Origin of the sequence: Streptomyces sp. NPDC087440 (assembly GCF_044744005.1) — a bacterium.
Classification (GTDB): domain Bacteria; phylum Actinomycetota; class Actinomycetes; order Streptomycetales; family Streptomycetaceae; genus Streptomyces.
Map to the genome: position 1 here is coordinate 12,366 of NZ_JBIUXN010000006.1, position 56,255 is coordinate 68,620.

Below are 56,255 nucleotides of genomic sequence, written 5' to 3' on the forward strand. Positions count from 1 at the left end.
CGCTGTGCGAAGCGAGCCAGGAGGAAGGGGTTCCGGCGCAGAGGAAGGGGGCTGACTGAACGGCTCCGCTGTAGGGAGCGGGCCCGGAAGCGAAGGCACCGGTGCGGAGGCGCGGCTCGGCGAATCCGCTGTGCGAAGCGAGCCAGGAGGAAGGGGTTCCGGCGCAGAGGAAGGGGGCTGACTGAACGGCTCCGCCGTAGGGAGCGGGCCCGGAAGCGAAGGCATCGGTGCGGAGCGGGCGGCTCGGCGAATCCGCCGCGCGGGCCCGGAGGTGGTGGTTCCGGTGCGGAGGAAGGTGGCGGGTTGAGTGGTTGCTCCCGTGTGGCGTGGTCGGTGACCCGGGGAGGGGTACGCGGCGGCCAAGGGGCTACGGCAGTGGGACCTGGTCGTACTGGCCCGTGAACCAGGCGTGGGCCGCCCGGGTGTGGAGGGGGAAGGCGAGGGGGGCCGGGGAGGAGAGGACGTGCCAGCCGGTGGTTTCGGGGGTGGGGGTCGGGGGTGGGAGTTCCGTGATCTCGCGGGTGGGGAGGAGGCCGAAGAGGAGCAGGTGGTCGGTCGGGGAGCTCAGGGCGTCGGCGAGCCGGACGTCCGCGGCGGCGGCCGGGATGCCGGTCTCCTCGTGGAGTTCGCGGACCACCGCCGCCCGCCAGTCCTCCCCGTGGTCGATGAACCCGCCCGGCAGGGCCACCCCGCCGCGCCCCGGGTCGATGGTGCGGGTGATGACGACGAGTCCGGTGCCCGCCCCGGAACGTACGGGAAGCAGGGCCACCGCCACCGGCAGCGGATTCCGGTAGGCCGTCTCGCCGCAGGCGGTGCAGGTGCGCGGCCAGTCGGACGTGTCCGCGTAGGGGGCGCCGCAGGCGGAGCAGTGGGAGTGGTGGGAGGTCACGGGCCGACTGTAGAGGCGTCGGGTGGGGCGTCGTGGGGTTTTGCCCGCAGTCCTCGGGTGGTAGACGGGGCGCATGAGACGACGAATCGGTTCCGCCCTGTGCGGTCTCGGCGCTGCCGCCCTCGCGCTGTGCACGGTGGCCGCCGCCCCCTCCTCCCCCGCCCGGCCGGAGCCCAAGGCGCCAGAGGCCTTCGTGTCGTTGCGGTCCGTCGACCCGACGATCCTCCAGGACATGCGGTACGCCACCGCGCACACCTTCCTGGGCGAGCGGGTGACCGGCTACCGGCAGCCCGTCTGCCTGCTCACCCGGCCCGCCGCCGAGGCCCTGCGCACGGCGCAGCGGACGCTGTTGCGCCAGGGGCTGAGCCTGAAGGTGTACGACTGCTACCGCCCGCAGCGCACCGTCGACCACTTCGTACGGTGGGCCAAGGACCTGGACGACACGACGATGAAGCGGGAGTTCTATCCGAGAGTCGACAAGTCGAGGCTGTTCGCGGACGGGTACATCGCCGAGAAGTCCGGGCACAGCCGGGGCAGTACGGTCGATCTCACGATCGTGAGGCTGCCCGCCCGGCCCACCCGGCCGTACGTCCCCGGGGAGCGGCTCGTGCCCTGCTTCGCTCCCCAGCAGGAGCGCTTCCGGGACAACTCCCTCGACATGGGCACCGGTTACGACTGCTTCGACACCCTCTCCCACACCGACGACCCCCGCGTCACGGGTGTACAGAAGGCCCATCGGCAGCTGTTGAAGAGGACCCTCGCGGCCCGGGGCTTCACCAACCTCCCGGAGGAGTGGTGGCACTTCACGCACAAGCCCGAGCTCTTCCCCGACACCTACTTCGACTTCCCGGTCTCGAAGCGGTCCCTGAGCAAGCACTGACCGCCACCGGCCCCGCCCCGGGCGCACGAGAACGGGCCGCCAGGACCACCCCCGTCGGCCCCGGCGACCCGCTCTCTCTCCTACCGGACGCCGAATTCCGGTGTCCGGTTCTCCGTATCCGCACCCGGTTCCCCGACGTTGTCCGCACCCGGTTCCCTGGCGTTCCGGATGCGCATACGGTGCCGTCATGCAGCAGACCACCGAGCACACTTTCGACTCGTACGAAGAGTTCTGGCCCTACTACGTGGCGATGCACTCCCGCGCCGCCACCCGCTGGGTCCATCTGACCGGCACTCTGACCGGTCTCGCCGTCGCCGCGTACGGCCTGGCGCGCGGGCGCAGGCGGTACGCGCTCGCGCTTCCGCTGATCGGGTACGGGACGGCCTGGCCCGCCCACTTCCTGATCGAGAAGAACAACCCGGCCACCTTCGGCCACCCCGCCTGGTCGCTGCGCGGCGACACCCAGATGATCCGCATGATGCTCGCGGGGCGCGACGCGGAGCTGGCCGAGACCGCGCAGAAGTGGCTCCCCGAGAACCGCTGAGGCGCTCCGCCGGGACGATCGGGGGCGACCAACTCCCGTTGCTGTCCAGCTCCTTGACGCTCCATCACGGCCGGTGAACACTTCCCGGTGTCAGTCGGCGTCGCCGCACCACCGGCCCCGGCGTGTGCGGTGCTCCGCCGCGCCGTGCCCTCCCCCACCGGCGGTCCCGACCGGCCCGGCAGCACGCTCGCCGCAGGCCCCGGGTGGGGGAACGGGAACTCCTGCCTCCGGCTCCGCGGCCTTCGTCGCCGGGTACGCGCCCTGCACTCAAGGACCGGGGTCAGCCCCGGGCGACGCCGAGGAGCCGCCGTACCATGACGAGTTGGAGCAACTGGGAAGTCTTCCGGGGTGAGTTGATCGGCACGGCGATCCTCATCCTGTTCGGCGCGGGCGTGTGCGCCGCCGTCACGCTCAGATTCTCCAAGGCGAGGGCCTCGGGCTGGGTGGTCATCGCGTTCGGCTGGGGATTCGGGGTGCTGGCCGGTGCGTACACCGCGGCCCCGCTGTCCGGCGGGCACCTGAATCCGGCGGTGACCCTGGGCATCGCCATCGACAGCGGCAAGTGGAGCCAGGTCTGGGTGTACGTGCTCGGGCAGATGATCGGCGCGATGATCGGCGCCGTGCTGGCCTGGCTGGTCTACTACGCGCAGTTCGCCGCCAACAAGGACACCGCGGAGGCGACCCCGACGCTGGGGATCTTCTCCACCATCCCGGAGATCCGGAATCCGGTCGCCAACGTCATGACCGAGGCCATCGCGACGTTCGCGCTGGTCCTGCCCGTTCTGGCGTTCGGCGGGACCAAGGGGCTGGGCGTTTCCGGAACGCAGACGCTGATCGTGGTGTTCCTGGTCGTCGGCATCGGTCTGTCCCTCGGCGGCCCGACGGGGTACGCCATCAACCCGGCCCGTGACCTCGGGCCCCGGCTCGTGCACGCGATCCTGCCGATCCCGAACAAGGGCACGTCCGACTGGGGTTACGCGTGGGTGCCGATCGTGGGCCCGCTCGTCGGCGGCGCACTGGGCGGGCTCGTCCACCACCTGGCCTTCTGAACCGGGCGAACTCGTCCACCACCCGGCCTTCCGCACCGGGCCGGCTCGTCCACCACCCGGCCTTCCGCATCATCTCCAGCCATCTGCTTGAGCGAGGGGACCTCATGACCGACAGCAGCGAGAAGTTCGTCGCGGCGATCGACCAGGGCACCACGTCCAGCCGCTGCATCATCTTCGACCACGGCGGCGCGATCGTCGCCGTCGACCAGCGCGAGCACCGCCAGATCTTCCCCAAGCCGGGCTGGGTGGAGCACGACGCCACCGAGATCTGGTCGAAGGTGCAGGCGGTCGTGGCGGGAGCGCTCGCCAAGGCCGGGATGCGCGCCGAGCAGCTCAGCGCGCTGGGCATCACCAACCAGCGCGAGACGACGGTGCTGTGGGACCGGGCGACCGGCAAGCCGGTGCACAACGCGATCGTCTGGCAGGACACCCGTACCTCCGCCCTGTGCACCGAGCTCGGCGGCTCCGACGGGCAGGACCGGTTCCGCGACAAGACCGGTCTGCCGCTGGCCAGTTACTTCTCCGGCCCCAAGGCGGCCTGGCTGCTCGACAACGTACCCGGACTGCGCCGTCGCGCCGAGCGCGGTGAGATCGCCTTCGGCACCATCGACTCCTGGCTGATCTGGAACCTCACCGGCGGCACCCAGGGCGGCGTCCACGTCACGGACGTCACCAACGCGGGCCGCACGATGCTGATGAACCTCCAGACCCTCCAGTGGGACCCGGAGATCCTCTCCGCGATGCGGGTCCCCGAGGCCGTGCTGCCCGAGATCAAGTCGTCCGCCGAGGTGTACGGGACGGCCGTGGGCCAGCTCGCGGGCGTTCCGGTGGCCTCGGCGCTGGGCGACCAGCAGGCGGCGGTGTTCGGGCAGGCCTGCTACGACACGGGGACGGCCAAGAACACGTACGGGACGGGCAGCTTCCTGCTCCTCAACACCGGGAACCGGCCCGTGCCGTCGAAGAACGGGCTGCTCACCACCATGGGCTACAAGATCGGGAGCGAGGCCCCGGTGTACTGCCTGGAGGGGTCGATCGCGATCACGGGCGCGCTGGTGCAGTGGTTCCGCGACCAGCTCGGCATCATCCGCAGCGCCGACGAGATCGAACCCCTCGCCGCGAGCGTGGAGGACAACGGCGGGGCGTACATCGTCCCGGCGTTCTCCGGTCTGTACGCGCCCTACTGGCGGGCCGACGCGCGCGGGGTGATCACCGGGCTGACCCGGTACGTCACCAAGGCGCATCTGGCGCGGGCGGTGCTGGAGGCGACGAGCTGGCAGACCCGTGAGGTCGTGGACGCCATGTACCAGGACTCGGGGGTGCGGATCAGCACGCTGAAGGTCGACGGCGGAATGACCGGCAACAACCTCCTGATGCAGCATCAGGCGGACGTGCTGGACGTGCCGGTGATCCGGCCGAAGGTGTCCGAGACGACGTGTCTGGGCGCCGCCTACGCGGCCGGTCTGGCGACCGGGGTGTGGTCGGACCTGGACGAGCTGAAGGCGCACTGGCAGCGCGACGCGGAGTGGACGCCACGCATGAAGGCGCCGGAGCGCGAGCGCGAGTACCGGAATTGGCGCAAGGCCGTGGAACGCAGCTTCGGCTGGCAGCAGGACGGACAGGAGTAACCAGCACTACGATCGACCTCGCGACGCGTTGTGCCGTACCGCCGTCGAACGACCGCGTCGCGCGGGAGGGGCAACTGCCGCGGTCCGCACCCCAGTCGGCGGGGGTGCGGGCCGCTTCGCGGTCCCGGCCTGCTGTGGATCTCGTACGGCGCTGCGACCTGCGGCGCTACGAGGTGGCGGCCGCGCGGCGGCGGCTCGCGGAGACCTCCAGGGCGTGCTCCACGACACCGATCAGCACGTCCTTGGCGGACTCCCGGTCGCGGGCGTCGCACAGCATCACCGGCACGTCGGGGTCGAGGTCGAGGGCGGCGGCGACGGACTCGGCGGCGTGCCGGGGTGCTCCGTCGAAGCAGTTGACCGCGACCGTGAACGGAATCTCGCGGCGCTCGAAGTAGTCGACGGCGGCGAAGCAGTCCTCCAGGCGGCGGGTGTCCGCGAGGACCACCGCGCCGAGGGCGCCCTGCGCCAGCTCGTCCCACAGGAACCAGAAGCGGTCCTGTCCCGGCGTGCCGAAGAGGTACAGCACGAGGTCCTCGCGCAGGGTGATGCGGCCGAAGTCCATGGCGACGGTGGTGGTCGTCTTGGACTCGACGCCGTGGGTGTCGTCCACGGGCCGCCCCGCCTCGCTGAGGGTCTCCTCGGTGCGCAGGGGCCGGATCTCGCTGACCGCGCCGACCAGGGTGGTCTTGCCCACCCCGAATCCGCCGGCGACGAGGATCTTGAGCGTCACCGGCTCCACGGGCCGCTGCTTGCGGCTGGAACGCCCGAAAACCATGGCTGGTCTTTTCTCCCGATCTCGCTGCGGCCCGGAGTTCCGGACCGGCTTCTCAGAGCGCCCTGAGCCCGTCGATGACTTCGCGCAGCAGGCTCTCGTCCGGCAGCTCCGCGGGTTCCACCGGCCGGGTGACGTGGACGAGTTGCTCCTCGACCAGGTCGCCGACCAGGACGCGTACGACGCCGACGGGCAGGTCGAGTGTGGCGGCCAGTTCGGCGATGGACTGCGGGTTGTCCTGGCACAGCTGCACGATCTCGACGTGCTCGGGGGCGAGGGTGTGATCGCCGTCCGGGTCGTCGGCCGCCGGTTCCGGGATGACGATCGCGATCAGGTCGAGCCGGTGGCGGGTCGCACTGCTGGTGCGGCCCCGGGTCATGGCGTACGGGCGTACGACGGGCCCCGCGTCGGCGTCGAAGAAGTGCGCGTCCTGCCGGCGTGCGCCGGGGACCGCGCGCCCGCGGGCGGCGGTCTCGCGCTGCTGGCTCCTGGGGGTGCCCGCGCTCCTGGGACTGCCTGCGTCGTTCATCCCGGCTCCGCTCACCCGTTGACCGGCAGGCCGGTCCGGGGGGCGGTCCCCAGGTGGGCGCCGACGCGCTTGACCATGAGCGTCATCTCGTACGCGACCTGGCCGACGTCGGAGTCGGCGTCGGCCAGCACGGCGAGGCAGCTGCCGTCGCCGGCGGCCGTGACGAACAGGAAGGCGTCGTCGAGTTCCACGACGGTCTGGCGGACCCGGCCGGCCTCGAAGTGGCTGCCGACGCCCTTGGCGAGGCTGTGGAAGCCGGACGCGACGGCGGCGAGGTGCTCGCCGTCCTCCCTGGTCAGGGACTGCGAGGCGCCGGTGGGCAGGCCGTCGCTGGACAGGACCAGGGCCTTGCGGATGGCCCGGACCCGGTCGACGAGGTCGTCCAGGAGCCAGTTGAGCTCGCCGGAACCCCGGCCCGAGGCGTTGTGTGCTGCGGCGTTCGGTGCGGTCATCGACCGTCTCCCTCTGCTGTCGTTCCTGGTGCCGTCTCGGCCTGGTCGGCTGGTGTCGTGCCCGTCGTCGGTACGGTCGCGGGCCGGTCGGCGTCGGTGGATTCGGCCTCGTTGTGGCGGCGGCCGCGCTGCCAGCCGCGCTGGAGGGAGGCCATCCTGCTGCGCACTTCCTCGGCGTCGCGCTCCGGCTCCGGGTCGACGGGCGGGCGGGCGGTCTCGGCGGTACGGGAGGCCTCGCCCTCCTTCTTGAGCTGTGGGGCGAGGCTGGCCTGGCGGACGCGGCGCGGGAGGGCGCCGGGGGCCGACGCTTCCTCGGTGTCCGTGGTCGCGGCGGGCTGCTGCCGGGTGCGTGGGCCCGTGGGGGGCTGCTGCTGGGTGCGCGGACCCGGGGCGGGCTGCTCGCGCGGGCCGACGCGGCGGCCGTGTTCGGCGACCAGGGACGGCTTGCGGCGGGGCAGCGGCACGGGCGCGTCCGGGCGGACCGCGTCGGTGCCGTCCCGGGCGGGTTCGGCGGCCTGCTGGTGCTGCACGCGGGCGGCCTCCGCGATCCGGGGGCGGGGCGCGCCCTTGCGGCCGCCCTGGGGGAGGTCGGCGGCGGAGCGGCCCCGGGGCCGCTCCTGGCCCTTGTGGGGCTGGTCCAGGCCGCGGGCCCGGAAGATGCCGCCGCGTTCGCTCTCGGTGTCCTCCAGGTCGCCCAGGAGGCCGCCGTGCGCGGTGGTGCCGAGGGTGGGTGCGGGTTCCAGGCCCAGGGTGCCGAGCGGGGCCTCCAGTTCGACGGGGCCGTCGAGCACGGGCCGGGGCGTGGGGGTGCGGCCGACGGCGCTGAGGTTCTGGCGGCGGCCGGCGCCGGTGGGTTCGTCGGCGCGGCCGCGCTCGGGGGCGTGGTCGACGGTGAAGCCGCCGCCCTCCGTGTCGGGGGCCTCGGTGAGGAGGGCCGCCGGGATGAACACGACGGCGGTGGTTCCTCCGTACGGCGACTGCTGGAGGGAGACGCGGACGTTCTGCCGCTGGGCGAGCCGGCTGACCACGAAGAGGCCGAGCCGGTCGGTGTCGGAGAGTTCGAACTCGGGGGTCTCGGCGAGCCGGAGGTTGGCGTCGAGGAGGACGTCGGTGGCCATGCCCAGGCCCCGGTCGTGGATCTCCAGGGTGAAGCCGTTGGCGACGCGCTCGCCGAGCACCTGCACGGCGGTGTGCGGGGGCGAGAACACCGTGGCGTTCTCCAGGAGTTCGGCGATGAGGTGCGTGAGGTCGGCGACGGCCGGGCCGCCGACGCCGATCCGCGGCAGCCGTCTGACCTCGATGCGCTCGTAGTCCTCGACCTCGGCGACGGCCGCCCGTACGACGTCCATCAGCTGCACGGGCTTGCGCCACTGGCGGGACGGGGCGGCCCCGGAGAGGATCACCAGGCCCTCGGCGTGGCGGCGCATGCGGGTGGTGAGGTGGTCGAGGCGGAAGAGGTCGGCGAGCTCGTCGGTGTCCTCGGTGCGGCGCTCCATGGTGTCCAGGAGCGTCAACTGACGGTGCAGCAGCACCTGGTTGCGGCGGGCGAGGTTGACGAAGACCTCGGAGACGCCGCGGCGCATCTCGGCCTGGCGCACGGCGGACTCGACGGCGGCCCGCTGGAGGGTGTTGAGGGCCTGGCCGACCTGGCCCATCTCGTCCTTCTCGTAACTGAGGCGCGGCGCCTCGGTCTCGACGTCGACGGTCTCGCCCGCGGCGAGGCGGCGCATCACGGCGGGCAGGCGCACGCCGGAGGCCTCGTGGGCCTCCTTGCGGAGCCGGTTCAGGTCACGGACCAGGGAGCGGCCGATGCGTACGGAGACCACGACGGAGACGATCAGGGCGAGGAAGCCCAGGACCCCGGCGGCGCCCGCCTTGAGGAGCACGTTGAACGCCACGGGCTCGACGCGGTCCTGGTAGTTGTCGCTGGCCTCGGTGCCCCGGCGGGCGAGGCTGATCAGGACGGGCGGTGCGGCGTCCTTCCAGGTCTGCTCGCTGACGGCGGTGGGCCGCTTGGTGGCGCCCTGCTCCAGGAGTTGCTTCTCGGCGGCGCGCAGGGGGGCGGTGTCGGGGCCGTTCCACAGCTTGTCGTAGGCCTCGCGCTCGAACGCGGGGAGCTGTTCCAGGCTGGTGTTGTACAGGATGTCGCGGCCCGCTATCAGCCCGGTGAGGGTGCGTATCTCGTCGGCGGTGATCTGTCCGGCGACCAGGGCGGAGGCGATCAGGGCGTCCTCGCGGGCGACGAGTTCGCGGGCCCGGGTGGCGCCGACGAGGGCGCGGCCCTGCTTGTCCATCTCCACGTCGCGCACCACGTGCAGGTTCGCGAGGAAGGTGTGGCAGGGGTCGACGAGCATGTTGTAGCGGGAGAGGGCTTCCTTGCGGGTGATGGTGCTGCTCTGGACCTGCCGGCGCAGCGGCGGGAGGGTGTCGAACGCGGCGAGGACGGAGGTCAGGCGGTTCGCCGACTGCTCGTTCAACTCGCCCACGATGGCCGGGTCCTTGGCGCTCCTGCGCAGCTTCGCGAGGGCGGCGTCGGTGGCGCTGCGCCTGGTGGTGAGGTCGGTGAGCGCCTCGGAGCCGCGTTCGTCGGCGAGGTAGACGAGGGTCTGGCGGCGTTCCGCCTGCAGGACCTGGACGGCGTCCTCGACGGGCGAGCCGATCTTCTCCACGACGTAGGAGACCTCGAGGAGTTCGCTCGCCTCGCGTCCGGTCAGGACGGTGGCGAAGCCCCAGAGGGCGGTGAGGGAGACGAGCGGCACCAGCAGCAACGCCACGATCTTCCGGCGGATGGACTTCCCGCGAAAGCGCATGGCCTCCCCCAGCTCAACCCCGCGCGGCGGGGTGGTGTTTCCGTCTCGTCGGGCGCTCCGCGGTGGCCCGTTCCCTGCCTTTCGTCAACGCGAAGCGTCAACAAACGGCGTGAGCCTACTACTGCCCCACGGGCAACTCGAAGACACGTCCGGTCGATTTTCGGCCGCCGCATCGAGACGTGATCATGACTTGTCCTGGAATCACGGGAGTTGAATACCGTGCCTGTGGCACAGGACACCCGACGGAACGTCTCACTCCGCACCTTCGGGGATGGCTGGAAGTGTTCGTTCCGTGTCCGACTCGTGGGAATCTTTCGGGCCGCATGCTCGTCCTTGTGTACGGGGAGACGAAGGGGAGCGGGAGCCGACTGCGTGAAGCGGCACAAGCCGGGCAGTCACTCTCGAAGGCGTGTATTCCGGGCCTGAGGTGATCGGTGCATTCCGGGCCCGGGGGTGAACGGTGGGGAGTGGGTCATGAAGACGCAGGAGCGTCCGGGTCCGGCGGACCGGGACGGGGGGCAGGAGGGGCCGCGGCCCCTGTGGGTGGAGGAACCCGCGGTGCGGTGGCGGCTGCCCGACCCGGTGCGTACGTCGGCGGTGCGGGCGGTGATCATCGTGTCGCTGACGCTGACGCAGGCGATGGTGGCGTTCCTGTGCACGCTGGCGGGGTCCTGGCTGGCGTTCCCGATGGTGCTGAGCACCGTGGCGAGCACGGTGGCGTCGACCTGGGGCGTGCTGGACGTGTGGATCACCCGGCAGGTGTGGAACCAGCGCATGGGTGTGGTGTCCGTGCCGAGCAGTACGGCCCGTCAGTTGCGGCGTGAGCGCCGCAGGGCGCGGCGCGCGGCGCGCAAGGACGAGCGAATACGGGACCGGGGGCCGCGGGGTCACCGGGGGTCGGGGCGGTTGTCGCAGGCCTGAGCCTCGTACTGGGAGTGCCGCTCCGGCGCTTCCGGGGGAACGGCGTGGGCCGCCGCTCCCCCGTGACAGTCCTACTCCGCCTGCGTCTCGTCCGTCGGCGTCCGGCGGAACATCCGGGTCGCGGTGATCTCACCGTGGATGGTCTCGCCCTCGGTGCTCTGCTGCGGCAGCCCGGGACGCAGGTGCTCCTCGACGCTGATGTACTTCAGGCCCGCCCTGAGGTCGGCGTCGTTGCGCAGCCGGATGACCAGCGGGAACTCGGCCAGAGCGGTCGTGTCGAACAGGCCGGTCGTGTAGAGGAGCTGCACACCGAGCGCGTCGGACACGGCCCGCTGGAGTTCCAGCAGGTACGTGGCGTTGGCGCGCCCGATCGGGTTGTCGAGGAAGAGCGTGCCGGCGTGCCGGTGCTTGTCGCGGCCCCGGTCGTTGCTGCGCAGCGCGGCCATCGTGCAGTACAGGGCGATGGCGGCGGTGAGCAGCTGGCCGCCGGAGAAGACGTCGCCCATCTGCCCGACCGGCACCCGCTCGGCGCGCAGCACCGCGTCCGGCTTGAGGATCTCCACCGCGATGCCCTTGGGTTCCAGGGCCGCCTGGACGCCGCGCAGCAGCAGCGACATTCCGTCGCGTCGCATGTCGGAGTTCTTCTTCACCGCGGCCCGGGTCGCCTCGTCGACGACCTCGCCGAGCCGCTCCACGAGGGTGGCCTGATCGGGCTCCTCGAAGCGGATGCGCAGGAACTCCTGCCCCGACCACTCCCCCAGCCCCTCGGGCAGCTGCGAGAGCCGCTGCGCCGAGCGGAGTGTAGCGAGCGCGGATTCCACGAGCCCGCGCAGCCGGTCCACGATGCTGTCGCGGTTGCGCTCCAGCTGCGCCAACTCGTCGGTGAGGACGCGCAGTCGGGGCGCGAAGGCCGCCTCCCACGCGGCCGCGTGCTCGGGCAGCGAGGCCGCGGGCAGTTCCCGGATCTGCTGGCGGGCGGGGGTGCGCACCTGCTCGTAGCGGGTGGCGTTCGCATGCCGTACGAGGACGTCGCTCGCCTCGCGGACGGCGGCCTCGGCGGCGGACAGGTCGCCCGCGCAGCCGCGCAGGGAGCGCCGGGCCTCGGCGGCGGAGTGGCGGGCCTCCTCCAGGGTGCCGGGGTAGGGCTCGGGGTTCTCCTGGCCCTCCTCGTCCTGGTGGTGGTCGCGGAGCAGGTCGCGCAGGAGGGCTGCGGTCTCGTCGAAGCCCCCGGCGGCGTCCTCGGCGGCGCGGTGCGCGTGCAGGAGTTCGCCGTGCGCGGCGCGGGCGGTCTCCAACGCGGCGGTACGGGAGGCCAGTTCGCCGGTGGCGGTGCGCAGCAGGGTCTGCGCGTGCTCGGCGTCGGAGGGGACGAGGTCGTCGGCCAGCTCGGTGTGCGACGCGCCGTCCTCGGGGGCCAGGCGTTCGGCCTCGCCGCGCAGGCGGCCGAGCTGCTCGCTGGCGGTGGACGCCCGGGTCTCCAGGGTCTGGACCAGGGATTCGGCGCGGGCGGCGGCGGCCTGCCGGGAGGGACCGTCGGCGCCGTCGTTGCTCTCCAGGAGCTGCCCGGCCCGGTTGCGGACCTTGTTGGTGAGCCGGTTGAGCTCGGCGAGGGCGGCGCTCTCGTCGCTCTCCGCGCGAGCCTGCTCGGCGCGCAGGTCGGCGCCGACGCCCACCTTCTCGTACAGCTGGGAGGCGGCCCGGTAGGCCTCGCGCAGCGCGGGCAGTGCCGCGCGTGGGGCGTCCGGGTCGGGCTCGGGCAGCGTCTCGGGCGCGCCCGCGATCTCGGCGCGCTCGGCGCGCAGGGTGCGGGAGGTGCGGTGGGCGTCGTCGGCGGTGCGCTGAGCGGTGCGGCGGTCCTCGTCGGCGGCCTTGGCGCGCTCCAGGAAGGTGGCGGCGCGGGCCTCCGACTCGGCGGCCTCGTCGGCGAGTTCGCGCAGCTTGGCCTGCCATCCGGCGCGTTCGCGCAGCCGGTGGGCGAGTCCGGCGAGCGCGTCGGCGACCCGGCGGGCGCGCTGGGCGGCGTCCTGGCGCTCGTCGCGCACGCGGGCGGCGTCGGCGGCGGCCTCGTCGGCCTCGGCCCGTACCGTACGGGCTTCGGCGAGGACGGCCTCGGCGGCCTCGGCTGCTTCGCGGGCGGTGGCGGCGGCCTCGGCCAGCTCGGCGAGCATGCCGGGCGGGCAGTCCTCGCGCCACGAGCCGAGCCGGGCGGACAGGGTGCGGTCGCCGGTCAGGCGGGCGGCGAGGGTGCGGATCTCCTCGTCGCGGGCGGCGGCCCGCTCGCGCAGCGCGTGGCGCTCCTCGTCGGCGGCGTGCTCGTCGTGCATGGCCGGGTTCGGCGGTACGAGGAAGACCGCGCACGGGTCGGCGGAGTCGCTGGTGCCCGGCACGGGTGCGAGCAGCGCGGACGCCGTGCCGACGGCGACGGCGGAACGCGGCAGCAGGGCCGCGCCCGCCAGTGCCTCACGGGCCCGGGCGTGCGAGGCGGGGTCGGTGATGACCACGCCGTCGACCAGCTCCGGGCGGGCGGCGAGGACGGCCGCGTGGTCGGCGGGGTCGACGGCCTGGGCCAGGTAGCGCCAGCCGGGCAGGGCCGGGATGCCGTGTTCGCCGAGGTATTCGACGGTGGCCAGGACGTCGGGGCTGGGCGGCAGGAGGCCGCCGTCGCCGAGTGCGCCGAGGATGCGGGAGTCGTCCGCGGCGGCGGTGCGCAGCTCGAACAGCTGGCGTTCGGCGGCAGTGACGCCCCGGTCCAGGAGGGCGAGCAGTTCCTCGGCGTTGCGGTCCAGCTCCTCGACGGTGAGGGGGCCTTCGGCGGCGGGGCGCGGGGTGCGGCGGGTACGTGTGGCCGTGGCGGTGGCGGACCGCCGGGTGCCGTCGGAGGCGGAGCGCTGGGCGCCGAGGGCGGAGCCCGGCGCGGACTCGGCGCGGGCTCCGGTACCGCTGGCTCCGCCCGTGCCGTCGCCGTGCGGCGCGCCGTCGGCGGGGGTCGCGCCCGACGTCGTACCGGAGGCACTTGATCCGTATGCGCCCGGCTCGTCGGAGCTGCGCGGCTGCGGGAAGCCGGAACCGGGCTCCGCGCCGGAGGGTGCGCCTGCGGTCGGCAGGCTGAGCAGCTCCGCGAGGCGCTCCTCCGCCGCGATGGAGGCGGCGGCCCGGTGCTCGGCCTCGTACGCGGCGGTGGCGGCCTGGGCGGCGTCGGCCGCACGGGCGGCGGTGAGTTCGGCGCGGGTGTCCTCGGCGGCGGCCTCCCGGGCCCGGTCCGCCGTCGTACGGGCGGCCTCGCGCGCGGTGTCCCAGGCGGCGACGGCGGCCTTCTCGGCGTCGTTGGCGGCGAGGGCGGCGCGTGCCGGGTCGGCGTCGGGCGCGGTGTCGTCGAGCCAGCCGGCCCGTACCGCTTCGCCCGTCTCCTGCTCGACCTCGGCGAGGCGCTGGCGCAGGTGGCCGATCTCGCTGCGGGCGCGCTGCGCCTCGGTGGCGGCGACGGTCGCGTCGCGGTGGGCGGCCTCCCCCGCCTCCTGGAGGGCGGCGGAGCGTTCCTCCTGCTCGGCGGCGACCCGCTCGCCGTCCTCGGCGGCGCTGTGCAGTGCTCGTACGAGATCGACGGCGGCGGTGGCGCGGGCGGCCAGCGCGGGGGCGGCGTCGCGCTCGGCGTCGCGGATGGCGACGGCGACGCGCGCGGACCGGTCGGCGGCGGCGCGGTGGCGCAGCACGGCCTCGGCGGCCTGCCAGGCCGAGTGCAGGGTGCGCGCGTCGGCGAGCTCCTTGCGCTGGGCGGCGGCGCTCTTCTCGGCGGCGGCCAGCGACAACGAGGCGTGCCGGTAGGCCAGTTCGGCGGAGATCAGGGCACTGTGACCGCGGGCCGTCTCGGCCTGGGTGACGGTGTGCGCGGCGGACGCCACCTGTTGCGCGAGTTCTGCCGTACGACCACGTTCTTCGGCGGCGCGGGCGGAGAGGCGGCGCGACAGCGTGCGGGTGCGGCGTTCGGCGCCGCTGTGGATGTCGCGGGCCCGCGCGCGGGTGTCGGCGGCCTCGACGATGCGGCCGAGGAGGTCCACGGACCCGGCCGTGAAGTCGCGTTCGGCCATCAGCTCGGCACGGCGGCCCAGCTTGTTGCCGAAGCCGTGCACCAGGTCGGCGAGGCCGTCGGTGTCGCGGGTGTCGGTGACGGCGCGCAGCAGGAGGTCGGTGAAGTCGGAGTCCTTCTTGACCGCGAAGAGGCCGGCGGCCTCGCCCTCGTCGGCGTTCATCTCGCGCTGGTAGCGGAAGAGTTCGGGGTCGAGGCCGAGCTCGGTGAGGTGCTCGTTCCAGCGGTCGTGGATCTCTTCCCAGTGGATGTCGAGGTGGGGGTAGGACTTGCCCGCCTCGGTGATCGCGTCGCGGAAGCCCTTCATGGTGCGGCGGCGGCCCTGCGCACCGGACGCGCCCTCGACGGGGCGGCGGACGGCGGTGGACTCGGCGACGGGGAGGTTGTCCAGGCTGAGACCGGGGCCGGGGCGGAAGGAGTACCAGGCCTCGGCGAACTTGCGCGGGTCGTTGGAGACCTGGCGGCCGCGCCACTCGCTGACCTTGCCGACGACGACGCACTCGCCGGTGAGGGTGTGCTGCCACTCCAGGGCGACGTGCCCGCAGTCGTCGGCGAGCAGGAATTTGCGCAGCACGCCGGAGCTGGCGCCGCCGAGGGTGTTGCGGTGGCCCGGGAGCATCACCGAGAAGATCAGCTTGAGCAGGACGGACTTGCCGCCGCCGTTCTCCAGGAAGAGCACACCTGCGGGGGCGGGGCGGCGCGGCGGGCCGACCGGCTCCTCCTCGAAGAACTCCGCCTGGGTGGGTGCGGGGTTCGGCACGGGCGCACCGACGCCGCGCAGGTCGAGGACGGTGTCGGCGTAGCGCGCTCCGGCGGGGCCGATGGAGTACAGGCGTACCCGGGACAACTCGTACATGGCGGCTCAGTCTCTTTTACGTCTGCGGTCGTCGCGGCGGAACTACGCGTGGAAGGGCAGGCCCGCGTCGGCGGGGAGGTCGAGGTCGTCGGTGTCGGCGGCGGGCACGAGGGTGGCGGTGCCGTCGGTGACGGGGACGACACCCAGGTCCAGGAGTTCGGCCATGGCGGCGCTGCCGGCCATGTCGCGGACCTGGAGCTGGTAGCGGGCGGTGGTGCGGTAGGAGCCGCCCGCGTCGTCGCCGGTGCGCTGGAGGAAGCCGGAGTCGGTGAGGAAGGCCATGGCCTTGCCGACGATGCCGGTGGTGGAACCGGCGAGGCGGCGGGCGTCCTTGGTGGCGCCGGTGGCGCTGCGGCGGGAGTAGACGCGCCAGGCGGATTCGAGGCCGGGGGCGTCGGTGGCGGGGTCGGTGTTCTCGCCGGTCTCCTCGGCGCGCTCCTCCAGGCGGCGGCAGGCCTGGCGGACGAAGGCGTCGACGCCGTTGACCGTGAGGCGGCCGATGTAGCCGTCGTCGGCGAGGTCCTCGGGGCGGGGGAAGGCCATGGCGGCGACCGCGAGGTGGGCGAGGCCGTGCAGGAAGCGGTCGGCGGACTCGGCGGACGCGCGGCGGGCGTAGTCGCCCATGCGGACGGCGAAGACGGAGTCCTCGTCGGCGGAGACGGCCATTCCGGCGCGGGTGGACACTTCGAGGACGACGAGGCCGAGGCCGGTGGCGACGGCGTCGGCGAGGCGGGCGAAGGGGGCTTCCTCGCGGTAGCGGCGCAGGAGGTCGGCGTATTCGGCGTCGCGGGCCGGGAGCAGCTTGGGCTGGAGGCCGAAGGAGACGAGGCGGGCGGCGTCGGAGGCGTCGGCGGGGGTGACCGCGGCGGGGGCTGCGGGGGCCTCGACGGCGTCGCTGCTCCACGCGGGGGTGTCTGCGTGGGGGTCGCTCACGGGTGCTCCTTGAGGGGTACGGGGAGGGGGTGCGGGGTGGTGGGGGCGGGGGCGGGCTGAGCGGTGTCGAGGCGCGCGGCCGGCGCGGGGGTGGGCCGGGGGGTGGGGGTCGCGGGCCGCACGCGACGGTGCGGGTCCGCCCCCTTGCCCGCCCGTTCCGCCCCCGGGGGGCGGCCCCGCCGCCCAAGGGGGCTGGGGAGGCTCGGGCAGACCTGTTGCCCAAGGGGGCTGGGGAGGCTCAGGCAGACCTGTTGCCCGAAGGGGCGGGGGGAGCTGAGGGAACTCATGAGGCCTCCGCGCGGCCGGTGGCCATTCCGGCGGTGTCCAGGAGGGCCGTGCCCACGATCAGGTCGGCGCCGCCGAAGTCGGGGTCGTCGAGCTGGGTGCCGTCGTCGACGGCGAAGAGGAGGCGCTCCTCACCCTGCCGGTAGGCCGTGCCGACCGGCGGGCTCGCGGCGTGCACGGAGAGGAGCGCGACCAGGTACGCCAGGTCGTGGCCACCGGTGCGACGGGCCTCGGCGAGCAGGCCGGAGAGACGGCGGGGCGCGTCGTGCGGCAGGTCGAGCAGGACCATGGCGTCCGCGAGCTGCTCCTCGCTGAAGCGGCTGTCGTCCGGGGTCGCGATGAGATCCGGCTCGGGCATCTCCGCACCCAGGTGTTCGCGCTCCACGGGAGGGGTGAGGAGTATGTCGACGAGGTCCCCGACACGCACCGAGGTCGGCGTGCGCAGACCGGCCCCGTGGGCGAAGAAGGCGTCCGTGACGCGGATCGCGCGCTCCAGCGGCAGCGGCAGCAGCGGGGCGACCAACTGGCCGTACAGGTCGAGGCCGGAGTGCGCGGAGAGCGGTGCGAAGGCCTGCCGGTCCTGCTCGGCGCGGAACAGCGGTCCGGCCTCAAGGAGGCGGGACTGGAGCTGGGTGTGGCGGCGGATGCAGTCCTTGACGATGTCCACGAGCTCGGCGGCGCGGCGCTTCTGCTCGGGCTCCTCGGACTCGTCGCGGGCCTTGCGGATGTTGGTGAGGATCGCGTTCTCGTGCCGGTAGCGGTCGGCGACGTGGTCGAGGGCCTCGGCGATCATGTCGGGGACGGCGTTGAGCCAGTCGACCGCGCGGACGTTGCGCCGGGTGGCCTCCAGGGTGCGGCGCAGCGTCTCGGCGTACTGGACGGTGCGGTAGCGGGCCTGTTCGGCGGCGAGCTGGGCGTCGGCGAGACGGCCCCGGTTGATCAGGACCTCCAGCTTGACCTCGGCGGCGATCTGGGCGCTGGTGACGTCGGTGTCGAGGGCGCCGACCAGGACGTTGACGGCCTCGTCGGTGGTGCGCAGGAAGACCCCGCCGCCGTACCCGGCGACCTCTTCGACCAGCTTGAAGTCGTAGTCGCGGCGGGTGTAGACGCCGTCGGCGGAGAAGGTGCCGTAGACGGCGCGGAAGCCTCGGTCGACGCTGCCGACGTTGATCAGGTTCTCCAGCACCCAGCGGGCGACGCGCTCGTGCTCGGCGGCGGGGCGGCGGGGGGCCTGGGCGGCGACGCGGGGCAGCAGCCGGGAGACGATCTGCTCGTGGTCGGCGCCGGTGTCGAAGTCCATGTTGAGCGTGATCAGGTCGATCGCGGCGAGGGCCACCTCGGCCATCGCGTAGACCGTGTACTCGCCCGCCAGGTTGGCCTTGCGCACGTCGAGGTCGTGCAGCGGCGCGGTGCACGCGAGGGCGCGCAGTCGCCGCGCGAGCCCTTCGTCGGCGGCCGGGCCCGGGGCGGGGCGCGGCCCCGCGCTGAGCTGGGGCGGAACGAATTCCGTGGCGGTATCCGTCGAGGCAGGCGAAGTCACGTGGCACAGATTAGGTCCTCGCACTGACAACGGTCGAAACGGCCCAGATGGGACCGCGTGCGACACCGGTTCGAGGAGTGCGAACCGCCTGGGCCGCGGCTGCCGCTCAGACTCCCCAGTCGCCGCTCTCGATGCGGCGGGCGTACACCTTCACCAGGTTGGCGCGGGAGTCGTCGAGGTAGCGCGCGAGGAGTTCCTCGGCGCGGGCGCTGTCGCCGAGGTCGAGTGCGCCGACGATCATGCGGTTGCGGACCAGGTAGGGCTGGTGCAGTCCGTGCGGGTCGGAGACGACGTGGAAGGCGAGGCGCAGTTCGGCCAGGACGCTGCGCATGAGTTCGTCGGTGCGGGGGCTGCCCGCGAGGGCGACCAGTTCGCGGTGGAAGTGGATGTTGGCGGTCGAGACGCGCTTCCAGTCGCCGATCGCGGCGGCCCTCTCGCCCTCGGTAACGGCGGCGTCGAGGGCGTCGGTCGTGTAGGGCGGCTCGCCCAGCCCTCGTACGACCGCGCACTCCACCAGGCGGCGGGTGCGGTAGATGTCCTCGACGTCCTGCACGGCGAGCACCCGGACGAAGACGCCCCGGTTGAGTTCGTGGACGAGCAGGCGCTCGTGGGTGAGCAGCCGGAACGCCTCGCGGAGGGTGTTGCGGGAGACGCCGAGCGCCTTGCCGATGCTGTCCTCCGAGAGCCGCTCCCCCGGCGGGAAGTAGCCCTCGGCGATCCGGGTGCGCAGGACGTCGGCGACGCGCTCCGCGGTGCTGGTGCGGCCCAGCAGTGGGCGGTCGTCCGCCAGGCTGTTGACTCCGGTGTCCGTCGTCACGGCAGTGCCCCCAACTCCCTTTGCTCACCGGCGTGTTCCGGCGCGTGTCTCTATCGTAGAAGACTTCGTGGGAACGAAGAATGTGCGGACAGGAGTCTTGTCGGATCGTTCAACAATCCTCTACGTTGACGAAAGTGCACGTCCCCCGAAGGCATCCGGCCCCTGGGAGTGCACCGTCCCTGAACGGCTCTCCCCTCCCCTGACGAGCGAGGCGCAGATGAGTACGACACAGGCACACAAGCAGCAGGGCGAACTTCCCCAGGACGGCGGCCCGTTCGGCTGGCTCCGCGCTCTGGGCCCCAAGGGGCGACGGGCCTTCGGAGGCGCGTTCGGCGGGTACGCCCTGGACTCCTACGACTTCTTCACCCTCCCCCTGGGCATGTTCGCGATCTCCGCGTACTTCGCCCTGGACAACGGGCAGACGGGCCTGCTGACCACAGTCACCCTGGTGGTGTCGGCGGTGGGCGGCGCGATCGCGGGCATCGTCGCCGACCGCGTCGGCCGGGTGCGGGCCCTGATGATCACGGTGGCCACCTACGCGGTGTTCACCGTCGCGTGCGGCTTCGCCCCCAGCTACGAGACGCTGCTGCTCTTCCGGGCCCTCCAGGGGCTCGGCTTCGGCGGCGAGTGGGCGGTCGGCGCGATCCTGGTCGCCGAGTACGCCACCGCGAAGAACCGGGGGCGCACCCTGGGCGCGGTGCAGAGCGCGTGGGCGGCGGGCTGGGCGCTGGCCGTGATCGTCTCCACGCTGGTGTTCCAGTTCCTCGACCAGGACACCGCCTGGCGCGTGCTGTTCTGGACGGGCGCGCTGCCCGCACTGCTGCTGGTGTACGTGCGCCGCAATGTGAGCGACGCCCCGGAGGCGGCGGCTCAGCGGCGCGAGAGCGCCCACAAGGGGTCCTTCAGCGCCATCTTCCGCCGGGACCTGCTGCGCACCACTCTCTTCGGCGTGCTGCTGTCGACCGGTGTGCAGGGCGGCTACTACACCCTGGCGACCTGGGTCCCGACGTACCTCAAGTCGGAGCGCGGTCTGACGGTGGTCGGCACGGGGGCGTATCTGACGTTCCTGATCTCCGGGGCCTTCATCGGCTACCTGTGCGGCGGGTACCTCACCGACGTGCTCGGCCGGAAGAAGAACATCGCCCTGTTCGCGGTGCTCTCGGCGGCCTGCATCCTGGCGTACACGAACATCCCGATGGGCGCGAACGGCCTCATCCTGGTGCTCGGTTTCCCGCTGGGGTTCTGCATGTCGGCCATCTTCAGCGGCTTCGGCTCGTTCCTGAGCGAGCTGTACCCGACGGCGGTGCGCGGCACGGGCCAGGGGTTCACGTACAACACGGGCCGGGCCGTGGGGGCGTTCTTCCCGACGCTGGTCGGGTTCCTGTCGGGCAGTTGGGGCGTGGGCGGGGCGCTGGTGTTCGGGGCGGTCGGTTACGGCCTGGCCGTGGTCGCCCTGTTCGGGCTGCCCGAGACGCGCGGTCGGGAGCTGGTGTGAGCGGCGTGACGGACGTGTCGACGGCGCGGGCGCCGCGCGAGGCCCGGGAACGGTTCCGTACGGGCCTGCGGAGCACGACGGCCGGGTGGGCGCCCGGCTTCGCGCAGGCCAACCTGCTGGCGGTGCCGGCGGACTGGGCGTACGACGTACTGCTGTTCTGCCAGCGCAATCCGAAGCCGTGCCCGGTGCTGGACGTCACCGACGCCGGTGCGTGGACGACGCCGCTGGCGCCGGGCGCGGACCTGCGGACGGATCTGCCGGGCTACCGGGTCTGGCGGGACGGCGAGCCGGTCGAGGAGCCGACGGACGTGCTCCGGCACTGGCGCCCGGACCTGGTGTCGTTCCTGATCGGGTGCAGCTTCACCTTCGAGACGGCGCTGGTGGCGGCGGGTGTTCCGATGCGCCATGTCGAGCAGGGGCGCACCGTGCCGATGTACACGACCCGGCGGCCGTGCCGTCCGGCCGGGCGGCTGCACGGGCCGATGGTGGTGTCGATGCGGCCGGTGCCGCCGGACCGGATCGGTGCGGCCATCTCCGAGAGCGCGCTGCTGCCGGCCGTGCACGGCGCTCCGGTGCACTGCGGGGAGCCGGGCGGACTGGGCATCGCGGACCTGTCCCGGCCCGACTTCGGGGACGCGGTGGAGTCCGTACCAGGAGACATCCCGGTGTTCTGGGCGTGCGGGGTGACGCTGCAGGCCGTGGTCGCGGCGTCGCGGCCGCCGTTCGCGCTGACGCACGCACCGGGCCAGATGTTCGTCACAGACGCCCGCGACGAGCAGTACCGGGTGGCCTGAGACGAGCGGTACCGGGTGGCCGGGGGACTCCCGGTACGCAAGGGGGGCGGTGGTCCCGGATTCCGTCCGGGACCACCGCCCCCGCGCTCATACGGCCGTCGCGTCCGGTCCTATCCGGCTGCGTACGGCGGTCTGCACCTCGGCCTCCTCGGCCGGATCGGCGGCCAGCCGGCGCAGCCGGTCCGCCACGCGCGCGTCGCCGGTCTCGGCGTGCCGGGCGGCGACTTCCCGCGTCGTCTCCTCGCAGTCCCACAGGCACTCGACGGCGAAGCCGGAGGCGAAGGACGGATCGGTGGCGGCCAGGGCGCCTGCCGCGCGCTGCCGCAAGTGGGAGGAGGCGGTCTCCCGGTAGATGTGACGCAGTACGGGGGCCGCAGCACAGATGCCGAGCCGTCCGGCGCCGTCGACCAGGGTCCACAGCAAGGGGGCGTCGGGGCCGTCGGCCCGGACGGATTCGCGCAGTGCGCCGAGGACCAGGGGCGCGTCCTGCGCCCCGCCCCGGCAGGAGAGCACTCCGGCGGCACAGGATCCGAGGGCGTCCGGCCGGTGCACCCACCCGCGGGCGCGGTCCACCGCTTCGGGACCGCACATCCGCTCGAAGGCGGCGACGGCGGCCTCGGCGACGGTCCGTGACGGGCTGTCGGCGGCCGCCTCGATCAGGTCGAGGACGGCCGGGTCGCGTGACTCGGCCAGGTAGTGCAGCGCCGTGCAGCGCGCACCGTCGGCACCGTCACGTGCCACCTGGAGGATCGTTGAACGATCCTCGGGGCCGGCCACTGCCGTGAGGCACCGGGCGGCGGGCACATGGAGCACGGACCCGCGCTCCAGCCCCTGCTGGGCCCACTCGAAGACCGCCTCGACGCTCCACCCCGGACGGGGCCCGGTAGGTCGCAGCTGGCGCTGCCATCGGTCGAAGGAGCCCTGCTCCTGCGCCGCGCGCACCCGGCCGCCGACGGACTCCCGCGGATCCTCGGCCCACAGCCGCCAGGGCCGGGGCTCGAAGGCGTCACGGACGACGGCCGCCAGTTCGGCGTCGCCCTCCGGCGTGGTCGCGAACCGGGAGAGCACCGGTCCCGCCAGCGAGCGCAGCCCGCTGTCGTCGTCGCGCAGGGCGAGCTCGTCCAGCGCCCAGGTCCAGTTGGCACCGGTCCTGGCATACGTGCGTAGGAGCATCAGGGCGTCGTCCCTGCCGTACGAGGCGAGGTGCCCCAGGACGGCGAGCGCCAGCCCGGTGCGGTTCTCGTCGGTGTCCAGGACGTCCTCGACGTCGAAGAGGTGGCGCTCGATCTCGTCGAGGCCGCCGTCGAGGTCCAGGTAGAGACGGGCGTAGTAGAGCGAGCGGTTCTCGACCTGCCAGTCGTGGCGCGGGTCGTTGAGCACGCAGTGGTTGAGGGCCGCGAGGGCTTCCGGGCGGGGTGCGGCGAGCGCGTGCAGCGTGCCGTCACCCCTGCCCCTTTGCAGGAGGCCGAGCAGGGTGCCGCTCGGCGCTATGACTGGTTCGAACATGGGAAAAGGCCTCACATCAAGCTGTCGACGCAACCGGGGAAACGTGCCGTTCCTACGCGGTGCGCCAACATGCCCGGCCGCCCGTCACAGTCTTTCGCTTGATGCTGACCATCATCCTCTGCCTCTCGATCGGTGGCCCCGAGTGGGCCCGTTCCACATATCCGTAATGCGGCGACTGATGCCCGCACCTGGTGTTTGTGAATCCGTCGTCATCATGGCCCAGCGATTTCGCCGCCGCGACCACATTTCCGACGCCCCCCGGGACTCCCTCACCAGGAACGCCTCACTGGGCGCCGAACAGCTCCAGCAGGTCCTTCTTGTCGAACATCCGGGCGGTGTCCACCGCGGAGGGCGTCCCGGCCGCCGGGTCGGCGCCACCCGCGACGAGTACCCGCACGACGGCGTCCTCACCCTTGAAGACGGCTCCGGCGAGCGGCGTCTGCCCCCGGTCGTTGGCCCGGTTCGCGTCCGCGCCGCGCGCCAGGAGGGCCTCCACCGCCTCCGCATGCCCGTGGTACGCGGCGAGCATCACCAGCGTCTGCCCGTGCTCGTTGGTGAGGTTCGGCGAGACCCCCGCGTCGACGTAGGCGGCGAGGGCCCCGGCGTCGCCCTGCCGGGCCAGGTCGAAGATCTTGCTCGCCAGCTCGACGACCTCGGGGTCCACTGCTTCGCTCATCGCGGACTGCCTGCCTTTCACATGCGGTGACCTGGGCGCACGGCAGAGCCGTACGAGTGAATCGACAGGGTACTGCCCCCGTCGCGACATGACCCGGGCTCCGTACGGCAAAGATCACTGCGAGGTCGACAGGCTCGGCCGGTCCAGTGAAAAAGACGAAAATTAACCCGATCGCACGATTTGCGGCATAGATACTTTCTGTGAGCCTGGAAGAACTCATGGTGACTGTCCCCACCAACCAGGAGAATCCTCATGATCCTGTCCATTTCGGGTGTCGTGCTGCTCGGCATCATCGTCTTCCTGTTCTTCCGCAAGGACGGGCTCAAGGCGTCGCACGCACTGGTCTGCGCCCTCTTCGGCTTCTATCTCGCGGGCACCGCCATCGCCCCGAGCATCAAGGCCGGAGGGGCGAGCCTCGCCAGCCTCTTGGGCGGGATCAAGTTCTGACCCCGCGTCCCCCACTCTTCCCACCACAGGAGTCCGACGTGGCCCGGCGTCCCCTCCCCCGCATTCTGAGCAGCAGCAGTGCCTCGGTGGCCCGCAGCCGCGAGCTGGCGCGCACTGCCGCCGACAGCGCCACGGACGTGCTCCATCCGCTCATCACGATCAGCCGCGGCCTGCGCAAGCTGGCCGCGGCGGGTCGCACCAAGTGGTCGGCGACCCCCAAGGACAAGCGCGGCCCCGCGCTCTTCCTCGCGGGTGCCGTCATCCTCGTGGTCGCTCTCATCCCGTACGGGCCGCTGCTCGCCCTGATCACGGTGATGGCCGCGGCCGCCTGGAAGGGTCACGAACGCGCCCCGGTGCAGACCGGCCCCGCCCCCGAACAGACCGAGCGGCTCCAGTCCCTCTACGAGGCGCTGGTGCCCTACTTCTCCGTCCCCGAGGACCCCGACCCGCTCTTCGCCCACGGCGGCGCGTGGGACAAGGCCTTCAGCGAGTACGAGTTCGACGACGGCAACCGCCCGTCCCGGCTGCTGATCCGCTACCCCGCCTACTTCCCGGACGGCGAGGCCTCCTCCCGGGCCCGCATCGAGCAGCTGCTCGGCGCCAAGTCAGGGCGCGGCCGCGAGTACCGCTTCGACTGGGACGAGGAGGGCAACCAGCTCGTCATGACGGTGCTGGACGCGCTCCCCACGACGATCGCCGCCCAGCGCTTCGTCACCGCCCCCGGCGAGACCGTGCTCGGCTTCACCGACGCCGACGCCGTGCCGCGCACCGTGCCGGTGCAGGGCGGCGACGCCTCGTACGACGCCACCCCGGTGATCTGGCGGACGGGTCCCCGTTCCACCGAGCCGCACCTGCTGGTCGTCGGCCAGCCCGGCAGCGGCACCACCACGTTGCTGCGCTCCATCGCGCTGCAGGCGCTGGAGGACGGCGACGTCCTGATCGCGGAGGGCAGCGGCACCGGCGAGTACGCGTGCCTGACCGGGCGCACCGGGGTGCTGGCCGTCGAGTGCGGCCTGTCCGGCGCGCTGGCCGGTCTGGAGTGGGCCGCCGCCGAGACCGAGCGCCGGCTGATCTCCGCCAACCGGGCCCGGCAGGCGGGCCAACCCGCCCCCGACGACACCCGGCGCCCGCTGTGGATCCTGCTGGACCGCCCCAGCGTCTTCGCGCACCTGGCCGCCGCCGACGGCCGCACCGACCCGCAGCAGCTGCTCCAGGTGCCCCTGCGGCACGGCCGGGCGGCGAACGTCACCGTGGTGGTCGCCGAGCAGTTCGACACCCTGGACGCGCTCAACGAGTCGGTACGCGCGCACACCCGCGCCCGCGTGGTGCTCGGCCCCTCGGTCCCCGACGAGGTGGAACACGTCCTGGGCGCTCCCCCGCACACCACGCCGACCCCCGACGTCCCGCCCGGGCGCGGCTACGCCCGTCTCGGCACCGGGCCGGTGATGCGCCTCCAGGTGCCGGTCACCCCGGACCCGTACGACGACGCCACCAGTGAGACGCACCGGCAGGCCGTGCTGGAGCTGCTGCCCGAGCGCTCCGTGCCGGTCGAGGACGTCAGAAACGTCGACCCGGTGCCGGCGGAGGGCTGACCGACCCGACGACAGCGCCCCGCACACCTCTTGAGGTGCGCGGGGCGCTGTCGTGTCCGGGCTCACGCCACCGACGTGCGCGGCGTCTCCGTCCCGGAGCTCGCCCCCGACTCCACCAGACGCGCCGCCGCGGCCAGGCGCACGGCCGCCTCCTCCGCCACCGGGCCGCCCACCGTGAACGGCAGCCGTACGTATCCCTCGAAGGCCCCGTCGACCCCGAACCGCGGCCCCGACGGCACCCGTACGCCGACCCGCTCCCCCACCGCCGCGATCCGCGACCCGGAGAGCCCACCCGTGCGCACCCACAGGGTGAGCCCGCCGTCCGGCACGTGGAACTCCCAGTCCGGCAGCTCGCGGCGGACGGCGGTCACCAGGGCGTCCCGGTTCTCCCGGGCCTGGGCGCGGCGCACCGAGACCGCCTGCTCCCAGCCGCCGGTGTTCATCAGCCAGTTGATGGCGAGCTGCTCCAGCACCGGGGTGCCCAGGTCGGCGTACGCGCGGGCCGCGACCAGGCTGCGGATCACCTCGGGCGCGGCCCGCACCCAGCCGATGCGCATCCCCGCCCAGAACGCCTTGCTGGCGGAGCCCACGGTGAGCACGGTGGAGCCCGCCGGGTCGAAGGAGCACACCGGGCGCGGCATCGCGTAGGTGTCGTCGAGGTGGAGTTCGGTCATGGTCTCGTCGGCGACCAGGACGGTGCCCGCCGAGCGGGCCGCCTCCACCAGGGCGCGGCGCTGCTCCTCGTCGGCGAGGGCACCGGTGGGGTTGTGGAAGTCGGCGACGACGTACGCCAGCCGGGGCGCCGCGTCGCGCAGCACCTGGCGCCAGCGCGGCAGGTCCCACCCGGTGAGCCCCTCGGCCATGGCCACGGGCACCAGCCGGGCGCCCGCCTCGCGCATCAGCTGGAGGATGTTGGCGTACGAGGGGGACTCCACCGCGATCCGCTCGCCGCGCCCGGCGAACAGGTGGCAGATGGCGTCCATGGCGCCCATCGCACCGGTGGTGACCATGATCTGTTCGGGCATGGTGGGGATGCCGCGCGCGGTGTACCGGTCGGCGAGCATCTGGCGCAGTGCGGGCAGCCCGGCCGGGTAGTCGCCGTGCGTGTGGGCGTACGGCGGAAGCTCCTCCAGCGCGCCCTGGACGGCGCGGGTGAGCCAGGGCTCGGGGGCGGGCAGGGCGGCCGTGCCCAGGTCGATGACGGAGCCGAGGGACTCGGGCGGCAGGGGCTCCAGGCCGCGCGCGGGCAGCGGGTTGCCCGCCGGGACCGCCGTCCAGCTGCCCGCTCCCCTGCGGGACTCCAGGAAGCCCTCCGCGCGCAGCGCCTCGTAGGCGGCGGCGACCGTGGTGCGGCTCACCGCGAGGGCCACCGCGAGCTCGCGCTCGGCGGGCAGCCGGGCGGCGACCGGGACGCGGCCCTCCAACACCAGCAGGCGCACCCCGTCGGCGAGCGCCCGGTAGGCGGGCGGCTTGCGGACGCCGGGGCCGGAGGGGCGGGACTGGGAGTTGAGCTGGCGGGCGAGCTGGGCCGCCCCCACCGCCGAAGTCCACTGCGCCATGAAATCAGTCCACCTTCCCCGGATTGGCCATGGATGGCTTGTCCATACAGGCCACAGAGTGTCATGCATCGGTCCACCACCACTACCCAGGGGGCGCCTTCATGTCCGGGTCATCGCACACCACCACCAGCCATCTCTTCCGGCGGCTGACACAGCTGTACATCGGTCTGGCGCTGTACGGAGTGAGCTCGGCGGTGCTGGTGCGCGCGAACCTCGGACTGGAGCCCTGGGGTGTGCTGCACCAGGGTCTCGCCGAGCGCACCGGGCTCGCCATCGGCGTCGTGTCGATCATCGTCGGGGCACTCGTCCTGCTGCTGTGGATCCCGATGCGACAGCGTCCCGGTCTCGGCACCGTCTCCAACGTGGTGGTGATCGGACTCGCCATGGACAGCACCCTCGCCCTGATGCCCGAGGTGCACTCCCTGGGCGCCCGGATCCCCCTGATGATCGGCGGGATCGTGCTCAACGGCCTCGCCGGCGGCCTGTACATCGCGGCCCGCTTCGGCCCCGGCCCCCGTGACGGCCTGATGACCGGCATGCACAAGGTGACCGGGCGCTCCATCCGGCTGGTGCGGACCTGCATCGAGATCGTCGTCGTGGCGACGGGGTTCCTGCTCGGCGGCACCCTGGGGGCGGGCACCGTCGCCTACGCCCTGTCGATCGGCCCGCTCTCGCAGTACTTCCTGCGCCTGTTCGCCGTACCGGAGACGAATCCGGGGCGGCAGACGGCCGCCGTGCCCGAGTCCGAGCCGGTCGCCGACCCCGAGCAGCCCCGGGCGATACTGCCCCGGTGAACGACGCACTCCGGCACAGCTACCTCGACCATCCGGCACCGGTGCTCCCCTTCGCCCACCGCGGCGGGGCCGCCGACGGCCTGGAGAACACCGCGACGGCCTTCCGCCGGGCCGCCAAGGAGGGCTACCGGTACTTCGAGACGGACGTCCACGCGACCGCCGACGGCAGGCTGGTGGCCTTCCACGACCCGACCCTGGACCGCGTCACCGACGCCCGGGGCAAGATCGCGGAACTGCCGTGGAGCCGGGTGCGCGAGGCCCGCGTGGCAGGCACCGAGCCGCTCCCCCTGTTCGAGGAGCTCCTGGAGGAGTTCCCGGACGCCCGCTGGAACGTCGACATCAAGGCCGGGCCCGCCCTGGAGCCCCTGGTCGACCTGGTGCGCCGCACGAACGCCTGGGACCGGATCTGCGTCGGCTCCTTCAGCGAGGCGCGGGTGGCCAGGGCGCAGCGGCTCGCGGGCCCGCGCCTGGCGACGTCGTACGGCGTGCGGGGCGTCCTCGCGCTGCGACTGCGCTCGCTGGGCGTACCGGCCCCGCTGCGGCGCGGCGCGGTGTGCGCGCAGGTGCCGGAGACGCAGAACGGGCTGCGCGTCGTGGACCGGCGCTTCGTGGCGACGGCGCACGCGCTCGGCCTCCAGGTGCATGTCTGGACCGTCAACGATCCGGCTCGTATGCGAGCCCTTGTGGATCTCGGCGTGGATGGCATCATGACGGACCGGATCGCTGCGCTGCGATCGGTGCTGACCGAGCGGGGGGCCTGGGCCTGACCCGCCCCCACTCCGCCCGTCCGCGCGTCGGCACGGGGTGAGAACGGGGAATGCGCGTGGGGACGGAAGCAACGGATCAGCCTGCCGGTTCACGGACCGGTTCACCGGCGGAGCGCAAACGCGAACAGCGGGGCTGGTACTTCTACGACTTCGCCGTCTCCGTCTACTCGACCAGCGTCGTCTCCGTCTTCCTCGGCCCGTACCTGACGACGGTCGCCAAGGCCGCCGCCGACGCCGAGGGCTACGTCCATCCGCTGGGCATACCGGTGCGCGCGGGCTCCCTGTTCGCGTACGCGGTGTCGGTCTCGGTGGTCCTGGCGGTCGTGGTGATGCCCTTCGTGGGCGCCATCGCCGACCGCACGGGCCGCAAGAAGCCGCTGCTGGCGGTCTCCGCGTACATCGGGGCCGGTGCGACGGCGGGCATGTTCTTCCTGGAGGGCGACCGCTACGCGCTGGGCGCGGTGCTCCTGATCGTCGCGAACGCCGCGCTGTCCGTGTCGATGTCGCTCTACAACGCCTACCTGCCGCAGATCGCGGAGCCGCACGAGCGCGACCGGGTCTCCTCGCGCGGGTGGGCCTTCGGGTACACCTCCGGTGCGCTGGTCCTCGTACTGAATCTGGTGCTGTACACCGGTCACGACGGTTTCGGTGTGGACGAGGCGACGGCGGTACGGATCTGTCTCGCCTCCGCGGGCGTCTGGTGGGGCGCGTTCGCACTCGTGCCGCTGCGGCGGCTGCGGGACCGCAAGGTGGCCACCGACGGCAGTCGGCTCACCATGGGGCAGGGGTGGCGTCAGCTGGTCGCCACGCTGAAGGACATGCGCCGGCATCCTTTGACGCTGTCGTTCCTGCTGGCCTATCTGATCTACAACGACGGTGTGCAGACGGTGATCTCGCAGGCGTCGGTCTACGGCTCCGAGGAGCTGAAGCTCACCCAGACGACGCTGATCACGGCCATCCTGCTGGTGCAGGTGCTGGCGGTCTTCGGGGCGCTGGGGATGGGGCGTCTGGCCCAGCGCTACGGAGCCAAGCGGACGATTCTCGGTTCGCTCGTCGCGTGGACGGCGACGATCGGCGTGGGCTACTTCCTCCCGGCCGGGGCGCCCGTCTGGTTCTTCGTCCTGGCGAGCGCCATCGGCCTGGTGCTCGGCGGCAGCCAGGCCCTGTCCCGGTCGCTGTTCTCGCACCTGGTGCCGCGCGGCAAGGAGGCCGAATACTTCGCGGCGTACGAGATGAGCGACCGCGGGATGAGCTGGCTGGGGCCCCTGGTGTTCGGGCTCGCCTTCCAGCTCACGGGCAGTTACCGGGACGCGATCGTGTCCCTGGTGGTGTTCTTCGCGGTGGGATTCGTTCTGCTCTCGCGGGTACCCGTGAGGCAGGCCGTCGCGGCGGCGGGAAACCCCGTTCCGGAAAGAATTTAGACCTTGAAGTAAAAGGCCGGTAGTGTACGCCTTTGGCCTGCCAGGCGGACCGTTACTGCGAACCTTCGCAGGAAAAAGACTGGGTGACATCTGCTGTCAGATGTGACAAAGCGGTCACTGGTGGGTACAACAAGGGGCGGCACGACGGGCGACGCACTGACCCGCAACGGGAATCTTTACCGCCGACCGGACGTTGACCGGATGACGACGACAGCGACAAATACCTGTCCTGTGGGCGACAAGCCCGGGAGGCACGATTCATGAGTGAGCGAGCTCTCCGCGGTACGCGGCTCGTGGTGACCAGCTACGAGACGGACCGCGGCATCGATCTGGCCCCGCGCCAGGCGGTGGAGTACGCATGTGAGAAGGGTCATCGCTTTGAGATGCCCTTCTCCGTGGAAGCGGAAATTCCGCCGGAGTGGGAGTGCAAGGTCTGCGGGACCCAGGCACTCCTGGTGGACGGCGATGGGCCGGAGGAGAAGAAGGGCAAGCCCGCGCGCACGCACTGGGACATGCTCATGGAGCGGCGCACCCGCGAGGAACTCGAAGAGGTCCTGGCCGAAAGGCTCGCGGTACTGCGTTCTGGCGCCATGAACATCGCGGTGCATCCGCGGGACAGCCGCAAGTCCGCCTGACGTCCGTAACGGGCGAAGGGCACGGGAGAAGTACCCCGCAAGAGCCGAGGGGCTCCGGCGCACACTGTGTGCGCCGGAGCCCCTCGGCTTTTGTCGTGGGTGCGGCCTTCGTACGTACGAGGGCCGCACGCACGAAGGCCAGGCGTACGAAGATCAGCCGCACGAAGATCAGCCGTACGAAGGTCAGGGCGTCAGCGGCGCGCGCGGCCCGTCCTCGCGGCGCGGCGGGTAGGACTGCCCCGGGGAGTCGTCGCGGATGACCTCGCCCGGGACGACCTTGCCGTCGGGGCGGTGCATCCGCGCCTGCTGGAACATGTCGCCGAGGCTGCCGGGCTGCTGCACGGCGTCCATGCGCTTCTGGAGCGACTTCTCGGCGTAGCGGCCGAGTGCCCTGCGCACGGGCGGCACCAGGACCAGCAGGCCCAGTACGTCGGAGAGGAGGCCGGGGAGGATCAGGAGCAGCCCGCCCAGCATTACGAAGCCGTTGCCGGAGCCCTTCTTGCCCTGCTCGTCGGCGGCCGGGTCGTGGGCGCCGCCGGACTGCTGCTGGCGCTGCACCGTCTCGCTGAGGTTCTTGAAGGCGCGGCGGCCGGCCCGCTTGATCACGGCACCGCCGAGCACGACCGCCCCGACCAGCAGCAGGAGGACGGTGAGGCCGCCCGCCCAGCCGGCCACGAGGGTCAGCAGCCAGATCTCCAGCACCAGCCAGGCGGCGATGCCGAGGGGCACGAGGGTGCGGGCGCGGGAGCGCTTGCGGGGGGTCGTTGTCACGGTCGGGGGCGGAGTGCCGGTCGTCATGCCTCCAGTGTGCCTGGCAGGCCGCCTGAACGGCGTAAAGAGCGCGTGAGTGCCCCGGGAGGCAGGGCCGCCCGGGAGGGCGTTACAGAGGCTTGCGGCCGAGCAGCTTGTTGGCGCGCGTGCCCACGCCCCAGGCGGTGACCCGCCACAGCGCCTCGATCAGGATGTCGTTGCTCATCTTGGACTCGCCGATCTCGCGCTCCACGAACGTGATCGGCACCTCGACCACGTGGAAACCGGACTCGACGGCGCGGCGCGCCAGGTCGACCTGGAAGCAGTAGCCCTGCGAGGCGACCTCCTCCAGACCGAGGCCGTCGAGGGTTTCCGCGCGGAAGGCGCGGAAGCCGCCGGTGACGTCGCGGATCGGTACGCCCAGCAGCATCCGGGAGTAGAGGCTGCCGCCGCGGGAGATGAACTCGCGGGACTTGGGCCAGTTCACGATCCGCCCGCCCGGCACCCAGCGCGAGCCGAGCACCAGGTCGGCGCCCTTGAGGGCGGTGAGCAGGCGGGGCAGTTCCTCGGGCTGGTGGGAGCCGTCGGCGTCCATCTCGACCAGGACGCCGTAGCCGTTGTCGATGCCCCAGCGGAATCCGGCCATGTAGGCGGCGCCGAGGCCCTCCTTGCCCTTGCGGTGCAGGACGTGGACGTGGTCGTCGGCTGCGGCGAGCTCGTCCGCCAGCTTTCCGGTGCCGTCGGGGCTGTTGTCGTCGGCGACCAGGACATGCGCTTCGGGAACCGCTTCCCGGACCCGCGCGACGATCGGCTTGATGTTCTCGGCCTCGTTGTAGGTCGGGATGATCACCAAAGCACTGCCGAGCGGGCCGTAACGCTTCTGACCGCCGTCGTTCACTGCTTCCCCTTTAATGTCCGTGCACCGAAGGACCCACCATAGCGAGCGGGTACGGGGAGGCGGCCGGTGGTCCGGCCGGTACGGGGCGGGCGGATTCTACGGATGGGGGCCCGGCGTCCTTCGGGCCGACCAGGTGGCCGCCGGCTGCGGACATCCTCGCCGTTGTCTACTGAACGCCGGGGCCCTACCCGGGTCGCACCGTCGACCGGAAAAAACCTTCCCTCGCCCCCGAGGCGCGGGCGCTGAACCTGGCTCCGGGCGGGCCGCCGGTGCGGCGACCCGTCCATGACCCAGCGGCGTTCGACGACTGCGTGGAGGATTTCCGGCCGGACGTTTCGTGGTGGACCCGGCCGAACCTACCCGCCGGTGGCCGCTTCCTGTCAACACCTGTGCGACCTGCGGCGTTTCCCGAAATCCCCTGGTCAGTGCCGACGGGACGAAGTACCCCCGGACGGCCCGGGCCGCACCGATCGGCGGTACGCGCCCGGCTTCACGTCATGCGTTCGGCCCTACGGGCCGCCCCGCCCCATGTCACGCGTTCGGCCGTACGAAGACGGTCCGGCCGGAAACGACGGTGCGCAGGCACACCGGCAGCGGTGCGCCGGGCGCCAGGTCGGGCAGGCCGGGCGTGCCGGAGCGGGGGTCGGTGGACCAGCGGGCGACGCGGTCGTCCGGGGCCTGCACGACCAGCTCGCCGGACTGCCAGATCGCGTAGTCGGCGGGCGCGCCGGGCACCAGGACGCCCGCGTCGTCCCGGCCGACGGCCCGCCAGCCGCCGCGGGTGTGGGCGGTGAACCCGGCGCGCACGGACACCCGGTGCTCAAGCGTGCGGTGGAAGGCGGCGGCGCGGACGGTGCCCCACGGGTCGAGCGGGGTGACCGGGCTGTCGGAGCCGAAGGCCAGCGGGATGCCCGCCCTGAGCATGGCGGCGTACGGGTTGAGGGTGCGGGCCCGCTCGACGCCCAGGCGCTGCGCGTACATGCCGTCGTCGCCGCCCCAGGCCGCGTCGAAGGCGGGCTGGACGGAGGCGGTGAGGCCCAGTTCGGCGAAAGCGGCGACGGTCTCGGGGGTCATCGCCTCGGCGTGCTCGACCCGGTGCCGGGCGGCCCGCACCCGGGCGAGGCCGACCTTCTCGGCGGCGGCGCGCACCCCGGCGACGACCGCGGTGATCGCGGCGTCCCCGATGGCGTGGAAGCCCGCCTGGAGGCCCTCCTCGGTGCAGACCGCGACGTGTGCGGCGATCGCGGCGGCGTCGAGGTGGGCGGTGCCGGTGTGCGGGGCGTCGGCGTAGGGCTGGTGCAGGCAGGCGGTGTGGGAGCCGAGCGAGCCGTCGACGAAGAGGTCACCGGCCGCGCCGATGGCGCCGAGCTCGCGGACGCGCTGGGCGTCCTTTGCATGCGCGATCTGTTCGGCCCAGTAGCCGAAGACGCGCGGGCCCGGTGTCTCGGCGGCCAGCTTCAGCAGTCCGACCAGGTCGTCCTCGTCGGAGATCTCGGGACCCGCGCACTCGTGGACGGTGCCGATGCCGAGCGAGGCGGCGTGCGCGAGGGCGGCGCGCTGGGCCTCGGCGCGCTGGGCGGGGCTGATCGCACCGTGGGCCGCGGCGCGCACCGCGTGGTGGGCGGCGGCGGTGAGCGGCTCGTCGGGGTGGTAGCCCGTCAGGCCGGTGACACCGGGCACGAGGTCGAGCAGGGCGGTGGAGACGACGGCCGAGTGGACGTCGATGCGGGGCAGGTAGAGGGGGCGCCCACCGGCCGCGGCGTCGAGTTCGGCGCGCGAGGGGTGACGCTGCCCGGGCCAGCGGGAGGCGTCCCAGCCGCCGCCGATGAGGACCTCGCCGGCCGGGCGTCCGGCGGCGTGGGACCGTACGAGAGCGAGTGCCTCGTCCAGGGTGCGGGCGGCGGACAGGTCGAGGCCGGTGAGGGCCAGGCCCGTCGACGTCGTGTGCACGTGTGCGTCTGTGAACGCCGGGGTGACGAGCGCACCTTCGAGGTCGAGGACCTCGTCGACGCCGGTCGCGAAGGCGTCGGCGGCCCCCTCGGAGCCCACCCAGGCGACGTGCCCGCGCTCGACGACCATCGCGGTGGCGAAGGGGTCGGCGGGACTGTGGACCTCGCCGCCGCGCAGCAGCACGGTGCGGTCGGAGGGGGCGGCGGGGCCGGCCGGGGAGGAGGGGGCGGTGCGCTCGGTCATGGGGACCAGTCTCGCGCAGCGCGCGGGGCGCGTTCGACTCGGGTGCCGGATGCGCGGAGCGGGCGCACGCGCCGGTCCGCACCGCCCGTGACACGGGTGGGTCAGACGCGGGGCGGGCGCGCTTCGTACGGGGTGGAGAGGACGACGGTGGTGCGGGTGGAGACCCCGGCCAGGGTGCGGATGCGGGTGAGCAGGTGCTCCAGCTCCAGCGGGGTGGCGACGCGCACCTTGAGGATGTAGTTCTCGTCGCCCGCGACGCTGTGGCAGGCCTCGATCTCGTCGACACCGGCGAGCCGGTCCGCGATGTCGTCGGGGGCGCTGGGGTCGAAGGGCGCCACCGAGATGAACGCGGTGAGCGGCAGCCCGACCGCCTCGGGGTCCACGACCGCGGCGTATCCGCGGATCACTCCGCGCTGCTCCAGCCTGCGGACGCGCTGATGCACCGCCGAGGTGGACAGGCCGGTGGCCTTGCCCAGGTCGGTGTAGCTCATCCGCCCGTCCTTGACGAGCAGGTCCACGATCTGACGATCCAACTCCTCCATGGACCGAGAACCTACAGGGCCCGGGGCCCTTGTCGCACCTGAGCGGCGTGCGTCTTGCCTGGTGGAACGGCGCAGGCCCGGCCGCGGCGCATGTGGGGCGCGCAGGGGGCGCGTGTGCGGCACCTGCGACGGGCATGTGACGAAGGCCACATCCTTCGCCCCGTGTCCTTCTTCTTTGTGGGGTTATCGCGCAGGCGCGCAGGGAAGTGCTTGGTGTGGTCGAGGCCGCAGCGCCTGGTCGGCCCACCTCTAGGGGGAGTGTCTCCATGCAGAGCCTGAAGCGCACCGGACGTACCGAACCGGAACCCGTCGAGATCGCAGCATCCCTTCTCGACGCGTCCGAGGACTCCGGCTCCGACGCGTACGACACCTTCGAGATGTACCGGGTCCTGTGCCCGGACTGCTTGCAGCCGATCGCGCTGCTCGCCGACGAGGACGTCCTGCCGGAGCACGCCAAGTGCCCCACCCCGTGGAACCCGTTCGGCCTGACCGCCTGCTCCGGTACGGGCCGTCCCGCCGCCGACGCGAAGCCGGCGGACGCGTCCCTGGAGGTGCTGGAGCAGGACACCGCCCTGCTGCTCACCCTCCCCCAGGGTCTCGACTGGCGCACGCAGCCCTTCAGCCACGTGGGCGGCCCGGGCTCGCGCCCGCTGAAGGTGCCGCGTCAGCGCGCCGCGTAACTACCCTTCCGCGTACCCCGCTTCGCTCCAGTACGTCCCGCGCACCATGGCGTCCAGCGACGCCCGGTGCATGATGAGCGCGTCCGGGTCCTCGGGGACCCGGACCTCCCCGAAGTGCACCTGCCGGTAGGCGATGCGCAGCATCACCACGGCGTGCCGCAGGGCGGCGTACAGCGTGTGGAACTCCATGTGCCGCGGGGTGTGCCCGGTGAGGCGCACGTACCGCTCCTCGATCGCGTCGCGGCGCAGGAAGTCCGGGAGTCCGGGCTGCCCGAAGGAGACGGTCAGGTCCTGGAAGAAGCGGTGCAGGTAGACGGTCCAGCCGAGGTCGAGTTCGCGGGGGCCGTAGGCGGCCATCTCCCAGTCGAGCACGGCGGCGGGCTCGAACCCGTCGTAGATGATGTTGCCGATGCGGGCGTCCCCCCAGCAGAGCACCGGCTCGCCCTCCTCCTCGGGCCAGTGCTCCTCCAGCCACCGGAAGGCCTGCTCGATGAGGGGTGAGCGCGGCAGCCCGTCCACCACCCACTCGTAGTACATCTGCTGGGCCGTCACATGCCGTCGCAGCGGGCTCCCTTCGACGTCGGGCAGCAGGAACTCCGCCTCCTTCGCCGGGAATTGCTGGTGCAGCCGCGCGACGACGCCGACGCTCGCGGCCTCCAGTGCGGCGCGCTCCTCGTCGCTCGCCGCGTGCAGCCAGTTCCCTTCGTACGTGTACGGCATGACGTCCGGCGGGACCCGGCCCTCGGCGCGGGCCATGACGAAGAAGGGCGCGCCGAGCGGGGCGGGGTCCTCCTCCAGCCACAGGACGTGCGGGACGGGCAGGTCGGTGTGGGTGCCCACCAGGCTCATGACGCGGTGCTGGCGGGCCATGTCGTACACGGGGAAGACGGTGTACGCGGCCGGGTCGGCGGCCAGTCGCAGGGCGCAGGCGGTGACGGGGGCCTCGGGGTGGTCGAGGTCGAAGAGCAGGGTCTCGCTCGACATGCCGTTGGAGCCGGGCACGCGGACGTCGGTGACACGCGCTCCGGGGAGGCGGGGGGCCAGCCAGGCGGTGAGCCGCCGGCCGAGTTCCTCGGGGTCGCGGGTGGTGGTGCGGGGTCGGGGTGCGGTGGCCATGTCTCCGTACTCCTCTGCTCGCGGGGGTGTGTGCTTTCGGCCGGGCTCAGGGCGCGGTGGACTCGTATCCGGTGAAGCCGCTGGGGTCGTGGCGGCCGAAGGTGCCGTGCTCGAAGATGCCGTAGCCGGTGCGTCCGTCGAGGGTGAAGCGGGCGGCGTGGTCGATGACGCCGTACGCGGCCATGGGGTGGGCGGCGGGGTCGGAGAGGTCGTAGGCGCGCCGGTCGGTCCAGCCGCGGCCCTGCCAGGTGCCGTGCTGCCAGTCGTCGGCGGGCGGGTATCCGGCGCCGACGGCCAGCGGTGAGGAGGTGAGGATCTCGACGCCGAGTTCGAGGGGTTTGCGGGCGGGGTCGGTGAGGTGGACGACGGCGCGTTCGGGGTGGCGGGTGCCGGAGCGGTAGGTGATGTCGGTGTGCGGCCAGCCGAGTTGGACGTCGTTCTCCCCCTCGCGGACCAGGAGGGCCTCGTTGAGGGTGCGGTGGCCGTCGGCGTCCTCCTGGGCGACGACCATGACGAAGCGGTCGTCGAAGCGGGCGGGTATCCAGAGCCAGTGGAACCCTTCGGGCCGGTGCTCCTCGGCGGCGCGCCCGCCCTCCTCCCCCGGGATGGGCCGTACGCCCCAACTGCGGTCGCGGGTGCCGGTCCAGTGGGCGGGGTCGAGACGGATCCGCTCGCCGCCGACGCGGATCTCGCCGGTGCAGCCGCCCGCTTGGACGAAGCGGCGGCCCTCCAGCATGAGGCGGTCGCCGCGGTACTGGACGTGGTGCGGCTCCCACACGGCCGGGAAGTCGGCCGTCCAACTGATCTCGTACGAGAGGGAGTCGGGGTCGGTGGGATCGGCGTCGCAGGTGAGGGTGAAGCGGCGCAGCGGCTCGTCGACGGTGATGCGCAGCGGCCCGACGGACATGTTCATCCGGTCGTCGGTGAGGGCGTCGGAGGCCCGGACGGCGTGCAGGGTGTCGCCGAGGCGGAGGGTGGCGTAGGCGTCGATGACACCGGTGTTGGGGTAGACGCCGAGGCCGAGGATGAGGAGGGCGCGGCCGGTGTGGTCGACGAGGTGGAAGATGCAGCGGTCGTAGGCGTTGCGGTCGCCGGTCGCGACGTGCTTCATCGAGAGGGGGGTCTGGTGGACGGGGTATTCGTCGAGGGGGATGGGGCGGTCCTGGGACACGGGGCCTCCTGGCGGCTGGGACGGCACGCCGGGCCGGGACCCCGGGGCCTGCTCCGGCCCCGGTCCCCGCTTCGGCGGAGTCTGACGGTACGTCAGGAGGTGTGGGGTGGGCCAGAGTTGGGGCGGGTCGCTTGGGCGGGGGGCATGCGGTGCGGGGCGCGGCAGGGTGGGTGGTGGGCACCCGGTGCCGGGGTGGGTTCTTCCCCTCCCCGCCCCTTCCCGTAACCCTGCGGGGCTGTGAACGGGTCCGTGCGGGTGGGTGGGTGGCTGGTCGCGCAGTTCCCCGCGCCCCTGACATGCCTGCCCTTCGGGCGGCATTCAGGGGCGCGCCAGGCATATCAGCCCGTCCGGCGTTTGAGGACGCGCGGGCGCAGCCCGTGCAGGGGGCGAGGGGCGGAGCCCCCTCTGGGACAGCAGCCCAGCACCGCCCCCGGGCCGGATCAGCGGGACTCGGGGCCCGCGAGGTGCCGCGCGATCACCATCCGCTGGATCTGGTTCGTGCCCTCCACGATCTGGAGGACCTTCGCCTCGCGCATGTACCGCTCGACCGGGAAGTCGACCGTGTAGCCGTATCCGCCGAGCACCTGCACCGCATCCGTCGCGACCTTCATCGCCGTGTCCGTGCAGAAGAGCTTCGCCATGGCCGCTTCGCGGGAGAAGGGACGGCCGGCGTCCCGCAGCCGAGCCGCCGCGAGGTAGAGCGCGCGGCCCGCCTCGATCTGCGTCGCCATGTCGGCCAGCATGAAGCGCAGGCCCTGGAAGTCGGCGATGGGGCGGCCGAACTGTTCGCGCCCGGTGGCGTAGGAGAGCGCCTCGGCCAGGGCCGCCTGCGCCACGCCAATGGCGCACGCCGCGATGCCGAGGCGGCCGGAGTCCAGTGCGGACAGGGCGATCGCGAAGCCCTGGCCCTCGTCGCCGATGCGGCGCGAATCCGGCACCCGTACGCCGTCGAAGTGGAGCTGGGCGGTGGGCGAGCCCTTCATGCCCATCTTCTTCTCGGGGGCGGCCGCCGACAGACCGGGTGCGTCGCCGGGCACCAGGAAGGCGGTGATGCCGCGCGGGCCCTCGCCTCCGGTGCGGGCGAGCACCGTGTAGAAATCGGCCACGCCGCCGTGCGTGATCCATGCCTTCGTACCGGTGATCACCCAGTCGTCGCCGTCCCGCACGGCCTTGGTGCGCAGGGACGCCGCGTCGGAGCCGGAGGCGGGCTCGGAGAGGCAGTACGCGCCGAGCAGGCCGCCGCCGAGCATGGCGGGCAGGTGCGCGGCCTTCTGCTCCTTGGTGCCGTACCCGGCGAGCCCGTGGCAGGCGAGGCTGTGCACGCTGACGCCGAGGCCCACGGTCAGCCGGGCCGCCGCGAGCTCTTCGAGGACCTGGAGGTAGACCTCGTACGGCTGGTCGCCGCCGCCGTGCTCGGAGTCGTACGGCAGACCGAGCAGCCCGGACTCGGAGAGGAGCGCGAAGACCTCGCGGGGGAAGCGCCCGGCTTCCTCCTCCTCGGCCGCCTGCGGGGCGATCTCCCGCTGGATCATGTCGCGTACGAGCGCGAGCAGGTCGCGGGACTCCTCGGTGGGCAGCTGACGTTCCACCGGCTGCGGGGCGCGGTCGGCCATTGCGGCGCTCTCCTTGCGTCGGGCCCTGTCGGGCGCGGCGGCGGGCGCGCGCGCAGGGTGTGGGCGGCGCCGCCGAAGGTGACTCGATCCCAGCCTGAACCACCGCTCCGGGTTACGGAAGCGGACTGTCCGGGGCTGTGGCGGCTGAGTATGCCCGATCGCACCCGTTCCGTCACGGGTCGAAAAGCCGCAGGCCGGGCAGGGCGGCGGGGTGTTACGCGACCGTGTCGTCCGGCGGCGGGGCGGGGCACTGGGGCACGAGTTCGCCGATGGTCTCCAGGGTGGCCCGCAACAGTCGTACGAGCAGGGTGCGCACCTCCTCCTGCGGCGGCTGCGCGGGGTCGCCGATCCAGTCCAGCGTGACGCCCTCCACGGCGGCCATCCAGCCGAGCAGCGCCAGTCGCGCCGTGGCGGGGATGTCCGTGTGCCCGTACGCGCCCTCCGCGAGGGTGGCCAGGAGCTGGGTGCGCACGGAGTCGCGGATCGACTGCACCTGGACGTCGAAACCGACGCCCCCGGTGACGATGGTGCGGTACGCGGCCTGGTGGTGGCGGGCGTAGTGCAGATAGCCGTCGACGGTGTGCTGGACCCGTTGCGCGCGCGGGAGTTCGCGGTGGCTGCCGGCCCTGGCGACGAGTTCGGCGACGGACTCCTCGACGATGGCCAGGTAGTAGCCGCGCTTGTTGGTGAAGTAGTAGTAGATCAATCCCTTGGCGACGCCCGCGTGGCGCGCGATGTCGTCCATGGAGAGGGCGTCGTAGGAGGTGTCGGCGAACAACTTCCGGCCAGTTGCGATGAGTTCGGCTCTGCGCGCCTGGGATTTCCCGGTCGTTCCGCGCTGTTGACTCATATTCAAATTACGTCCTACTCTCCCAGTCCGGAAGGATCGCCGCCGCAGTATTCCACGGCCCTGTTCGCCTTCCGCCACGGATGCACCGCATGCACGTTCCCTGCGCAATCTCTGCGACGTACGGGAGGACCCAGTGAGCGCAGCAGCCAGGAAGCCGGAGAAGCGAGCACCGCTCCCGGAGGGCAGAACGGGGTGGCGCAGGAGCGCCGTGATCGCCGTTCCGGCCGTCCTCGCGGTCGGGGCGATGGCGGTGCTGATGGGCCAGGGGGCACTGGCCGCGTCGTTCGCCGTCTCGGGCACCAGCTTCCAGGTCTCCTCGGGGAAGCTGACGAGCAGCGGTCTGTCGTCGTACGTCCAGACCGACCGCTCCGTGGACGGCAAGGGGCACCCGGTGGCCCTGCTGGGCATCGGGAACGCCCGGCTCTCCGACATCTGCCAGTCGGCGCGGGTGAAGACCCCGGTCGGCACGGTGGTGTTCAAGCTGATGGCGGGCGGAGAAGCGGGCGAGGTGACCGCCAGCAACCTCATCATCGACGGTGAGGACCTGACCGGCGACGCCCGCTTCGGCACGGCGCAGATCGGCCGGGACGCCTCCACGCTGGACGCCGTGCAGGGAGTGCGGGGCGAGCCGGGCAAGTTCGGGCTCCAGGCGGGGAACATCGAGGTCGCGGGAGTGCGGTCGCACGCCTGGTCGGCGACGGGCGGCAACTTCCGGCTGAAGGGGCTCAAGCTGAATGTGAGCCTGGACGGCAAGCAGTGCTTCTGAGCCGGTGGGGCGAGAGCACCGGGCGACCGGGCCGGTGGGGCGGGAACACCGGGCGACCGGGCCGGTGGGGCGGGAACACCGGACGACCGGGCCGGTGGGGCCGAAACCCCCGGTGGCCGGGCCGGTGGGGCGGAGACGCCGGACGGCCGCAGGCGCGCGGCACCGGCACCGGTGCGCGTCGGGAAACGAGCACCGGTGCCGGTGACCGGGCGAGCACCGGCACCGGTGACAGGGGCGGCCGCCTCTGGCGCGGTCGGCTCGACGCCCGCCTCCCCTGGCCCCGGCACCGGCACCGCTTCCGGGCCTGGCGGCGGCGCAGGCCGTTCTGGGCGGGCCTCCTGCTGGTGCTCGCGGGCACCGAGCTGCTGCTCGTCCCCCTGTCGCCGCTGACGGTGCTGGTGAGCCTGGGGCTCGGGGGCGTCGCGGCCATCGGCATCGGCCTCGCGCTCATCGCGGCGGCCCTCTTCCTGTGGTTCCTGCCGCACACCCGCCACTACGTGAGCATCAACGCGCTGATCCTGTCGGTGCTGTCGTTCGCGGCGACCAACCTGGGCGGGTTCCTGGTGGGCACCCTCCTCGGCATCGCGGGCAGCGCCATGGGGTTCGGCTGGTCACCGGTCCAGGAACCCGAGAACGACGGCCGGGCCGACCGTACGGGAGACGACTCCCCGGGGAGCAACGCCGACGGCACCCGCACGCCGCCCCGGGTGCGCGACCACCGCGGCCCTCGCACCCTCGCGGTCGCCCTCCCCGTCGCCCTGCTGGCGTCCGTCGCCGCACCGGCGCACCGGGCGCAGGCCGCACCGGACACCCTCGCACCACGCGTGCCGCCGACGGTGACCACGACCCGCTTCGCACCCCAGGGCTTCCTGATCGCCGGGGTGACCCAGGTGCGGACCGCCGACGGGCCGCTGAAGGTGATGGTGCTGCGGATGAAGGCGGCGTCCCTCACCGACTACCGGCTGCGGACCCGCGACGGCCGCGACGAACTCGCTCTGGGCGCCGACAGCCTGGACCTCAGCGGCGACGTCACGCTCTACCTGACGAAGTTCAGCGGCTGCCTGGAGGGACTGCTGTGCCTGACCTTCACCCCGGACGGGCTGCCGGTGCCCCCGGTGGTGCCGCCGTTCGTCTACATGACGGACGTCAGCGCGGAGCAGGCCATGGTCACCTCGGACGTGATCGTCACCCGCGGGCTGACGCTCGGCGCGTCCTGACCGCCGGCACCGCGCCCTCCTGCGGCGTCACATCAGCCCCGCGCCCGTGACGAACATCGCCACGACGACGACCAGCGTCCAGCCGAGCACGTGCTCCAGGAGCTTCGGCCCGTCCTGGTCGTCGGGGCCGCCGGTACGGGCGTGCAGGCGGGAGAACAGGGCGGCGGAGGCGGCAGTCATCAGGGAGCTCGCAGTACGGGGAGGCGGCGGAAGGGGGGCGCGGGTGCCCGCGCCCCCCCTTCACAGTGCCAGCGGGACCGGCCCCGGAACAGATGACATAGGTCACCGCCCCGGGGCCGGAAGACCGTGTCAGCGCACGCCGAGCGACCCAAGTGCCCTGTGCTGGGCGGGGGTCGCCGCCAGGGGCCAGTACAGGTAGCAGACGCCTCCTGCGGCGGACGCCACCTTGCCGTCCGTGCTGCGGCGCTTGGTGCGCAGCCAGACGTTCTCGAACTCGCGCCTCTTGTAGACACGGCGCACGGCGTCGTTGGTGGGGGCCGCCGGGTCGTGGACGATCACGTCACCGGTGCCGGTGAATCCGACGACGGCCATCAGGTGGCCGGAGGTGCCGTAGCCGGCGCCGGTGAGTTCGCCCTTGAGGAAGGACTGCGACGTTATGGCGGGGATGCCCGCACGGATCAGGTTCTCCAGATCGTTCAACGATCCCAACCGGGTGATCACGGCGTTCATGTCGCGGTAGGTGGCGGCATAGGCCGCGTTGAAGGGCCAGTTCCCACAGCCCTCGTACTGGTGGTCGTAGGTGTACCGGGCCGCGTGGCACACCTGGGGGTCGGCGTACGCGGGGTTCACCCAGGCCAGGTCCGCGGCACTCGGGCCGCGTCCCCAGCGCTCCAGGACCATCGTCGAGGAGGTGGGGCTGCACCACGCCTCTCCCCCGTTGTCGTACTCCGGGTACTGGCCGAGGTGGATCTCCTGGGAGTGGCGCGGCACCTTCACCTCCCCCGCGCGCCGGGGCGCCGAAGCGGGGACCGTGAAGCGGTCCGGCACGGCGGAGGACATCGCCCCGACGCGCCACAGGAGCGGGGTCGCACCGCTGCCGGGCAGCCGGTACAGGATGACCCGGAGCTGGTGGCCGATCAGCCGGTTCTTCCCGGTCGCCGGGTCGGTCACCCCGACGGTGTCCGTGGAGACGCTGCTGCGCCCGTCGCCCTGGCCGTCCACGGAGGTGCGCCGGATCTCGCTCTCCCCCGACGCCCAGCGCCCCATGACGTACCAGGGCGTGCGGGAGCCGTCCTCGTACGCCCCGCACAGTTCGACGGCGAGCCAGGTGCCGGGCGGGGTGGCGGCGTTCCAGGAGGGGACGATCTCGGTGGCGGGGACCCGGCTGCGGTGCAGCGGCGAGGTCCAGACCGCGTACTCGTAGGAGCCGGTGCGGCCGGTGTGCGGGTCGAGGTAGGTCGTCACGCCGTCCGGCGTGCCGATCGTCAGCCCGGGGCGCGGGCCGTCGGAGACCCGGGTGCCGGGGCCGGTGCCGGAGCGCCAGTCGTCGGGGGTGGTCCAGAAGCGGTTGTCCACGGTGTTCATGGTGCCCGGGGGAACGGTGGCCGAGGCGGGCAGGGCGGGGACGGCGGCGGTCGCGAGGACGGCGGCGAGCACGGCCCGGCGCGAGGTGCTGCCGGGGCTCGGCCGGACGGAGGGATCGGGACGCGGTGCGGGTGCGGTCATGGGCGAGGACTCCCGGTCGGACGGACGGGTGGGGACGGGCGCGTGAAGCGGATACGGCGGACACGAGCGGGCACGGACACGGGAACCGCCCCGGACGGACTCCGGAGCCGTTCCGGAACGACGCGCACCACACCCGCACGGCCCCGGCCGGGCGACATGGCTACCCCGCCACCCCCTCCCGTATCCGGGCCGCGCCCCATACTGCGACCGTCCACCCCCCTGACCTGCGGCGGCGCGCGGAGCACGGGGCTCGGAGGACTCGTAGGGTGGCCAGCGTGAACAGCATCGCCCCGCTCGCCGCCCGGCTGAGCGCCCTCCCCCCGTCCCTCGGCCCGGTCCGGCTGATCGCCGTCGACGGGCACGCGGGCTCCGGCAAGAGCACCTTCGCCGGGCGCCTGGCCGACGCGCTCGGCGGTGCTCCCGTACTGCACCTCGACGATCTCGCCAGCCACGACGCCCTGTTCGCATGGACCGACCGGCTGCGCGCACAGGTCCTGGAGCCCCTCTCCCGGGGCGAGCGTGCGCGGTACGCGCCGTACGACTGGACGCACCGGCGCTTCGGACCCGAGCGGTACGAGCTGCCGCCCGCGCCCGTCGTCGTCATGGAGGGCGTCGGAGCGGGGCGCAGCGAGCTCCGGCCACTGCTGGCGCACCTCCTCTGGATGGATCTGGACGCCGAGCGCTCCTGGGCGCGCGGGCGCGAACGGGACGGAACGGCACAGTCCGCCTTCTGGGACGGCTGGACCCGGGCCGAGACGCGGCATTTCTCGGCGGACCCGTCCCGTCCGTTCGCCGACACCCTGATACGTCAGGTGCGTGAGGGGTACGAGTGGCGTGAGGGGACCCCCGCGACCGCGTGAGCGAACCGATCCATCACGCACCGTGACCACCCGTCCGGGGCTTGCGGAACGGCCGGAAAACCGCCCCCGCGAGTGCCCCAACTCCGCTTGACCCGGGGGGCGTACAGGTCTTACGTTCTCAATGTGCGGCTTTCCGAAGTCGCCCGCAGACACGAAGCCCCCGGTTGTTCCCCCGTGATCGGGGGCTTCGTTCTGCCCTCGCCCCCTTCACTCGGGTGCTTTCGGAGCCACTCCGCTCACCCAGGGTCACCATCACCGCACCCCTCGCGCCACCCTTATTCAGGTGCCCCCTGCCCAGGTACGATGCCCTTCGGTGCGGTCAATTCCCGTCCGGGACACAGCGGTTCGGGCATATGCCAACGACAAAGGGTCACTGGCACACGCCCGGCGCACATCACGGGGGGCACGGTCTGTGGGGGACGTGATGGACTTCGGCACGCAGGGCACGCACGCCCCGGCCGACCTCGCCTGGCTGCGCGGCGTGGACGCCTACACGATGGGGGCGTATCCGCAGGCGGAGGAGGAATTCCGGGCGGCGGTACGACTCGATCCGGGCATGGCGGACGGCTGGCTCGGCCTGCACGCCCTGCGCATCGACACGACGACGGCGCTGTTACGGATGTACCGGCACCGGGAGCGGTTCGGCGAGCAGCGCGCCCGGCACCGCAGGACGCTCAACTCCTGGTACTGGCTGGGCTGGTGGGTACAGCCGGTCCTCGAAAGCCCGCGCGACCTGCTCCTCGCGCACGCCTCGCACTGGCTGGACGGCCGCCATGTGCCGGAGCTCGACCGGGCGTTGGCGGGACTGCCGCCCGTGGACACGGACAACCAGGTGCGCTTCCTGCACGCGTGCCGGGCGTATCTGGTCAAGGACTGGGAGCAGTTGGTCCGGCACACGGACTCACTGGTGGACGATCCGCTGCTGGGCATCGAGTCGGGGCTCTTCGGCGGAATGGCGCGCGTACGACTGGAGATGTTCGGGCAGGCCGAGCCGCTGCTGTCGGCCTCGCTGATGCGCTGCCGCAGTGAGCAGCCGCAGCGCAAGGAGCTGCGGTACTGGCTGGCGCGGGCCCACGAAGGCACCGGGCGCTCGGCGGCCGCGCTGCCGCTGTACCGGGCCGTGCACCGGGTCGACCCGGCCTTCATGGACACCGCGGCGCGACTCGCCGCGATCTCCGAGGGCGACGGCCTCGACGGCTACGACGAGTCGGCGGCCGGGCTGGCGACCGTATCGCTGGCCAGTCAGGACTCCGTGGAGTCGCAGGGCGAGCTGGACACCCTGGAGGGCGGCGGGGACCTGCGCCTCAGCGGCGACGGGAACCTGCCGTTCGGGGGCGCGGTGCCGCCGGGTCCGCGCAGCGGCGTACGCGAGAAGGCCGGACCGCCCCGGCCCACCGGGCTGCCGCCCTTCCCCGCCGGGCCCTCCGACCCGGCGCTCCTGGAGCAGGCACTCGGGGAACTGGACCGGATGGTCGGCATGGAGCCGGTGAAGCGGCAGGTGCGGGCGCTGTCGGCGCAGCTGAACATGGCGCGGCTGCGGGCGGGACAGGGGCTTCCGGTGCAGCCGCCGAAACGTCACTTTGTCTTCTCCGGCCCCTCGGGCACCGGCAAGACGACGGTGGCGCGGATTCTGGGGCGGGTCTTCTACGCGCTCGGGCTGCTGGGCGGGGATCACCTGGTGGAGGCCCAACGGGCGGACCTGGTCGGCGAGTTCCTCGGCCAGACGGCGGTCAAGGCGAACGAGCTGATCGACTCCGCGATGGGCGGCGTGCTCTTCGTGGACGAGGCGTACAGCCTCGCCAACTCCGGCTACAGCAAGGGCGACGCGTACGGGGACGAGGCGCTTCAGGTGCTGCTGAAGCGGGCGGAGGACAACCGGGACCACCTGGTGGTCATCCTGGCCGGGTACCCGGAGGGCATGGACCGGCTGCTGGCGGCGAATCCGGGGCTGTCGTCGCGCTTCACGACCCGGGTCGACTTCCCGAGCTACCGGCCGCTGGAGCTGACCAGCATCGGGGAGGTGCTGGCCGGGGACAACGGGGACGTGTGGGACGAGGAGGCGTTGGAGGAGCTGCGGAGCATCAGCGGTCACGTGGTCGACCAGGGGTGGATCGACGAGCTGGGGAATGGGCGTTTCCTGCGGACGCTGTACGAGAAGAGCTGTGCGTATCGGGACTTGAGGCTGTCGGGGTACGCGGCGACGCCGACCCGTGACGATTTGTCGACCCTGCGGTTGCCGGATCTGATGCAGGCCTACGGGGAGGTTCTGTCGGGGCGCGGGCCCCGCACGGCGGAGCCGCCGGGGGGCGGGCTGTAGGCCCGGGGGGGAGGCAGGCCCTGACGCCGTGTCCCGCCGAGGGGGCGGCACCTGTCCCCTGTGCTGCGTACCTTCCCCAGTACCGGGGTGTTTTCGCCCCGGCCCCGCCCCTTCACCTAAAGCGCTCGGCCGCGCGGCTTGTGGTGGGTTGCTCGCGCAGTTCCCCGCGCCCCTGAAAGGGGCGCGGGGAACTGCGCAAAAACGCCAGCCGCGACGCGCCCGCAGCGGCACCTACCCCGCCATCGCCTCCGGCAGCCTCGCCCCCCGGCGCTCCGCCGGGCGCGGGACCTGAGGGGACACCGGAGCATCCCGGTGGGCCGGGTCCCGGACCTCGCCCACCAGCTTCTCCAGGACGTCCTCCAGGGCCACCAGCCCCAGCACCCGCCCCGACGCGTCCGCCACCTGCGCCAGGTGGGTGGCCGCCCGCCGCATGACGGACAGCGCGTCGTCGAGCGGGAGCTCGGCCCGCAGCGTCGGCAGCGCGCGCCACACCTGCTGCGGCACCGCCCGTTCGGCCTCGTCGAGGTCCAGGACGTCCTTGACGTGGACGTACCCCATGAAGGCCCCGAGCGGGCCGGGCGCGCAGACCGGGAAGCGCGAGTAGCCCGTGCGGACCGTCAGCTCCTCGATCTGTCGGGGCGTGACGGACGGATCGACCGTCACCAGCGAGGGCCTGCGCAGCAGGACGTCGGTGATCGGGCGGCTGCCCAGTTCCAGCGCGTCCTCCAGGCGCTCCTGCGCGCCCGGTTCCAGCAGGCCCGCCTGTCCGGAGTCCTCCACCAGACGGTTGAGCTGCTCGCTGGTGAAGACGGACTCGACCTCTTCCTTGGGTTCGACCCGGAAGAGCTTGAGGACCATGCGGGCGCACCAGCCCAGCGCCGCCGTCACCGGTCGGCACAGGCGGGCGAAGGCCACCAGGCCCGGGCTGAACCACAGGGCGGTCTTCTCCGGGGCCGCCATCGCCAGGTTCTTCGGCACCATCTCGCCGATGACCAGGTGCAGGGCGACGACGACCGCGAGGGCGATCGCGTAGCCCAGCGGATGGACGAGGGCGTCCGGCACGTGGGCGGCGTGGAAGACCGGCTCCAGGAGGTGGGCGACCGTCGGTTCGGCGACCGCGCCCAGCGTCAACGAGCAGACGGTGATGCCGAATTGGGCCGCCGCCATCATCTGCGGGAGGTGCTCCAGCCCGTACATGACCTGCTTGGCCCGCGACGAGCCCTCCGCGGCGAGCGGTTCGATCTGGCTGCGGCGCACCGAGACGAGGGCGAACTCCGCGCCGACGAAGAAGCCGTTGGCGAGGACCAGGAGGAGGGCGAAGAGGAGTTGCAGCGCGCTCATCGGACCGCCTCCGTGAGCTGCTTCGCGCCCGCCGCAGCAGTGGTGCGCACCAGGCGGACGCGTTCCGCCCGGTAGCGGTCGACCTGGCGGACGGACAGCTTCCAGCCGGGGAGTTCGGCCCGGTCGCCGGGGGCGGGGATGCGGCCGAGGAGGTCGGCGACGAGGCCGGCCACCGTTTCGTACGGGCCGTCGGGGACGTCGAGTCCTATCCGGCGCAGGGTGAGGACCCGGCAGCTGCCGTCGGCCTCCCAGGACGGGCTGCCGTCCTCGGCGGGGGCCACGGCCGCGAGTTCGGGCCGGTCCGCGCCCTCCGCGTCGTGTTCGTCGCGGACCTCGCCGACGAGTTCCTCGACGATGTCCTCCAGGGTGACCACCCCGGCCGTGCCGCCGTACTCGTCGACGACGACCGCTATCGGCTGCTCGCTGCGCAGCCGCTCCAGCAGCTGCTGCACGGGCAGGGTCTCCGGTACGAGGAGGGGTGCGACGGCGATCCGGCCGACCGGGACCCGGATGCGTTCGTGCACCGGCACCGCGAGGGCGTCCTTGAGGTGCACCATGCCGACGATCTCGTCGATGCGCTCCCGGTAGACGGGGAAGCGCGAAAGCCCGGTGGCCCGGGTCAGGTTGAGGACGTCGGCGGCGGTCGCGGTCGACTGGAGCGAGGCGACCTTCACGCGCGGCGTCATCACGTGCTGCGCGGTGAGGTGGCCCAGGGACAGGGTCCGTACGAAGAGGTCGGCCGTGTCCTGCTCCAGCGTCCCGGCCTGCGCCGAGTGGCGGGCCAGGGAGACCAGTTCGCCGGGCGTGCGGGCGGAGGCCAGCTCGTCCGTCGGCTCGACGCCCAGCATCCGTACGAGACGGTTGGCGGTGGCGTTGAGCAGGGTGATCACCGGGCGGAACAGGGTGGAGAAGCGGTGCTGGGGCCCTGCCACGAAGCGGGCGACCTGGAGCGGTTTGGACACCGCCCAGTTCTTCGGCACCAGTTCGCCGATCACCATCTGCACGGCGGACGCCAGCAGCATGCCGATGACGACGCTGACGCCGGAGACGGCGCCCGTCGGGATGCCGACGGCGGTCAGCGGTCCGTCGAGGAGCTGGGCGAGGGCGGGCTCGGCGAGCATGCCCACGACGAGCGAGGTGAGGGTGATGCCGAGCTGGGTGCCGGAGAGTTGGAAGGACAGCTCGCGCAGGGAGTTCACGACCGTGCGGGCGCGCTTGTCGCCTGCGGCGGCGGCACGTTCGGCGTCGGGCCGCTCCACCGTGACGAGGCCGAACTCGGCCGCCACGAAGAAGCCGTTGGCGAGGATCAGGAGGAACGCTGCGGCGAGCAGCAGAAGCGGGATGGTCATGCCGCCGCCTCATCAGGAGAAGAGGGGGCGGCGCAGGTACTACCGGACGATCCGTCCATTGCTGGAGGGAGTCACTCCTTGGGTCGAAGGTACGACCCCGCGGGGCCCCGGAGGGCCGGAAGTGGCGGGGCGGCGCGCACTTGGCGCACCACCCCCCAGAGTAATCAACAAGGCACCCGCATGGGCAGGTGCACAGCCCGCGTGTGTACGGAGGAGGGCTCGGCCCGCGGGTACGGGAAGGGGCTCAGCCCGCGTGCGTACCGCGCGCCTCGACCAGGTCGCGCAGTGCGCGGGCGTCGCGGATGGCCTTCTCCTTGGCGATGCCCGGCTGGATGCCGAGCGCCGGGAGGCTGGTGCCGTCGCTGAGGTCCAGGAAGACCCAGGCGTCGCCGGGGCGCAGGTTGACCTTGAGGATCTCCGCCCAGGCGAGCCGCCGCCTGGTGGTGAGGTTCACGACGGTGACGCCGTCCTCGTCGGCGACCACCTTGGGGCGGCTGAGCAGCAGCAGGACGCCGAAGAACAGCGCGCCGGTGAACACGAAGGTGAGCCGCTCGCCGGGGCCGAGCCCCTCCAGCAGGAACCCGATCGCCGAGACGACCACGAACATCGCGGTGCCCACGGTCAGCAGCACCGCCCTGGTCCGGTTCGGCCGGAAGGTGACCGGGAGGGCGGGGAGCTGGGGCTGCGACACGGCGGGCGGCATCCTTCGTACGTACAGAGAAAGGCGGCGGGTCAGAGACGGCAGGCGTGGATGGCCGTGGTGAGGATGGCGCGCGCGCCCAGCTCGTAGAGGTCGTCCATGATCCGCTGGGCCTCCTTGGCGGCGACCATGGAGCGGACCGCGACCCAGCCCTCGTGGTGCAGGGGGGAGATGGTCGGGGACTCCAGACCGGGGGTCAGCGCGACGGCCTTCTCCAGGTGCTCGACCCGGCAGTCGTAGTCCATCATCACGTACGACCGGGCCACCAGGACGCCCTGGAGGCGGCGCAGGAACTGCTGGACCTTGGGGTCGTCGGCCTCGGCGCCGGTACGGCGGATGACGACGGCCTCGGAGGTCATGATCGGCTCGCCGAAGACCTCAAGACCGGCGTTGCGCAGCGAGGTGCCGGTCTCCACGACGTCGGCGATGACCTGGGCGACGCCCAGTTCGATGGCGGTCTCGACGGCGCCGTCCAGGTGGACGACGGAGGCGTCGATGCCGCGCTCGGCGAGGAACTTCGCGACGATGCCCTCGTAGGAGGTGGCGATCGTCTTGCCCGCCAGGTCCTCCACCGAGGTTGCGGTGCCCGGCTTGGCGGCGAAGCGGAAGGTGGAGCGGGCGAAGCCGAGCGGCAGGATCGGCTCGGCGCCGGCCCCGGAGTCGACCAGGAGGTCTTCGCCGGTGATGCCGATGTCGAGGCGGCCGGCCGAGACGTAGATCGCGATGTCCTTGGGGCGGAGGTAGAAGAACTCCACCTCGTTGGCCGGGTCGACCAGGACGAGTTCCTTGGACTCCTTGCGCTGCTGGTAGCCGGCCTCATGGAGCATCGCCGACGCAGGTCCGGAGAGGGAGCCCTTGTTCGGGATGGCGATGCGCAGCATGAGGTCAGCTTCCTTTGATGCGAAGGGAACAGCGGGGTGGAGGGAGAGGCGTGCTCAGAGGTGGGCGTAGACGTCGTCGAGCGAGATCCCGCGGGCGACCATCATCACCTGGACGTGGTACAGCAGCTGCGAGATCTCCTCGGCGGCGGCTTCCTTGCCCTCGTACTCGGCGGCCATCCAGACTTCGGCGGCCTCCTCGACGACCTTCTTGCCGATGGCATGCACGCCCTTGTCCACCAGCTCGGCGGTGCGGGAGGTGGAGGGGTCGCCGTTGGCGGCCTTCTGCTGGAGCTCGGTGAAGAGCTCTTCGAAAGTCTTGTTGGCCATGATGGTCCTTAGAGTACGGGGTCGGCCTCCGGCACTGGGCGCCAGGGGGCGGCCGCTCAGCGCCAGGGTTCGGCGACCGTGCGCAGCGTGGTGGCGGTGGCGACGGCGGCGGTGACCGCCTCGTGGCCCTTGTCCTCGGTGGAACCGAGGAGTCCGGCGCGGTCGAGGGCCTGCTCCTCGGTGTCGCAGGTCAGCACGCCGAAGCCGATGGGGACGCCGGTGTCGACGGAGACCTGGGTGAGCCCGTTGGTGACGCCCTGGCACACGTACTCGAAGTGGGGGGTGCCGCCCCGGATGACGACCCCGAGGGCGACGATCGCGTCGTAGCCGCGGCCCGCGAGGACCTTGGCGACGACGGGGAGCTCGAAGCTGCCGGGGACGCGCAGCAGGGTGGGCTCGTCGATGCCCAGCTCGTGCAGGGCGCGCAGGGCGCCGTCGACGAGGCCGTCCATGATCTTCTCGTGCCACTGGGCCGCGATCACCGCCACGCGCAGGTCGTTGCAGTTCTTGACGGTCAGTTCGGGTGCACCCTTGCCGCTCACGCTGGTTCTCTCTTCTTGAGTGCTTGCTGAGTGTGGTTACTGGTTGCCGCAGGTGGGGGCGGCTGCGCCGTCCAGCCAGGGCAGGTCGTGGCCCATGCGGTCCCGCTTGGTGCGCAGGTAGCGCAGGTTGTGCTCGCCGGCCGTGACGGGCATGGCCTCGCGTGCGGAGACCGTGAGTCCGTTGCGTACCAGCGCGGTGATTTTGTCCGGGTTGTTCGTCATCAAACGCAGGCTGCGGACGCCGAGGTCGGTGAGGATCTGGGCACCGGCCGCGTAGTCGCGGGCGTCGGCGGGCAGGCCGAGTTCGAGGTTGGCGTCGAGGGTGTCGACGCCGCGCTCCTGGAGTTCGTACGCACGCAGCTTGGACAGCAGGCCGATGCCCCGGCCCTCGTGGCCGCGCAGGTAGACGACGACGCCCCGGCCCGCCTCGGTGACCTTGCGCAGCGAGGCGTCGAGCTGGGGGCCGCAGTCGCAGCGCAGCGAGTGGAAGATGTCGCCGGTCAGGCACTCGGAGTGCAGCCGGACCAGGACGTCCTCGCCGTCGCCGAGGTCGCCGTGGACGAGCGCGACGTGCTCGACGCCGTCGGGGGCGCGGTAGCCGAACGCGGTGAACTCGCCGAAGGAGGTGGGGAGGTGGACCTCGGCCTCGCGCAGGACGGCGGGGGCGGGGGCCGGGGTGGCGGCGGGGGTCTCGGTGGCGCGGCGGTAGGCGATCAGGTCCTCGATGGAGATGATCGTCAGGCCGTGCTTGCGGGCGAAGGGGATCAGCTCCGGGAGGCGCAGCATGACGCCGTTCTCGTCGGCGATCTCCACGATGGCCCCGGCGGGGCGCAGTCCGGCCAGGCGGGCGAGGTCGACGGCGGCCTCGGTGTGGCCGTTGCGGACCAGGACGCCACCGGCGCGGGCGCGCAGCGGGAAGATGTGGCCGGGGCGGACGAAGTCCCCTGCCGTGCTCCCGCCGGAGGCCAGCAGCCGCAGTGTGGTGGCGCGGTCGGCGGCGGAGATGCCGGTGGTGACGCCGTGCTCGGCACAGGCGTCGACGGAGACCGTGAAGGCGGTGCGCATCGACTCGGTGTTGTGCTCGACCATCTGCGGCAGCGCGAGGCGCTCCAGCTCCGGGCCCTCCATGGGGGCGCAGATCAGGCCGCGGCACTCGCTCATCATGAACGCGACGATCTCGGGCGTGATGAGCTCGGCGGCGACGATCAGGTCGCCCTCGTTCTCGCGGTCCTCGTCGTCGACGACCACGATGGGGCGGCCGTTTGCGATGTCGCGGATCGCCTGCTCGACGGGGTCGAGGACAAAGTCTTCGTGGAGGTCCATGTGTGCCTCCCGGCTGTCGTACGGGGCGGGGGTCAGGGCGGTGGTCATGCCGTGGCTCCTTCCAGTGCGGGCGCTGCGGCGGCGCGGGAGCGCAGCCACCAGTCCCGCATCCCCCACAGGACGAGGGCGAGGTAGATGACGTACACGAAACCGGAGAAGGCGAGGCCGCTGGAGAAGGCGAGCGGGACGCCGACCAGGTCGACCAGCAGCCAGGCGAACCAGAACTCGACCAGGCCGCGGGCCTGGGCCACCATCGCGGCGAGAGTGCCGACGAAGATGTACGCGTCGGCCCAGGGGCTCCAGGACAGCGACGGGTAGAGGGTGAAGATCCCGCCGACGGCGAGGGTGCCGAGCGCCGCGCCGCCGAGGAGCAGGCCGCGCTCGCGCCAGGTGGCGAAGCGGACGGCGATGGTGCCGTCCTGGGCCTGCTGCTTGCCGCGCTGCCACTGCCGCCAGCCCCACAGGGCGACGCCGATGACCAGGAGCTGCTTGCCGACACCGCCGCTGAGGTGCACGGAGGCGTAGGCGGCGACCAGGATGACGCCGGAGGCGAACTGGGCGGGCCAGGTCCATATGGAGCGCCGCCAGCCCAGGGCGAGGGCGAGCAGGCCGACCGTGTTGCCGATCATGTCGGACCAGAGGATGTGCTGGCCGAAGGCCGTGAAGGCTTCGGAGTTGAGCCAGGACAGGGCGCTCACTTCACGGTCTCCTTGTCGGTGTCATTGCGGGTGCCGAGCAGCCGCTCGACGTACTTGGCGAGGACGTCCACTTCGAGGTTGACCGGGTCCCCGGCCTGCTTGATGCCGAGCGTGGTCAGCGCGAGGGTGGTGGGGATGAGGCTGATGGTGAAGTGGTCGTCGGCCGCGTCGACCACGGTGAGGCTGACGCCGTCGACCGTGATGGAGCCCTTCTCCACGACGTACCGGGAAAGGCCGTCCGGGAGGGCGACCTTGACGATCTCCCAGTGCTCGGAGGGCGTGCGCTCCACGATGGTGCCGGTGCCGTCGACGTGGCCCTGGACGAGGTGGCCGCCGAGGCGTCCGCCGAGCGCCATGGGGCGCTCCAGGTTGACCCGCGAGCCGACGGCGAGGGCGCCGAGGCTGGAGCGGTTCAGGGTCTCGGCCATGACGTCGGCGGTGAATTCGCCGTCGGCGGTGTCGACGACGGTCAGGCAGACGCCGTTGACGGCGATCGAGTCGCCGTGTTTCGCGCCCTCGGTGACCAGGGGGCCGCGCAGGCGGAAGCGGGAGGAGTCGCCGAGGTTCTCGACGGCGGTGATCTCACCCAGTTCTTCGACGATTCCGGTGAACACGCTCAGCGCTCCTTCGGGAGGGCAGTGGGGACGGCGGTGATGCGGAGGTCGGGGCCGATGCGGACCGTCTCGGTCACATCGAGGCGCAACGCCTGCGCGATGGTGGTGATTCCTGCGTCGGCGAGGGCGGCGGGGCCCGCGCCGAGGAGTACGGGGGCCAGGTAGCCGACGACCTTGTCGACGGCTCCTGCGGCGACGAACGCACCCGCGAGGGTGGGCCCGCCCTCGAGCAGCACGGAGCGGATGCCGCGTGCGTACAACTCGCCGAGCAGGGCGTTCACGTCGAGTCCGGTGGCCGAGCGGGGCAGTCGTACGACGTCGGGGAGGTCGGTCGTGGCGTCTTCGGCGACCGCGATCAGGGTGGGCGCGGCGTCGTCCAGGACGCGGGCCCCGGGCTCGATGGTGGCGTGGGTGTCGAGGACGACCCGCAGCGGCTGGACCGCGCCCGCGATGCCGCGTGCGGCGAGGTGCGGGTCGTCGGCGCGCAGGGTGCCGGAGCCGACCACGACCGCGTCGGCCTCGGCGCGCAGGCGGTGCACGTCGGCGCGGGACTCGGCCGAGGAGATCCAGCGGCTGGTGCCGTCGGCTGCGGCGATCCGCCCGTCGAGGGTGGCGGCGTACTTCCACAGGACGTACGGACGGTGCCGTCGTACGGAGGTGAGCCAGGCGGCGTTGCCCTCGGCGGCCTCCGCTTCGAGGAGGCCTTGGGCGACCTCGATCCCGGCGGCGCGGAGGGTGTCCGCTCCCCCGGTGGCCTGCGGGTTCGGGTCGCCGACGGCGTAGTGGACGCGGGCGATTCCGGCGTCGACGAGGGCCTGTGCGCAGGGGCCGGTGCGGCCGGTGTGGTTGCAGGGCTCCAGGGTGACGTAGGCGGTGCCGCCCCGGGCCCGGTCGCCCGCGTCGCGCAGGGCGTGGACCTCGGCGTGCGGGCCGCCGGCGCGCTGGTGGAAGCCCTCGCCGACGACGGTGCCCGTGGCGTCGGTGATGACGCATCCGACGACCGGGTTGGGGCTGGTGGCGCCGAGCGCGCGGGCGGCGAGCGCGATCGCTCGGCGCATGGCGTTCTCGTCGGCCTGGTCGTGTCGACCGGGCTGCTCGGCTGCGGCGGTTGCCACCGGGTCCTCCTGCCTCTTCGGGCACGGACTCCGG

Annotated in this window: 50 protein-coding genes; 18 read left to right on the forward strand and 32 right to left on the reverse strand. The window is 72.6% G+C overall.

Translation table 11 applies throughout. From position 1 onward, the window contains the following. Positions 1-367: 367 nt before the first annotated feature. Entirely contained in the window at positions 368-964 is a 597-nt protein-coding gene (locus tag ACIO3O_RS14690; RefSeq protein WP_401745294.1) for an NUDIX domain-containing protein, read from the reverse strand. Between ACIO3O_RS14690 and ACIO3O_RS14695 the strand changes: the two genes are divergently transcribed. From ACIO3O_RS14695 to glpK, 4 genes are all read left to right on the forward strand, one after another. After that, positions 963-1,769: a M15 family metallopeptidase gene (locus ACIO3O_RS14695; RefSeq protein ID WP_401745296.1), complete on the forward strand. Its 807-nt coding sequence runs from the start codon at positions 963-965 to the stop codon at positions 1,767-1,769. The two genes, ACIO3O_RS14690 and ACIO3O_RS14695, sit on opposite strands and share 2 nt — an antisense overlap. Positions 1,770-1,956: 187 nt before the next feature. Further along, complete coding sequence (locus tag ACIO3O_RS14700) at positions 1,957-2,313, forward strand: Mpo1-like protein (protein ID WP_401745298.1); 357 nt, start codon at positions 1,957-1,959, stop codon at positions 2,311-2,313. 314 nt (positions 2,314-2,627) lie between these two features. After that, positions 2,628-3,362, forward strand: a complete 735-nt coding sequence (locus ACIO3O_RS14705) for an MIP/aquaporin family protein (RefSeq protein WP_401745299.1) — start codon at positions 2,628-2,630, stop codon at positions 3,360-3,362. Positions 3,363-3,466: 104 nt separating this feature from the next. Beyond that, on the forward strand, positions 3,467-4,987 hold the full coding sequence (gene glpK, locus ACIO3O_RS14710; RefSeq protein WP_401745301.1) for a glycerol kinase GlpK: 1,521 nt from the start codon (positions 3,467-3,469) through the stop codon (positions 4,985-4,987). Positions 4,988-5,153: 166 nt separating this feature from the next. Here the strand turns inward: glpK and ACIO3O_RS14715 are convergent, their stop codons facing one another. Genes ACIO3O_RS14715 through ACIO3O_RS14730 form a run of 4 tightly spaced genes read right to left on the reverse strand, consistent with a single transcriptional unit; the run spans position 5,154 to position 9,550 of the window. Then, positions 5,154-5,762 carry a GTP-binding protein gene (locus ACIO3O_RS14715; protein WP_401745302.1) on the reverse strand — a complete coding sequence of 203 codons (609 nt, stop codon included), beginning with the start codon at positions 5,760-5,762 and terminating at the stop codon, positions 5,154-5,156. Positions 5,763-5,814: 52 nt separating this feature from the next. Beyond that, positions 5,815-6,288: a DUF742 domain-containing protein gene (locus tag ACIO3O_RS14720; RefSeq protein WP_401745304.1), complete on the reverse strand. Its 474-nt coding sequence runs from the start codon at positions 6,286-6,288 to the stop codon at positions 5,815-5,817. An 11-nt stretch (positions 6,289-6,299) separates the two neighbouring features. Then, a complete protein-coding gene (locus ACIO3O_RS14725; protein WP_189827798.1) occupies positions 6,300-6,740 on the reverse strand; it encodes a roadblock/LC7 domain-containing protein in 441 nt (146 codons plus the stop codon). Beyond that, positions 6,737-9,550: a nitrate- and nitrite sensing domain-containing protein gene (locus tag ACIO3O_RS14730; RefSeq protein ID WP_401745306.1), complete on the reverse strand. Its 2,814-nt coding sequence runs from the start codon at positions 9,548-9,550 to the stop codon at positions 6,737-6,739. Before ACIO3O_RS14730 ends, ACIO3O_RS14725 begins: the two co-directional genes overlap by 4 nt. A gap of 474 nt (positions 9,551-10,024) precedes the next feature. Between ACIO3O_RS14730 and ACIO3O_RS14735 the strand changes: the two genes are divergently transcribed. Then, a complete protein-coding gene (locus tag ACIO3O_RS14735; protein WP_401745308.1) occupies positions 10,025-10,471 on the forward strand; it encodes a hypothetical protein in 447 nt (148 codons plus the stop codon). Between the two features lie 71 nt (positions 10,472-10,542). On the opposite strand, the gene ACIO3O_RS14740 is transcribed toward ACIO3O_RS14735, so the two are convergent. From ACIO3O_RS14740 to ACIO3O_RS14755, 4 genes are all read right to left on the reverse strand, one after another. Then, positions 10,543-15,411 carry a hypothetical protein gene (locus ACIO3O_RS14740; RefSeq protein ID WP_401745309.1) on the reverse strand — a complete coding sequence of 1,623 codons (4,869 nt, stop codon included), beginning with the start codon at positions 15,409-15,411 and terminating at the stop codon, positions 10,543-10,545. Positions 15,412-15,453: 42 nt separating this feature from the next. Continuing rightward, positions 15,454-16,344, reverse strand: coding sequence for a hypothetical protein (locus ACIO3O_RS14745; RefSeq protein ID WP_401745311.1), 891 nt, complete (start codon positions 16,342-16,344; stop codon positions 15,454-15,456). A 283-nt stretch (positions 16,345-16,627) separates the two neighbouring features. Next, positions 16,628-18,169: a hypothetical protein gene (locus ACIO3O_RS14750; RefSeq protein ID WP_401745313.1), complete on the reverse strand. Its 1,542-nt coding sequence runs from the start codon at positions 18,167-18,169 to the stop codon at positions 16,628-16,630. A gap of 106 nt (positions 18,170-18,275) precedes the next feature. Continuing rightward, the gene (locus ACIO3O_RS14755; protein ID WP_401745315.1) at positions 18,276-18,986 is read right to left on the reverse strand and encodes a GntR family transcriptional regulator; all 711 of its coding nucleotides are present in this window, start codon (positions 18,984-18,986) and stop codon (positions 18,276-18,278) included. A gap of 217 nt (positions 18,987-19,203) precedes the next feature. Here ACIO3O_RS14755 and ACIO3O_RS14760 point away from each other — a divergent pair, with 217 nt between their 5' ends. Both ACIO3O_RS14760 and ACIO3O_RS14765 read left to right on the forward strand, forming a co-directional pair. Continuing rightward, complete coding sequence (locus ACIO3O_RS14760; RefSeq protein WP_401745316.1) at positions 19,204-20,481, forward strand: MFS transporter; 1,278 nt, start codon at positions 19,204-19,206, stop codon at positions 20,479-20,481. Next, a complete protein-coding gene (locus tag ACIO3O_RS14765) occupies positions 20,478-21,275 on the forward strand; it encodes a putative hydro-lyase (protein ID WP_401745318.1) in 798 nt (265 codons plus the stop codon). Before ACIO3O_RS14760 ends, ACIO3O_RS14765 begins: the two co-directional genes overlap by 4 nt. 87 nt (positions 21,276-21,362) lie before the next feature. Here ACIO3O_RS14765 and ACIO3O_RS14770 read toward each other — a convergent pair whose 3' ends face one another. After that, positions 21,363-22,781 (reverse strand): HEAT repeat domain-containing protein, encoded by a 1,419-nt coding sequence (locus tag ACIO3O_RS14770; protein WP_401745320.1) that lies wholly within the window; start codon positions 22,779-22,781, stop codon positions 21,363-21,365. 283 nt (positions 22,782-23,064) lie between these two features. Continuing rightward, positions 23,065-23,457 (reverse strand): ankyrin repeat domain-containing protein, encoded by a 393-nt coding sequence (locus tag ACIO3O_RS14775; RefSeq protein WP_401745322.1) that lies wholly within the window; start codon positions 23,455-23,457, stop codon positions 23,065-23,067. Between the two features lie 252 nt (positions 23,458-23,709). Between ACIO3O_RS14775 and ACIO3O_RS14780 the strand changes: the two genes are divergently transcribed. Together ACIO3O_RS14780 and ACIO3O_RS14785 are read left to right on the forward strand one after the other, a co-directional pair. Then, positions 23,710-23,904, forward strand: a complete 195-nt coding sequence (locus ACIO3O_RS14780; RefSeq protein WP_018534760.1) for a hypothetical protein — start codon at positions 23,710-23,712, stop codon at positions 23,902-23,904. A 38-nt stretch (positions 23,905-23,942) separates the two neighbouring features. Beyond that, on the forward strand, positions 23,943-25,496 hold the full coding sequence (locus ACIO3O_RS14785; RefSeq protein WP_401745324.1) for a hypothetical protein: 1,554 nt from the start codon (positions 23,943-23,945) through the stop codon (positions 25,494-25,496). 62 nt (positions 25,497-25,558) lie between these two features. Here the strand turns inward: ACIO3O_RS14785 and ACIO3O_RS14790 are convergent, their stop codons facing one another. Then, a complete protein-coding gene (locus ACIO3O_RS14790; protein WP_401745326.1) occupies positions 25,559-27,055 on the reverse strand; it encodes a PLP-dependent aminotransferase family protein in 1,497 nt (498 codons plus the stop codon). Between the two features lie 101 nt (positions 27,056-27,156). Between ACIO3O_RS14790 and ACIO3O_RS14795 the strand changes: the two genes are divergently transcribed. From ACIO3O_RS14795 to ACIO3O_RS14810, 4 genes are all read left to right on the forward strand, one after another. Further along, a complete protein-coding gene (locus tag ACIO3O_RS14795) occupies positions 27,157-27,849 on the forward strand; it encodes a YitT family protein (protein ID WP_401745327.1) in 693 nt (230 codons plus the stop codon). Beyond that, positions 27,846-28,616, forward strand: coding sequence for a glycerophosphodiester phosphodiesterase (locus tag ACIO3O_RS14800; protein WP_401745329.1), 771 nt, complete (start codon positions 27,846-27,848; stop codon positions 28,614-28,616). The genes ACIO3O_RS14795 and ACIO3O_RS14800 overlap by 4 nt, the downstream gene beginning before the upstream one ends. A gap of 50 nt (positions 28,617-28,666) precedes the next feature. Beyond that, positions 28,667-30,037, forward strand: coding sequence for an MFS transporter (locus tag ACIO3O_RS14805; RefSeq protein ID WP_401745331.1), 1,371 nt, complete (start codon positions 28,667-28,669; stop codon positions 30,035-30,037). Between the two features lie 260 nt (positions 30,038-30,297). Next, positions 30,298-30,672, forward strand: coding sequence for an RNA polymerase-binding protein RbpA (locus ACIO3O_RS14810; RefSeq protein ID WP_142215978.1), 375 nt, complete (start codon positions 30,298-30,300; stop codon positions 30,670-30,672). A gap of 183 nt (positions 30,673-30,855) precedes the next feature. Here the strand turns inward: ACIO3O_RS14810 and fxsA are convergent, their stop codons facing one another. The 4 genes from fxsA to ACIO3O_RS14830 form a co-directional block, all read right to left on the reverse strand. Then, positions 30,856-31,470, reverse strand: coding sequence for an FxsA family membrane protein (gene fxsA, locus ACIO3O_RS14815; RefSeq protein ID WP_401745333.1), 615 nt, complete (start codon positions 31,468-31,470; stop codon positions 30,856-30,858). Positions 31,471-31,552: 82 nt separating this feature from the next. Continuing rightward, positions 31,553-32,320, reverse strand: coding sequence for a polyprenol monophosphomannose synthase (locus ACIO3O_RS14820; protein WP_401745334.1), 768 nt, complete (start codon positions 32,318-32,320; stop codon positions 31,553-31,555). Between the two features lie 531 nt (positions 32,321-32,851). Beyond that, positions 32,852-34,513 carry an amidohydrolase gene (locus tag ACIO3O_RS14825; protein ID WP_401745336.1) on the reverse strand — a complete coding sequence of 554 codons (1,662 nt, stop codon included), beginning with the start codon at positions 34,511-34,513 and terminating at the stop codon, positions 32,852-32,854. A 101-nt stretch (positions 34,514-34,614) separates the two neighbouring features. After that, the gene (locus tag ACIO3O_RS14830) at positions 34,615-35,055 is read right to left on the reverse strand and encodes an Lrp/AsnC family transcriptional regulator (RefSeq protein ID WP_401745338.1); all 441 of its coding nucleotides are present in this window, start codon (positions 35,053-35,055) and stop codon (positions 34,615-34,617) included. Between the two features lie 266 nt (positions 35,056-35,321). Between ACIO3O_RS14830 and ACIO3O_RS14835 the strand changes: the two genes are divergently transcribed. Then, positions 35,322-35,735, forward strand: coding sequence for a hypothetical protein (locus ACIO3O_RS14835; protein ID WP_401745340.1), 414 nt, complete (start codon positions 35,322-35,324; stop codon positions 35,733-35,735). On the opposite strand, the gene ACIO3O_RS14840 is transcribed toward ACIO3O_RS14835, so the two are convergent. From ACIO3O_RS14840 to ACIO3O_RS14855, 4 genes are all read right to left on the reverse strand, one after another. Further along, positions 35,736-36,851, reverse strand: coding sequence for a phosphotransferase family protein (locus tag ACIO3O_RS14840; protein WP_401745342.1), 1,116 nt, complete (start codon positions 36,849-36,851; stop codon positions 35,736-35,738). It abuts the gene before it with no gap. 46 nt (positions 36,852-36,897) lie between these two features. Further along, entirely contained in the window at positions 36,898-38,022 is a 1,125-nt protein-coding gene (locus tag ACIO3O_RS14845; protein WP_401745344.1) for a hypothetical protein, read from the reverse strand. Between the two features lie 440 nt (positions 38,023-38,462). Further along, the gene (locus tag ACIO3O_RS14850) at positions 38,463-39,635 is read right to left on the reverse strand and encodes an acyl-CoA dehydrogenase family protein (protein WP_401745346.1); all 1,173 of its coding nucleotides are present in this window, start codon (positions 39,633-39,635) and stop codon (positions 38,463-38,465) included. A gap of 214 nt (positions 39,636-39,849) precedes the next feature. Then, positions 39,850-40,491 (reverse strand): TetR/AcrR family transcriptional regulator, encoded by a 642-nt coding sequence (locus tag ACIO3O_RS14855; protein ID WP_401745347.1) that lies wholly within the window; start codon positions 40,489-40,491, stop codon positions 39,850-39,852. A 202-nt stretch (positions 40,492-40,693) separates the two neighbouring features. Here ACIO3O_RS14855 and ACIO3O_RS14860 point away from each other — a divergent pair, with 202 nt between their 5' ends. Further along, on the forward strand, positions 40,694-41,251 hold the full coding sequence (locus ACIO3O_RS14860) for a DUF6230 family protein (RefSeq protein WP_401745349.1): 558 nt from the start codon (positions 40,694-40,696) through the stop codon (positions 41,249-41,251). Next, positions 41,242-42,468: a DUF6114 domain-containing protein gene (locus tag ACIO3O_RS14865; RefSeq protein ID WP_401745351.1), complete on the forward strand. Its 1,227-nt coding sequence runs from the start codon at positions 41,242-41,244 to the stop codon at positions 42,466-42,468. Before ACIO3O_RS14860 ends, ACIO3O_RS14865 begins: the two co-directional genes overlap by 10 nt. 27 nt (positions 42,469-42,495) lie before the next feature. On the opposite strand, the gene ACIO3O_RS14870 is transcribed toward ACIO3O_RS14865, so the two are convergent. Further along, positions 42,496-42,648 (reverse strand): SCO1431 family membrane protein, encoded by a 153-nt coding sequence (locus ACIO3O_RS14870; protein ID WP_401745353.1) that lies wholly within the window; start codon positions 42,646-42,648, stop codon positions 42,496-42,498. Positions 42,649-42,777: 129 nt separating this feature from the next. Continuing rightward, positions 42,778-44,154 carry a peptidase C39 family protein gene (locus ACIO3O_RS14875; RefSeq protein WP_401745354.1) on the reverse strand — a complete coding sequence of 459 codons (1,377 nt, stop codon included), beginning with the start codon at positions 44,152-44,154 and terminating at the stop codon, positions 42,778-42,780. A 275-nt stretch (positions 44,155-44,429) separates the two neighbouring features. Between ACIO3O_RS14875 and ACIO3O_RS14880 the strand changes: the two genes are divergently transcribed. Together ACIO3O_RS14880 and ACIO3O_RS14885 are read left to right on the forward strand one after the other, a co-directional pair. Further along, complete coding sequence (locus ACIO3O_RS14880) at positions 44,430-45,014, forward strand: uridine kinase (RefSeq protein WP_401745355.1); 585 nt, start codon at positions 44,430-44,432, stop codon at positions 45,012-45,014. A 424-nt stretch (positions 45,015-45,438) separates the two neighbouring features. After that, positions 45,439-47,331: an AAA family ATPase gene (locus ACIO3O_RS14885; protein WP_401745357.1), complete on the forward strand. Its 1,893-nt coding sequence runs from the start codon at positions 45,439-45,441 to the stop codon at positions 47,329-47,331. Between the two features lie 231 nt (positions 47,332-47,562). Here the strand turns inward: ACIO3O_RS14885 and ACIO3O_RS14890 are convergent, their stop codons facing one another. The 10 genes from ACIO3O_RS14890 to ribD all read right to left on the reverse strand — a co-directional run bounded on the left by ACIO3O_RS14890 (position 47,563) and on the right by ribD (position 56,221). Then, positions 47,563-48,672 carry a hemolysin family protein gene (locus ACIO3O_RS14890; protein ID WP_401745359.1) on the reverse strand — a complete coding sequence of 370 codons (1,110 nt, stop codon included), beginning with the start codon at positions 48,670-48,672 and terminating at the stop codon, positions 47,563-47,565. Next, positions 48,669-50,021, reverse strand: coding sequence for a hemolysin family protein (locus ACIO3O_RS14895; protein ID WP_401745361.1), 1,353 nt, complete (start codon positions 50,019-50,021; stop codon positions 48,669-48,671). The genes ACIO3O_RS14890 and ACIO3O_RS14895 overlap by 4 nt, the downstream gene beginning before the upstream one ends. Before the next feature lie 244 nt (positions 50,022-50,265). Continuing rightward, positions 50,266-50,724 (reverse strand): PH domain-containing protein, encoded by a 459-nt coding sequence (locus ACIO3O_RS14900; RefSeq protein WP_401745363.1) that lies wholly within the window; start codon positions 50,722-50,724, stop codon positions 50,266-50,268. Positions 50,725-50,753: 29 nt separating this feature from the next. Next, positions 50,754-51,602 carry an ATP phosphoribosyltransferase gene (gene hisG, locus ACIO3O_RS14905; RefSeq protein ID WP_401745365.1) on the reverse strand — a complete coding sequence of 283 codons (849 nt, stop codon included), beginning with the start codon at positions 51,600-51,602 and terminating at the stop codon, positions 50,754-50,756. A gap of 54 nt (positions 51,603-51,656) precedes the next feature. Then, complete coding sequence (locus ACIO3O_RS14910; RefSeq protein WP_401745367.1) at positions 51,657-51,929, reverse strand: phosphoribosyl-ATP diphosphatase; 273 nt, start codon at positions 51,927-51,929, stop codon at positions 51,657-51,659. Between the two features lie 56 nt (positions 51,930-51,985). Beyond that, complete coding sequence (ribH, locus tag ACIO3O_RS14915) at positions 51,986-52,471, reverse strand: 6,7-dimethyl-8-ribityllumazine synthase (protein WP_401745369.1); 486 nt, start codon at positions 52,469-52,471, stop codon at positions 51,986-51,988. A gap of 36 nt (positions 52,472-52,507) precedes the next feature. Further along, positions 52,508-53,842 carry a bifunctional 3,4-dihydroxy-2-butanone-4-phosphate synthase/GTP cyclohydrolase II gene (locus ACIO3O_RS14920; RefSeq protein WP_401745371.1) on the reverse strand — a complete coding sequence of 445 codons (1,335 nt, stop codon included), beginning with the start codon at positions 53,840-53,842 and terminating at the stop codon, positions 52,508-52,510. Beyond that, positions 53,839-54,492: a nicotinamide riboside transporter PnuC gene (locus ACIO3O_RS14925; RefSeq protein WP_401745373.1), complete on the reverse strand. Its 654-nt coding sequence runs from the start codon at positions 54,490-54,492 to the stop codon at positions 53,839-53,841. The genes ACIO3O_RS14920 and ACIO3O_RS14925 overlap by 4 nt, the downstream gene beginning before the upstream one ends. Beyond that, on the reverse strand, positions 54,489-55,106 hold the full coding sequence (locus ACIO3O_RS14930; protein ID WP_401745375.1) for a riboflavin synthase: 618 nt from the start codon (positions 55,104-55,106) through the stop codon (positions 54,489-54,491). The genes ACIO3O_RS14925 and ACIO3O_RS14930 overlap by 4 nt, the downstream gene beginning before the upstream one ends. Positions 55,107-55,108: 2 nt before the next feature. Continuing rightward, the gene (gene ribD / locus ACIO3O_RS14935; protein WP_401745376.1) at positions 55,109-56,221 is read right to left on the reverse strand and encodes a bifunctional diaminohydroxyphosphoribosylaminopyrimidine deaminase/5-amino-6-(5-phosphoribosylamino)uracil reductase RibD; all 1,113 of its coding nucleotides are present in this window, start codon (positions 56,219-56,221) and stop codon (positions 55,109-55,111) included. Positions 56,222-56,255 lie beyond the last annotated feature (34 nt).

Bases quoted from the DNA above. Each gene is read 5' to 3' on its own strand.
- ACIO3O_RS14825 (WP_401745336.1), bottom strand. From the start codon at position 34,513: ATGACCGAGCGCACCGCCCCCTCCTCCCCGGCCGGCCCCGCCGCCCCC.
- ACIO3O_RS14735 (WP_401745308.1), top strand. From the start codon at position 10,025: ATGAAGACGCAGGAGCGTCCGGGTCCGGCGGACCGGGACGGGGGGCAG.
- ACIO3O_RS14840 (WP_401745342.1), bottom strand. From the start codon at position 36,851: ATGGCCACCGCACCCCGACCCCGCACCACCACCCGCGACCCCGAGGAA.
- ACIO3O_RS14775 (WP_401745322.1), bottom strand. From the start codon at position 23,457: ATGAGCGAAGCAGTGGACCCCGAGGTCGTCGAGCTGGCGAGCAAGATC.
- ACIO3O_RS14885 (WP_401745357.1), top strand. From the start codon at position 45,439: ATGGACTTCGGCACGCAGGGCACGCACGCCCCGGCCGACCTCGCCTGG.
- ACIO3O_RS14790 (WP_401745326.1), bottom strand. From the start codon at position 27,055: ATGGCGCAGTGGACTTCGGCGGTGGGGGCGGCCCAGCTCGCCCGCCAG.
- ACIO3O_RS14875 (WP_401745354.1), bottom strand. From the start codon at position 44,154: ATGACCGCACCCGCACCGCGTCCCGATCCCTCCGTCCGGCCGAGCCCC.
- fxsA (WP_401745333.1), bottom strand. From the start codon at position 31,470: ATGACGACCGGCACTCCGCCCCCGACCGTGACAACGACCCCCCGCAAG.
- ACIO3O_RS14690 (WP_401745294.1), bottom strand. From the start codon at position 964: ATGCGCCCCGTCTACCACCCGAGGACTGCGGGCAAAACCCCACGACGC.
- ACIO3O_RS14850 (WP_401745346.1), bottom strand. From the start codon at position 39,635: ATGGCCGACCGCGCCCCGCAGCCGGTGGAACGTCAGCTGCCCACCGAG.
- ACIO3O_RS14805 (WP_401745331.1), top strand. From the start codon at position 28,667: ATGCGCGTGGGGACGGAAGCAACGGATCAGCCTGCCGGTTCACGGACC.
- ACIO3O_RS14910 (WP_401745367.1), bottom strand. From the start codon at position 51,929: ATGGCCAACAAGACTTTCGAAGAGCTCTTCACCGAGCTCCAGCAGAAG.
- ACIO3O_RS14895 (WP_401745361.1), bottom strand. From the start codon at position 50,021: ATGACCATCCCGCTTCTGCTGCTCGCCGCAGCGTTCCTCCTGATCCTC.
- ACIO3O_RS14900 (WP_401745363.1), bottom strand. From the start codon at position 50,724: ATGCCGCCCGCCGTGTCGCAGCCCCAGCTCCCCGCCCTCCCGGTCACC.
- ACIO3O_RS14920 (WP_401745371.1), bottom strand. From the start codon at position 53,842: ATGACCACCGCCCTGACCCCCGCCCCGTACGACAGCCGGGAGGCACAC.
- ACIO3O_RS14830 (WP_401745338.1), bottom strand. From the start codon at position 35,055: ATGGAGGAGTTGGATCGTCAGATCGTGGACCTGCTCGTCAAGGACGGG.
- ACIO3O_RS14700 (WP_401745298.1), top strand. From the start codon at position 1,957: ATGCAGCAGACCACCGAGCACACTTTCGACTCGTACGAAGAGTTCTGG.
- ACIO3O_RS14730 (WP_401745306.1), bottom strand. From the start codon at position 9,550: ATGCGCTTTCGCGGGAAGTCCATCCGCCGGAAGATCGTGGCGTTGCTG.
- ACIO3O_RS14720 (WP_401745304.1), bottom strand. From the start codon at position 6,288: ATGAACGACGCAGGCAGTCCCAGGAGCGCGGGCACCCCCAGGAGCCAG.
- ACIO3O_RS14835 (WP_401745340.1), top strand. From the start codon at position 35,322: ATGCAGAGCCTGAAGCGCACCGGACGTACCGAACCGGAACCCGTCGAG.
- ACIO3O_RS14890 (WP_401745359.1), bottom strand. From the start codon at position 48,672: ATGAGCGCGCTGCAACTCCTCTTCGCCCTCCTCCTGGTCCTCGCCAAC.
- ACIO3O_RS14770 (WP_401745320.1), bottom strand. From the start codon at position 22,781: ATGTTCGAACCAGTCATAGCGCCGAGCGGCACCCTGCTCGGCCTCCTG.
- ACIO3O_RS14810 (WP_142215978.1), top strand. From the start codon at position 30,298: ATGAGTGAGCGAGCTCTCCGCGGTACGCGGCTCGTGGTGACCAGCTAC.
- ACIO3O_RS14695 (WP_401745296.1), top strand. From the start codon at position 963: ATGAGACGACGAATCGGTTCCGCCCTGTGCGGTCTCGGCGCTGCCGCC.
- ACIO3O_RS14760 (WP_401745316.1), top strand. From the start codon at position 19,204: ATGAGTACGACACAGGCACACAAGCAGCAGGGCGAACTTCCCCAGGAC.
- ACIO3O_RS14740 (WP_401745309.1), bottom strand. From the start codon at position 15,411: ATGTACGAGTTGTCCCGGGTACGCCTGTACTCCATCGGCCCCGCCGGA.
- ACIO3O_RS14705 (WP_401745299.1), top strand. From the start codon at position 2,628: ATGACGAGTTGGAGCAACTGGGAAGTCTTCCGGGGTGAGTTGATCGGC.
- ACIO3O_RS14795 (WP_401745327.1), top strand. From the start codon at position 27,157: ATGTCCGGGTCATCGCACACCACCACCAGCCATCTCTTCCGGCGGCTG.
- ACIO3O_RS14715 (WP_401745302.1), bottom strand. From the start codon at position 5,762: ATGGTTTTCGGGCGTTCCAGCCGCAAGCAGCGGCCCGTGGAGCCGGTG.
- ACIO3O_RS14870 (WP_401745353.1), bottom strand. From the start codon at position 42,648: ATGACTGCCGCCTCCGCCGCCCTGTTCTCCCGCCTGCACGCCCGTACC.
- ACIO3O_RS14725 (WP_189827798.1), bottom strand. From the start codon at position 6,740: ATGACCGCACCGAACGCCGCAGCACACAACGCCTCGGGCCGGGGTTCC.
- glpK (WP_401745301.1), top strand. From the start codon at position 3,467: ATGACCGACAGCAGCGAGAAGTTCGTCGCGGCGATCGACCAGGGCACC.
- ACIO3O_RS14780 (WP_018534760.1), top strand. From the start codon at position 23,710: ATGATCCTGTCCATTTCGGGTGTCGTGCTGCTCGGCATCATCGTCTTC.
- hisG (WP_401745365.1), bottom strand. From the start codon at position 51,602: ATGCTGCGCATCGCCATCCCGAACAAGGGCTCCCTCTCCGGACCTGCG.